The 57,671-nt window shown below is 42.7% G+C and carries 42 protein-coding genes and 5 tRNA genes (2 of these 47 cut by a window edge); 36 read left to right on the top strand and 11 right to left on the bottom strand.

Translation table 11 applies throughout. From position 1 onward, the window contains the following. Window position 1: a 1-nt sliver of a M1 family metallopeptidase gene (locus tag J8M01_RS04775; protein ID WP_211057184.1), read on the bottom strand. Its footprint begins 1,847 nt before the window's first position; a 1-nt sliver of its 1,848-nt coding sequence is all that appears in the window; its start codon straddles the left edge of the window (only 1 of its three bases is visible, at window position 1); the stop codon falls past the left edge of the window. A gap of 157 nt (window positions 2-158) precedes the next feature. Between J8M01_RS04775 and murB the strand changes: the two genes are divergently transcribed. The 8 genes from murB to tuf (J8M01_RS04735) all read left to right on the top strand — a co-directional run bounded on the left by murB (window position 159) and on the right by tuf (J8M01_RS04735) (window position 4,708). Further along, the gene (murB, locus tag J8M01_RS04770; RefSeq protein WP_211057183.1) at window positions 159-1,172 is read left to right on the top strand and encodes a UDP-N-acetylmuramate dehydrogenase; all 1,014 of its coding nucleotides are present in this window, start codon (window positions 159-161) and stop codon (window positions 1,170-1,172) included. Beyond that, window positions 1,165-2,157 (top strand): bifunctional biotin--[acetyl-CoA-carboxylase] ligase/biotin operon repressor BirA, encoded by a 993-nt coding sequence (gene birA, locus J8M01_RS04765; RefSeq protein WP_211057182.1) that lies wholly within the window; start codon window positions 1,165-1,167, stop codon window positions 2,155-2,157. Before murB ends, birA begins: the two co-directional genes overlap by 8 nt. After that, window positions 2,154-2,855: a type III pantothenate kinase gene (locus tag J8M01_RS04760; RefSeq protein ID WP_211050489.1), complete on the top strand. Its 702-nt coding sequence runs from the start codon at window positions 2,154-2,156 to the stop codon at window positions 2,853-2,855. Before birA ends, J8M01_RS04760 begins: the two co-directional genes overlap by 4 nt. A gap of 124 nt (window positions 2,856-2,979) precedes the next feature. Then, window positions 2,980-3,055 (top strand) — tRNA-Thr (locus tag J8M01_RS04755). 46 nt (window positions 3,056-3,101) lie between these two features. Continuing rightward, a tRNA-Tyr gene (locus J8M01_RS04750) sits at window positions 3,102-3,186 on the top strand. Between the two features lie 46 nt (window positions 3,187-3,232). Further along, window positions 3,233-3,307, top strand: a tRNA-Gly gene (locus J8M01_RS04745). A gap of 13 nt (window positions 3,308-3,320) precedes the next feature. Next, window positions 3,321-3,396 (top strand) — tRNA-Thr (locus J8M01_RS04740). Between the two features lie 127 nt (window positions 3,397-3,523). Further along, entirely contained in the window at window positions 3,524-4,708 is a 1,185-nt protein-coding gene (tuf, locus tag J8M01_RS04735) for an elongation factor Tu (RefSeq protein ID WP_192509034.1), read from the top strand. A 77-nt stretch (window positions 4,709-4,785) separates the two neighbouring features. Here the strand turns inward: tuf (J8M01_RS04735) and J8M01_RS04730 are convergent, their stop codons facing one another. After that, window positions 4,786-4,956, bottom strand: a complete 171-nt coding sequence (locus J8M01_RS04730; protein WP_192509050.1) for a DUF6435 family protein — start codon at window positions 4,954-4,956, stop codon at window positions 4,786-4,788. A 172-nt stretch (window positions 4,957-5,128) separates the two neighbouring features. Between J8M01_RS04730 and J8M01_RS04725 the strand changes: the two genes are divergently transcribed. Together J8M01_RS04725 and J8M01_RS04720 are read left to right on the top strand one after the other, a co-directional pair. Continuing rightward, the gene (locus J8M01_RS04725; RefSeq protein ID WP_211057181.1) at window positions 5,129-5,959 is read left to right on the top strand and encodes an arylamine N-acetyltransferase; all 831 of its coding nucleotides are present in this window, start codon (window positions 5,129-5,131) and stop codon (window positions 5,957-5,959) included. Between the two features lie 85 nt (window positions 5,960-6,044). After that, window positions 6,045-7,373 carry a hypothetical protein gene (locus tag J8M01_RS04720; protein WP_211057180.1) on the top strand — a complete coding sequence of 443 codons (1,329 nt, stop codon included), beginning with the start codon at window positions 6,045-6,047 and terminating at the stop codon, window positions 7,371-7,373. A gap of 70 nt (window positions 7,374-7,443) precedes the next feature. Here the strand turns inward: J8M01_RS04720 and cysQ are convergent, their stop codons facing one another. The 6 genes from cysQ to cysG are packed head-to-tail and all read right to left on the bottom strand — an operon-like array spanning window position 7,444 to window position 14,370. Further along, window positions 7,444-8,217, bottom strand: a complete 774-nt coding sequence (cysQ, locus tag J8M01_RS04715; protein WP_192509047.1) for a 3'(2'),5'-bisphosphate nucleotidase CysQ — start codon at window positions 8,215-8,217, stop codon at window positions 7,444-7,446. A gap of 3 nt (window positions 8,218-8,220) precedes the next feature. Continuing rightward, entirely contained in the window at window positions 8,221-8,817 is a 597-nt protein-coding gene (gene cysC, locus J8M01_RS04710; RefSeq protein WP_210996346.1) for an adenylyl-sulfate kinase, read from the bottom strand. Window positions 8,818-8,829: 12 nt separating this feature from the next. Next, complete coding sequence (locus tag J8M01_RS04705) at window positions 8,830-10,554, bottom strand: SLC13 family permease (protein WP_211057179.1); 1,725 nt, start codon at window positions 10,552-10,554, stop codon at window positions 8,830-8,832. A 33-nt stretch (window positions 10,555-10,587) separates the two neighbouring features. After that, complete coding sequence (cysN, locus tag J8M01_RS04700) at window positions 10,588-12,003, bottom strand: sulfate adenylyltransferase subunit CysN (RefSeq protein ID WP_192509044.1); 1,416 nt, start codon at window positions 12,001-12,003, stop codon at window positions 10,588-10,590. Beyond that, entirely contained in the window at window positions 12,004-12,903 is a 900-nt protein-coding gene (gene cysD / locus J8M01_RS04695) for a sulfate adenylyltransferase subunit CysD (protein ID WP_192509043.1), read from the bottom strand. It lies immediately after the preceding gene. Between the two features lie 45 nt (window positions 12,904-12,948). Next, window positions 12,949-14,370, bottom strand: coding sequence for a siroheme synthase CysG (gene cysG / locus J8M01_RS04690; RefSeq protein WP_211057245.1), 1,422 nt, complete (start codon window positions 14,368-14,370; stop codon window positions 12,949-12,951). Window positions 14,371-14,720: 350 nt separating this feature from the next. Here cysG and deoC point away from each other — a divergent pair, with 350 nt between their 5' ends. The 14 genes from deoC (at window position 14,721) to tuf (J8M01_RS04620) (ending at window position 32,795) form a co-directional block, all read left to right on the top strand. After that, window positions 14,721-15,464, top strand: a complete 744-nt coding sequence (gene deoC, locus J8M01_RS04685) for a deoxyribose-phosphate aldolase (protein ID WP_192509041.1) — start codon at window positions 14,721-14,723, stop codon at window positions 15,462-15,464. 131 nt (window positions 15,465-15,595) lie between these two features. Next, window positions 15,596-15,672 (top strand) — tRNA-Trp (locus J8M01_RS04680). A 134-nt stretch (window positions 15,673-15,806) separates the two neighbouring features. Continuing rightward, entirely contained in the window at window positions 15,807-16,184 is a 378-nt protein-coding gene (secE, locus tag J8M01_RS04675) for a preprotein translocase subunit SecE (RefSeq protein ID WP_192509040.1), read from the top strand. Between the two features lie 4 nt (window positions 16,185-16,188). After that, window positions 16,189-16,746 carry a transcription termination/antitermination protein NusG gene (nusG, locus tag J8M01_RS04670; protein WP_192509039.1) on the top strand — a complete coding sequence of 186 codons (558 nt, stop codon included), beginning with the start codon at window positions 16,189-16,191 and terminating at the stop codon, window positions 16,744-16,746. A gap of 180 nt (window positions 16,747-16,926) precedes the next feature. Beyond that, window positions 16,927-17,355 carry a 50S ribosomal protein L11 gene (gene rplK / locus J8M01_RS04665; RefSeq protein ID WP_010367640.1) on the top strand — a complete coding sequence of 143 codons (429 nt, stop codon included), beginning with the start codon at window positions 16,927-16,929 and terminating at the stop codon, window positions 17,353-17,355. Window positions 17,356-17,359: 4 nt separating this feature from the next. Continuing rightward, window positions 17,360-18,061, top strand: coding sequence for a 50S ribosomal protein L1 (gene rplA / locus J8M01_RS04660; RefSeq protein WP_192509038.1), 702 nt, complete (start codon window positions 17,360-17,362; stop codon window positions 18,059-18,061). A 340-nt stretch (window positions 18,062-18,401) separates the two neighbouring features. After that, window positions 18,402-18,896: a 50S ribosomal protein L10 gene (gene rplJ / locus J8M01_RS04655; RefSeq protein ID WP_010367644.1), complete on the top strand. Its 495-nt coding sequence runs from the start codon at window positions 18,402-18,404 to the stop codon at window positions 18,894-18,896. 71 nt (window positions 18,897-18,967) lie between these two features. Next, window positions 18,968-19,330 (top strand): 50S ribosomal protein L7/L12, encoded by a 363-nt coding sequence (rplL, locus tag J8M01_RS04650; RefSeq protein ID WP_010367646.1) that lies wholly within the window; start codon window positions 18,968-18,970, stop codon window positions 19,328-19,330. 262 nt (window positions 19,331-19,592) lie between these two features. After that, the gene (rpoB, locus tag J8M01_RS04645) at window positions 19,593-23,618 is read left to right on the top strand and encodes a DNA-directed RNA polymerase subunit beta (protein WP_211057178.1); all 4,026 of its coding nucleotides are present in this window, start codon (window positions 19,593-19,595) and stop codon (window positions 23,616-23,618) included. A 116-nt stretch (window positions 23,619-23,734) separates the two neighbouring features. Beyond that, entirely contained in the window at window positions 23,735-27,916 is a 4,182-nt protein-coding gene (gene rpoC, locus J8M01_RS04640) for a DNA-directed RNA polymerase subunit beta' (RefSeq protein ID WP_192509036.1), read from the top strand. A 544-nt stretch (window positions 27,917-28,460) separates the two neighbouring features. Next, window positions 28,461-28,835 carry a 30S ribosomal protein S12 gene (rpsL, locus tag J8M01_RS04635; protein WP_010367657.1) on the top strand — a complete coding sequence of 125 codons (375 nt, stop codon included), beginning with the start codon at window positions 28,461-28,463 and terminating at the stop codon, window positions 28,833-28,835. Window positions 28,836-28,938: 103 nt separating this feature from the next. Continuing rightward, window positions 28,939-29,409 carry a 30S ribosomal protein S7 gene (gene rpsG / locus J8M01_RS04630; RefSeq protein WP_010367661.1) on the top strand — a complete coding sequence of 157 codons (471 nt, stop codon included), beginning with the start codon at window positions 28,939-28,941 and terminating at the stop codon, window positions 29,407-29,409. Between the two features lie 27 nt (window positions 29,410-29,436). Further along, entirely contained in the window at window positions 29,437-31,551 is a 2,115-nt protein-coding gene (gene fusA, locus J8M01_RS04625) for an elongation factor G (protein WP_211057177.1), read from the top strand. Window positions 31,552-31,610: 59 nt separating this feature from the next. After that, window positions 31,611-32,795: an elongation factor Tu gene (gene tuf / locus J8M01_RS04620; RefSeq protein ID WP_192509034.1), complete on the top strand. Its 1,185-nt coding sequence runs from the start codon at window positions 31,611-31,613 to the stop codon at window positions 32,793-32,795. A gap of 112 nt (window positions 32,796-32,907) precedes the next feature. Here tuf (J8M01_RS04620) and J8M01_RS04615 read toward each other — a convergent pair whose 3' ends face one another. Then, the gene (locus tag J8M01_RS04615) at window positions 32,908-33,276 is read right to left on the bottom strand and encodes a hypothetical protein (protein WP_211057176.1); all 369 of its coding nucleotides are present in this window, start codon (window positions 33,274-33,276) and stop codon (window positions 32,908-32,910) included. Between the two features lie 54 nt (window positions 33,277-33,330). Here J8M01_RS04615 and J8M01_RS04610 point away from each other — a divergent pair, with 54 nt between their 5' ends. Next, a complete protein-coding gene (locus J8M01_RS04610) occupies window positions 33,331-33,768 on the top strand; it encodes a TerB family tellurite resistance protein (RefSeq protein ID WP_192509032.1) in 438 nt (145 codons plus the stop codon). Between the two features lie 35 nt (window positions 33,769-33,803). Here J8M01_RS04610 and J8M01_RS04605 read toward each other — a convergent pair whose 3' ends face one another. Further along, entirely contained in the window at window positions 33,804-34,313 is a 510-nt protein-coding gene (locus J8M01_RS04605) for a sigma-70 family RNA polymerase sigma factor (protein ID WP_192509031.1), read from the bottom strand. 212 nt (window positions 34,314-34,525) lie between these two features. Here J8M01_RS04605 and J8M01_RS04600 point away from each other — a divergent pair, with 212 nt between their 5' ends. The 6 genes from J8M01_RS04600 to sdhD all read left to right on the top strand — a co-directional run bounded on the left by J8M01_RS04600 (window position 34,526) and on the right by sdhD (window position 47,830). Continuing rightward, on the top strand, window positions 34,526-36,940 hold the full coding sequence (locus J8M01_RS04600) for a penicillin acylase family protein (RefSeq protein WP_211057175.1): 2,415 nt from the start codon (window positions 34,526-34,528) through the stop codon (window positions 36,938-36,940). Window positions 36,941-37,000: 60 nt separating this feature from the next. Continuing rightward, window positions 37,001-37,204, top strand: coding sequence for an MbtH family protein (locus tag J8M01_RS04595; protein WP_192509029.1), 204 nt, complete (start codon window positions 37,001-37,003; stop codon window positions 37,202-37,204). 148 nt (window positions 37,205-37,352) lie between these two features. Next, window positions 37,353-42,599 (top strand): non-ribosomal peptide synthetase, encoded by a 5,247-nt coding sequence (locus J8M01_RS04590; protein ID WP_211057174.1) that lies wholly within the window; start codon window positions 37,353-37,355, stop codon window positions 42,597-42,599. Between the two features lie 2 nt (window positions 42,600-42,601). Next, window positions 42,602-47,053 (top strand): type I polyketide synthase, encoded by a 4,452-nt coding sequence (locus J8M01_RS04585; RefSeq protein WP_247670993.1) that lies wholly within the window; start codon window positions 42,602-42,604, stop codon window positions 47,051-47,053. Window positions 47,054-47,117: 64 nt separating this feature from the next. Then, window positions 47,118-47,498, top strand: coding sequence for a succinate dehydrogenase, cytochrome b556 subunit (sdhC, locus tag J8M01_RS04580; RefSeq protein WP_211057173.1), 381 nt, complete (start codon window positions 47,118-47,120; stop codon window positions 47,496-47,498). Continuing rightward, the gene (sdhD, locus tag J8M01_RS04575; RefSeq protein WP_211057172.1) at window positions 47,489-47,830 is read left to right on the top strand and encodes a succinate dehydrogenase, hydrophobic membrane anchor protein; all 342 of its coding nucleotides are present in this window, start codon (window positions 47,489-47,491) and stop codon (window positions 47,828-47,830) included. The genes sdhC and sdhD overlap by 10 nt, the downstream gene beginning before the upstream one ends. On the opposite strand, the gene J8M01_RS24315 is transcribed toward sdhD, so the two are convergent. Beyond that, a complete protein-coding gene (locus tag J8M01_RS24315) occupies window positions 47,798-48,784 on the bottom strand; it encodes a helix-turn-helix transcriptional regulator (protein ID WP_211057171.1) in 987 nt (328 codons plus the stop codon). The genes sdhD and J8M01_RS24315 overlap by 33 nt on opposite strands. A 127-nt stretch (window positions 48,785-48,911) precedes the next feature. Here J8M01_RS24315 and J8M01_RS04565 point away from each other — a divergent pair, with 127 nt between their 5' ends. The 5 genes from J8M01_RS04565 to J8M01_RS04550 form a co-directional block, all read left to right on the top strand. Continuing rightward, entirely contained in the window at window positions 48,912-50,690 is a 1,779-nt protein-coding gene (locus J8M01_RS04565; RefSeq protein WP_348772714.1) for a TonB-dependent receptor, read from the top strand. Window positions 50,691-50,726: 36 nt separating this feature from the next. Next, a complete protein-coding gene (locus tag J8M01_RS24310; RefSeq protein WP_348772713.1) occupies window positions 50,727-51,059 on the top strand; it encodes a hypothetical protein in 333 nt (110 codons plus the stop codon). Between the two features lie 798 nt (window positions 51,060-51,857). Continuing rightward, window positions 51,858-52,709 (top strand): formyltransferase family protein, encoded by an 852-nt coding sequence (locus J8M01_RS04560; protein WP_211057170.1) that lies wholly within the window; start codon window positions 51,858-51,860, stop codon window positions 52,707-52,709. Between the two features lie 275 nt (window positions 52,710-52,984). Beyond that, the gene (locus J8M01_RS04555) at window positions 52,985-55,075 is read left to right on the top strand and encodes a TonB-dependent receptor (RefSeq protein WP_211049826.1); all 2,091 of its coding nucleotides are present in this window, start codon (window positions 52,985-52,987) and stop codon (window positions 55,073-55,075) included. A gap of 181 nt (window positions 55,076-55,256) precedes the next feature. Beyond that, window positions 55,257-57,671, top strand: the beginning of a protein-coding gene (locus J8M01_RS04550; protein WP_211057169.1) for a non-ribosomal peptide synthase/polyketide synthase. Its footprint extends 13,908 nt past the window's final position; 2,415 of the gene's 16,323 nt are visible here — the first part of the coding sequence; it begins with the start codon at window positions 55,257-55,259; its stop codon lies beyond the right edge, outside the window.

Here is a 57,671-nt window from a genome sequence, read left to right as displayed (position 1 = left end):
TAGGATCCTTGCTCATTATTGTTGTAATAAATTAATGTGAAAAGTGAACGATAAGCTCATGTTATACCATGCTGAATAGGAAAGTCACATATGGATGCGCCCAGCGAACCAATGGGGTAAACTATTCAATATTACTAGTTAAGGTTTAGGGCACGTACGTGCAAGCATTACAGTCACTTCATACTTTTGCTTTACCGCATCATTGTCGACGAATTATTGAGATAGACAATGCAGAACAATTGCGCTCACTGGACTTTACTGAACCATTTTGTGTATTAGGGGAGGGAAGTAATACCATTTTTATTACTGACTTCGCAGGGTGTGTGATTAAAATGTCAAATAAAGGCATATTGATCGATGAAATGGATACTCATTGGAAGGTGTCGCTTGCTGCGGGCGAGAATTGGCATGCTGTGGTGACTCATCTGCTAGATAAAGGGATTGCAGGGCTCGAAAATTTGGTGCTGATCCCAGGTACGGTTGGTGCTGCACCGATACAAAACATTGGTGCGTACGGCGTAGAGCTGGCGCAGTTTGTTGATTTTGTCGAGGGCTACCATATATCACAGGCCAAGTTTGAACGACTCAGTAACACCCAGTGTCAATTCGGCTATCGGGATTCGATTTTTAAACATGCACTTAAAGATCAATTTGTGATCACGCGTGTTGGGTTGTGTCTTCCTAAATATTGGCAGCCAACACTCAGTTATGGGCCTCTACAAACGCTTGATCCGGACAAAATAACAGCACGGCAGGTTTGTGACACTGTGATAGCGATACGGCAAAGTAAGTTGCCAGATCCACACGTGTTAGCTAATTCAGGGAGTTTTTTTAAAAACCCTATTGTTGCAAATACTCAGTACCGACAACTATTGGCATGTTATCCATCAATGCCTGCGTATCCTGCGGGTAATGATAGTCATAAGTTAGCAGCCGGGTGGCTGATAGAACAATCAGGCCTCAAAGGATATACAGTCGCAGGTGTGCGAGTATATGAAAAACAGGCCTTGGTGCTTGTCAATGAAGGGCACAGCTCAGGGACTGTATTGTGTCAGGTTATTCAGCATATTCAAAAGTGTGTGAATGATAAGTTCGCAGTGCCGTTAGAGCATGAAGTTAGGTTAATCGGCAGTGATGGCGAAGTGACGATTGTGGAGTCAAACAATGAATAATGCACCGCAAGGTAATAAATTGGCAATTCTACATGCGTTAAATCAAAGGGGATTTATTTCAGGTCAACTCCTAGCGACACAATTAGGGATTAGTCGAGCTGCTATTTCTAAGCATATAAAGTCATTGCAAGAAATGGGCATTGATATTTTTTCACTCAATGGAAAAGGTTACTGCTTAAACGAAAGTCTGCCGCTATTAAACCCTCAAAATATTGTGGCGAGTTTGCAGCGTTTAAGTTGCCAAAATAGCGTTGAAGTACAGCCGATCATTGATTCTACTAATAGTGAGTTAATGCGACGTATTCAACAAGGGGAGGCGCTGGACTCGGGACAAGTACTTGTGGCAGAAATGCAGCAAGCGGGTCGAGGACGCCGTGGTCGAGTGTGGCAATCTCCCTTTGGTGCCAATTTGTATTATAGTTACTATTGGCGTTTAGATGATGGTTTACAAGCCGCGATGGGCGTCTCAATTGCAGTTGGCTTGGCAGTTTATGATGCCATCGAAGCGTTATATGGCTTATCAGTTGAGCTTAAATGGCCCAATGATATTTATTTAAATGGTCGTAAATTAGCAGGCGTACTTGTCGAGCTTGAAGGCCAAGTAGAAGGGCCATGCCACTTAGTAATTGGCATAGGCATTAATTTACAAATGCCTGAGAACGCTTCCAAAGGGATTGATCAGCCTTGGACTGATTTGGCTTCGCACACTCATAGCTTGGATAAAAATGTGTTAGTTGCTCAGCTAACACACAGTTTGGCACAGCGATTGTCACTGTATGAAAAGTCAGGTTTAACCGCCATGGTAGAACAATGGAATAAGGTCAATGCTTTTGCAAATGAAATGGTGACGTTATCAACAGGTATGCGCACATGGCGTGGGATATGTGAAGGTATTGACCCTCAAGGTGGTATTGTCTTGCGTCAAGATGGAGAGTTGAAAAGTTATTATGGTGGAGAAATATCATTACGTAAGGATGAAGCGTGAGATTACTGATTGATGTAGGTAATACGGCAGTTAAAGTCGGTATACAGCAACAAGGGAAAATAACGCGAATTGATGAAGTTGACATCCCTTGGCAACACATTGAAGAAATTGTTGTGGCTCAGGTCGGTAGTTCTAATTTACTGAGAGCAATAGAGCTAAAAGCACAACAACATGGTATTGAACTGAGACATGCCTGTGTTAGTCCTGAGCTTGGGGCTATAAAGTGCGCATATAAACAATACCAAAATCTAGGTATTGATCGATGGTTAACGGTCATTGCAGCGCATTATTTATATGATAGTAAAGATTGTGTAATTATTGATTCTGGCACGGCCACTAAAGTGGATGTGGTGACTCGTGCGGGGGGGCATCTAGGCGGGTGGATTTTACCCGGATTGGATATGATGATTGCCAGTTTACTTGCTAATACAGAGAAAGTTTTTAGTGATGATGTTAGTGTCTTTGAGCAAAGCCTAGGCTTAAACACACCCAATGCAGTTAAAAATGGGGCGTTGGTTGCGACATTAGGTGCGGTTTACTCAGGCATAGCGCGTTTGCCATGCGATTTTAGTCAGGTGCAAGTTATTTTTGCTGGTGGATATGGTGAATTATTACAACAGCATTTTGATAAGCCAAGTGTGTTTGTCGATGACTTAGTGCTTCGAGGACTCAATTATTGGTCTGATTTTGTTCGTTAACTGCTGTTTTTTAGCGTTTTTGCCGTAATAATGAGCATTCAATCAAAAAACTTTGATTTTTTTTGATTTTACACTTGCATCACCCCGAACCTTGCTCTAGAATCCTGCCCCGTACTAAAGCAGTGCCGACTTAGCTCAGTTGGTAGAGCAACTGACTTGTAATCAGTAGGTCATCCGTTCGACTCGGATAGTCGGCACCATTTTCTACACTCTTATGTAGAAGCTTTAGACAAAGAATTGTTTCGTGGAGGGGTTCCCGAGCGGCCAAAGGGATCAGACTGTAAATCTGACGGCACTGCCTTCGCTGGTTCGAATCCAGCCCCCTCCACCACTTTATTCTTGACGGTTAGAGGTAGTTAAGAAAACAGTTTGCTAAAGCGGGCATCGTATAATGGCTATTACCTCAGCCTTCCAAGCTGATGATGTGGGTTCGATTCCCACTGCCCGCTCCAGTTTTCTGGTGTTGCTGATATAGCTCAGTTGGTAGAGCGCACCCTTGGTAAGGGTGAGGTCGGCAGTTCAAATCTGCCTATCAGCACCAGGCTGCTGAATCTTCTCAAACGCTTCCTTTGATTTGTCCTAAAATATTCATTTATTGAAAAATTCTAATCCGCATTTTGTGGATTGTTTTTATATGTAATCTAGACACATAAACGATAGGTTCCGTCATGGCAAAAGAAAAGTTTGAACGCGTAAAACCGCACGTAAACGTTGGTACAATTGGCCACGTTGACCACGGTAAAACTACCCTAACTGCAGCAATCACTAACGTACTTGCAAAAGTATACGGTGGTGAAGCAAAAGACTTCGCAGCAATCGATAACGCTCCAGAAGAGCGTGAGCGTGGTATCACAATTTCAACGTCTCACGTTGAGTACGATACACCGACTCGTCACTACGCACACGTAGATTGTCCAGGACACGCGGATTATGTTAAAAACATGATCACTGGTGCTGCACAAATGGACGGCGCAATCCTAGTAGTTGCTGCAACTGACGGCCCTATGCCACAAACACGTGAGCACATCCTACTTTCTCGTCAGGTTGGCGTACCTTACATCATCGTATTCATGAACAAATGTGACATGGTTGATGACGAAGAGCTACTTGAGCTAGTAGAGATGGAAGTTCGTGAACTTCTTTCTGAGTATGACTTCCCAGGTGATGACTTACCACTAATCGCAGGTTCAGCGCTTAAGGCGTTAGAAGGCGAGAAAGAGTGGGAAGACAAGATTGTAGAGCTTGCAGAAGCACTAGATTCTTACATTCCAGAGCCAGAGCGTGACATCGATAAGCCATTCATCATGCCTATCGAAGACGTATTCTCAATCCAGGGTCGTGGTACAGTAGTAACTGGCCGTGTTGAAGCTGGTATTGTAAACGTGAACGACGAAGTTGAAATCGTAGGTATGAAAGAAACTACGAAGACAACTTGTACGGGTGTTGAGATGTTCCGTAAGCTTCTAGACGAAGGTCGTGCGGGCGAGAACATTGGTGCACTTCTACGTGGTACTAAGCGTGAAGACGTTGAACGTGGTCAAGTACTAGCGAAGCCTGGTTCAATCACTCCACACACGAAGTTCACTTCAGAAGTATACGTACTTTCGAAAGATGAAGGTGGTCGTCATACTCCATTCTTCAAAGGTTACCGTCCACAGTTCTACTTCCGTACAACTGACGTAACAGGTAACGTTGAGTTACCAGAAGGCGTAGAAATGGTAATGCCTGGTGATAACATCAAGATGACTGTAGACCTAATCGTACCAATCGCGATGGACGAAGGCTTACGCTTCGCTATCCGTGAAGGTGGTCGTACAGTTGGTGCTGGTGTTGTTGCAACTATCGTTGAGTAATATCGACCATAGTTAATGCATAAGCATTCATAAGAAACCCAAGCTTAGGCTTGGGTTTTTTTATGCTTGAACTGTTTTTATGGGCGATTTAGTTTCTTGATTTTAATCCAAATACTTTCCGCTTCGGCACTCAAAAATGCATAGCTTTTAATATCGCCACGTCGCTGGGCATGCATTGCTTCTTCAAGTTTTTTGTCATACCGCTTTCTCAGCGCCTTTTGTGGATCAGATTTAAACACTCCAAACATGGACCTACTCCTTTAAACAAGACTATATACCTACGCTTTGTCGAAGCGATTCGATCGACTGTTTATCAAATAAATAGGCAAATAAGATAAATAGTAACAAATAAGTATTGACCTAAATCTAACTTGAGGTTTTATCTTGCATGCTACTAAATTGAAAACGATAGGTTTTATAATGGAAAAATGTGATGCGTTATATATACAGCAATATTTGGCACAGCTTGACTTAGCGGGTGATTTAACTGGATTAGCATTGGTTGGCGCGCTACAAGCTCGGCATTTAGCTGAGTTTAGTTTTAGTAGTATTAACGCGATGTCTGACACATTGTTGCCACTAGATGAAGAGCTACTATTTGATCGTCTCATTAGTCAGCACCAAGGCGGGTACTGTTTTGAACACAATAAAGTGGCTGGGGTGGCATTATCTGCATTGGGATTTGAAGTGCGGCCTGTATTAGCGCGAGTCATGTTAAATGGGGCAAAAACAAACCCAAGAACACACCGTTTGACGCTTTTAACATTTGAAGACAATGAATACTTGGTGGATGTCGGGTTTGGGGTGAACACGCCAATTATACCTTTATTGATTAATCGTAATAATGTAATAAGACAAGAAAATAACGAATACGAAATCAAGCGGACTGAAAATGCTGTTACAGTCAAGATGCTTGCACCAGAACCCATTTCATTATATGAGGCTGATTTGTCAATCGTGTATGAAGGCGACTGTGATGTTGCGCACTTCTATAGTCACCAACATCCAAATGCAGGATTTGTAAACAACCTTGTTGTGTCGCGCATTGAACAGGGGGAGCGTTATTTAATTCGTAATAACAGTTATATATACTGCAATGAAAATACTGATGAACATAGTGAGCAAATCATAGATAATGCCGGGCAACTCCACACACTGTTTACTGAGCAGTTTAAGTTAAAAATCAATGCCAAAAAAACAGAACAGGTGTTCAAAAAAATGCGCAATATGGTGGCGAAAGGCTTAAAGTAAAGGCGTAGATTTTGACCAAAAACTAAGGTAGAGTCTTGGCATATTAACTATCGATCATAGAAAACCAAAAGGATTGTGGAGCGATATGCGTAAACCGTTATATATTCTGACCTTAGCTCTGTGTTTGTCAGCATGCACGAGCTTAGTAGAAAAAGGCGATAAGCTGTATAAACAAGGACTTTACCAACAAGCCGCAGAGTTGTATGAGCAAGCATTAGATGAAGACTCTGAAGATATAAAAGCAAGACAGGGCCTTGCAGTTGCACGGAATAAAATTATAGACCGAGGGTTAATTGAAGTAAGAATGCTACGTCTTGCTAGCAACTTTACCGGTGCCGCGCAAAAGTTAGAAACCATTTTGCGAAATCAGTCTCTCTGGAATTTACAGACGTATGGTGCTCAAGCTGCGACTCAAAGTGAAGAACTCGGTCATATGCAAGTATGGCTGCGTCGTGAAGCTGAGAACTTAGCACATGCTCAACAGCCAGATCGCTTTCGTTGGTTCGAAAGCCAATACGCTTATTTATTGAATAATGCTCAGATCACATCTGAATTATCGCGTTATCGGTCAATTTTGGCTAAAGATGGTAAAGCACGGTGTTTGTCTCTCGCGGAGCATGTATATGGTCAACGCTTTTTCTTAAGGCAGTTTGTCCATAAATATTGCCTAGCTTGGCAGCAACCTGTTTCTTTACAGCTTGATAATTATGATCAAAGTCGCTTTAGAAACGTGAAGATCAGGGAAAATTTAAAACTAGGTACATATGACAGTACCGCACAACGCTATTTAGTTGAAAACACAACATCTCAGCTACGCAATGTCTTTCAAGCAAGCTTATGGTACACATCACAAGCCAAACAAACGGCACGCTTTGAATTTAACACAGATATTAGTTACGAACGTCAAGCGCGTCATAGCCAGCAAGAAAAGCGTTATATGGTAACTGAATATAGAGTGGACCCAGCTGATCAGGAAAAGCGTGTTGAGGTCGACATTGAACGTGTTTATATTTACCCAGTTACAGAGTATCAAGAATATTACTCAGCACGTTTGGGATATGAAGGCTTAATTTCTGGACAAATGTTAAGCCATCAGCAGTCGAGCAGTGAAGTAAATAGTACTAAAAGCCACTCAGCAAACTTTAAAGAAGCTGATTTAGAGCCGTTAGTTGCACAATTTTTGAATCTTACCGATTTACTAAAAAGTCAGTTGGATCCCATTCAAGGAAAATTTGAGGAAGATCTTAATGCCCTTTGGCATCGACAGTATTGCCAACATTCTGCCGCTGAGTCTGTTGCTGAAAATGCGCTGCGCTGCGGTAAGGTTGACCCCCAAGAAGATTTTGTGAATCACTGGTTTAGACAAGAGTTTGGTGTTGATTATCGAGCAATGAAATCACTTTACGCATTATAGTGATATAGTGCGAATGACAAAAAGGCACCAACAGGTGCCTTTTTTGATAATACAGGCAGCTATTTTGGTACTACTGGCTTTCCAACCGAGAAACGATAAAGTAGGGGTTTAAATAACTGTCTTTTTGATTATAGGTCAATGGGGAGCCATCAATTTGAGTAATAGTTGCTCCTGCAATGGCTGCAACAGCATGACCTGCACCAGTATCCCATTCGCTCGTAGGTCCTAAACGAGGGTAAATGTCAGCGCTGCCTTCTGCTACTAGGCAAAGCTTAAGTGAACTACCTTTAGGGATCATCTCCACGTCTTCGAACTGCGCTAGGTAAGCTGCTAAGTCAGGGGATGGGTGCGAGCGAGAGCCAACCACGTTGATCCTACCTATGTTTGCTTTTTTAGTTACCTTGAGTTCGATACGGGCCTCACCACATTCTTTAAATGCTCCAATCGCATCTGCAGCTAAATAGCTCAGGTTGAGTGCTGGGGCATGAACGACACCTAAAACAGGCTTTCCATCTTTGATTAATGCAATATTAACGGTGAATTCACCATTTTTCTTAATAAACTCTTTAGTTCCATCAATCGGATCTACGAGCCAGTATTCATCCCAAGTTTGACGAGTTGCCCATGGGATATGTGCACTTTCTTCACTGAGAATCGGGGTGCTGGGGGTCAACTTCTGTAACCCTGCAACAATGACTTTATGTGCGGCGATGTCAGCTTCTGTAACAGGACTTTCATCTGCTTTATAATCAATCGCGAAGTCTCTCGCGTAGATAGGCATTATCGCTTCACCTGCCGTACGGCTTAGATGCAAAATTTCTTCGAGCAGGTCAGTTTGGTTCATGACTTATCCTATGATGTTTCTTTCTTTTAGATACGCTATCAGTTGAAGCACTGATTGGTCTAGCGAATTTTTACTGGTATCTAAAATGACTTCAGGCTTGAGTGGAATTTGATAGTCCGAATCAATACCTGTGAAGTGCTTGATCTCTCCTGCTCGGGCCTTTTTGTATAACCCTTTTGGATCTCGTTGCTCACAGATATCAAGTGGGGTATCTAAAAACACTTCGATAAACTCACCGTCATCAAGTAAATCACGCACCATGTCTCGTTCCGCTTGAAAAGGGGATATAAAAGCAGTGAGTACCACTAAACCAGCATCGGCCATAAGTTTGCTTAATTCACCAACACGGCGGATGTTTTCAATCCGATCGACGTCATTGAACCCCAAATCTTTACATAACCCATGGCGAACATTATCACCATCGAGTAAGTAAGTATGAATGCCTTGTTGATGTAAAGCACTTTCGAGTGCGCCCGCTACAGTACTTTTTCCAGAGCCAGAAAAACCAGTAAACCATAAAACACAAGGTTTATGACCTTTGTGCTCGTTACGCTGTGCTTTATCAACAGCATAGTTATGCCAAACTACATTTTCGTCCATTATATACGCCTACTAAAACGGAAAGACCATGGGGATGAGAGTCAGAACCGTGATTGAATAAATTATCGATAGGGGGAGGCCCATCGCGACATAATCTTTGATGCGGTAATTGCCCGCACTATAAACCATTAGGTTTGTTTGATAACCAAATGGAGAAATAAAACTGGCTGACGCACCAAATGCAACGGCCATGACAAAAGGTAAAGGGTTTACTCCAAACCCGGCAGCAAGCGCATAGGCGACAGGGAAGGATAAAGCGGCGGCGGCATTATTGGTGATGAGTTCAGTGAACACAACAGTCATCACAAATATGGCGATAAACGCCCCATATGGCCCAAAGTCTCCCAATAGAAAAAAGAGGGCATCGGAGATTTGCGCAGCGAGGCCAGTGCCAATCATTAGTTTTGCTAAGCCGATGGCACTGCCAACAATGGCAATGAGCTCGATAGGGAAACGACGCTTGAGCTCATTAACTTTGATAGTACCCATAAATACCAGCGCGACGAGCAATACCAATAGACCCTTCACTAACGGCACAATGTCTAAAATACTGAGTCCTAAAACCGCCACGAAGCTTATGAGTACAAGATTAGATTGTTTCGGTTTTAGGTGGGTTTGTAAGTCCAATCCCGAGATATAAACAAACTCGCGTTTTAAATTTGGCAGTGCATAAAATTGGTTACCAGGGGCCAATATAAGAGAGTCACCAGCTTGCAGTTGTACCTGCCCTAAGCCGCCCTGTAAACGGTCATGTCCGCGACGTATAGCGATAACGGCAGCGTGAAACTGCTCACGAAAGCGGACTTCTTTAACTGTTTTGCCAATGTACTTTGATGATTGACTTACCACCACTTCTACGAGGTGCTCAACGTCTTTTTCATGTTTGTCATGGACGATTTTTAAACCATCAAATCGAGTTAGCAATGGTACTGACTTAATATCGCCTACAAACAACAAGACGTCACCACTAAGAATTTCTTGCTGAGGAGTAACAGCACAAATGCGGCGCTCACCACGGATTATTTCGGCTAAGAAGAGATCTTTCAAATCACGTAATCCGTTCTCTTCTACTGTGCGGCCTACAAGTTTCGAATGAGCCTGCACTTTGCCTTCCAGATAAAATGGTACAACTTCTTGGTCGGCTTTTCCGTTGTCAGGTAAATATTTGAGCATGACCATAATTGTTAACAAACCAACAAACAACGCACCCAAGCCAACCAGCGTAAAATCAAAAAAACCAAGGGGTTGCATACCTGCATCAACGGCAAAACCATTCACAATGAGGTTGGTTGAAGTACCTATGAGTGTTAACGTTCCCCCTAGAATTGCGGTATATGACAGCGGTAATAATAGCTTTGAAGGGGAGTGAGTTGGGCTGTCTTTGATTGCAGAAATCAACGAGGCAACTACGGCGGTATTGTTCGTAAATGATGATAAAAAGGCGGTAGATAAGCCGAGTTTCATCACGGATTTTGATAAACTGCCTTTCGCCAATGATTGCGCGAGCTTTTGTACTAAGGTGGTTTTTTCAATCGCAACGGATACCAGAATTAACAAAATAAGCGTGATTAAAGATGGATTAGCATAATTAACGAGCATGCTCTCAAGGTCGATTAATCCCGTTAAGTAGCTGGTGCCGATGGCACCAACAAATAACCACGCAGGCTTTAGGCGAGTGCCAAATAGGCACCCTACTAAAGTCAGCATTATACCTGTTAAAATGATTTGCTCGTACATCCTAGAATGCTCCTAATAACAGGTATATCGACATTACTTTAACTTTGAAATGTCTAGGGCTTGCCAATGTGGGAAGTGCTTACGTACCAGCCCATTAAACTCGATCTCAAATTCACTGAATTGTGATTGATTTGCGGCTTGTTCACTCAGTAGCGTTTCTATCATACCAGCACCCACTGTTAAGTTAGACAATCGGTCGATAAGGATAAATGCGCCTGTTTCACGATTGTTACGATAGCTATCAGCGACAATACTCTCGGTTAACTCAAGTGTAACAACCGCAATTTCATTGAGTTGTAGGTTATCGGCTGCGCCATGCTCTAATGTATTTACATCGATGGTGTAATCAATCTTCTTAACAATAGCAGCAGTATTTTTACTACCCAGCTTAAAGTTATAGCTTTTGCCTAACACTAATGGCGCTTCATGCATCCACACAAGTTTTGCTTGAACTTGGTTAGTTGCTATCGCGGTCGCGTCAGCAGCAACGATCACATCGCCACGGCTCACATCGACTTCGTCATTAAGTGTGATGGTAAATGCTTGACCAGCTTCTGCTTTATCTAGATTGCCATCGAATGTAACAAGTTCTTTAATTGTAGATTTTTTACCTGACGGTAATACCTTTATCGCTTGTCCAGCTTTTAATGTACCTGAAGTAAGAGTACCTTGAAAGCCACGGAAATCTAAATTTGGGCGTACCACGTATTGTACTGGGAAGCGAGCTTCAAATTCATTGTTAGCCGCTGCAGCTGGTGAGTCTTCTAATAACTCTAGCAACGGTTTATCAGTATAATATGGCGTATGCTCAGAGCGTGTTACAACGTTATCACCCTTAAGTGCTGACATTGGTACAAATTTGATATCTGTGACATTTAGTTGTTCCGCAAATTTTAAATATTGCGCTTTAATGCGTTCGAAGACGGCTTCATCAAAGTCACAAATATCCATCTTATTAATAGCGACAACAAATTGCTTTATACCTAAAGAGTCACAGATGAAGCTATGACGTTTAGTTTGTATTTGCACTCCATAGCGGGCATCTACCAAGATAATAGCCAAGTCGCTGGTTGACGCTCCTGTTACCATATTTCGGGTATATTGTTCATGCCCTGGCGTGTCAGCAATGATAAATTTACGTTTGGTTGTTGAAAAGTAACGATATGCAACGTCGATTGTGATCCCTTGCTCTCGTTCAGCTTGGAGGCCATCAACCAGCAAAGCTAAATCAAGATCTTCACCAGCATTACCGACTTTTTCGTTATCTTTATGCAGAGCAGCTAACTGATCTTCATAAATTTGGTGGCTATCATGCAGTAGCCGGCCAATCAGGGTCGACTTACCATCATCGACGCTGCCACAAGTCATCATACGTAATAAACTTTTGTCTTGCTGGCGTGCTAGATAAGCGTCAATGCCTAGCTCTTTTACTTCATTTGCAGTCGTCATTTAGAAATACCCCTCACGTTTTTTCTTCTCCATTGACCCTGACGAGTCATGATCAATCACGCGGCCTTCTCGCTCAGATGAGGTAGATAGCAGCATTTCTTCGATAATTTCAGTTAAAGTGCTTGCCGTTGATTCGACCGCACCTGTGAGTGGGTAGCAGCCTAGAGTCCGAAATCGAACCGATTTCATTTCAGGCACTTCGCCTTCTTCGAGCGGCATACGTTCATCATCTACCATGATTAATGTACCGTCACGCTCTACGACAGGACGTTTTTTCGCAAGATATAATGGCACCATATCAATGTTTTCTTGATAGATATATTGCCAAATATCTAGTTCAGTCCAGTTAGACAATGGAAAAACACGGATACTTTCACCAGGGTTTACTTGGCTGTTGTATGTATTCCAAAGTTCAGGGCGTTGATTTTTCGGGTCCCAGCGATGGTGTTTGTCACGGAATGAATAAACACGCTCTTTAGCTCGCGATTTTTCTTCGTCACGACGAGCACCACCAAAAGCGGCGTCAAATCCATATTTATCTAACGCTTGTTTTAAACCTTGGGTTTTCATGACGTCGGTGTGTTTCGCTGAGCCGTGAGTAAATGGACCCATGCCCATTTCAATCCCTTCTGGGTTTTTATGGATTAATAAATCAAAGCCATACTCTTTAGCCAAACGATCGCGAAATTCAATCATCTCTCGGAATTTCCAATTCGTATCCACGTGTAATAAAGGGAACGGAATTTTAGCTGGATAAAACGCTTTACGCGCTAAATGCAAAAGCACCGAAGAGTCTTTACCAATAGAGTAAAGCATCACTGGGTTCTCAAACTCAGCGGCGACTTCGCGAATAATCTTTATACTCTCAGCTTCAAGCTGCTGAAGATGTGTTAAAGCCATTGTCGTCGTCCTACTTAAAAATAAAAAATCGTTATAAAAAGTAATTTATGCTACTTCTGTTAATGGCTGTGCATAACTACTCGTTTGAGCTGTGCTACCAAACCAAGCTAGTTGTTCATGTAATGCTGCAACTTCCCCTATAATGAGTAGTGCAGGTGATACAATTTTATGGTGCTCAATTTGCTCAGCTAATTGACTTAATTGAGTCCGTACCACACGTTGCTCTTTTCGTGTACCATTTTCAACAATCGCGACAGGTGTATCTCCACCGCGGCCGTATTTTATTAATTGTGCTTGTATATGTGGCGATTTTAGTACGCCCATATAGATTGCCAGGGTTTGATTTGGTTTAGCCAGAGATGGCCAATCTAGTTCTTGACCATCCTTCTTACAGTGACCAGTAACAAATTGAATTGCTTGAGCATGATCTCTATGCGTCAGAGGTATACCTGCATAGGCGCTGCATCCAGCGGCCGCGGTTATTCCTGGTACAATTTGGTACCTTACATTATGTTGTGCAAGTACTTGAACTTCTTCGCCACCTCGTCCATATATAAAAGGGTCTCCCCCCTTTATTCTACAGACTTTCTTACCTTGTTGTGCCAAATTGACCAATATTTGATTGGTGTCTTCTTGTTTCACACTGTGATTGCCGAGTCGCTTTCCAACACAAATCAAATCTGCATCACGGCGCACGAGATCCATAATCTCGTCAGAAACTAAATAGTCATAAACGACGACGTCTGCTTGTTGCATAAGCTGCAAGGCTTTTAAAGTAAGCAACTCAGGGTCACCAGGACCAGCCCCGACAACATATACCTCACCTTCAGGCTCTGCTTTAGCATCGAGCATATCGTGCAATTGTGCGGTCGCGCCTTGCGTATCGCCTACTTGCACTTTGCTAACAACACTTGAGTCGAACACACCTTCCCAGAATTGTCGTCTATCGGCAAAGTGTTTAAAGCGGGCTTTTACATTGTTTCTAAAGCTACCCACTAACGTCGCTAACGGACCTATATGCTGTGGAATAAGCGTTTCTAGCTTTTCACGCAGACGTCTTGCTAAGACGGGGGCGGTTCCCGCACTAGAAATAGCTACGGTGATTGGGTCTCTATCGACAATTGATGGGAAAATAAAGGTACATTTTGGTTGATCATCAACAACATTGACAAAAATATTGCGTCTATTAGCTAATTCGAAGACGGTGTTATTCACAGATTCGTTATCAGTTGCAGCAATGACGAGCATTTTTCCATCTAAATGAGACTCTTCAAAGTAAGCCGTGATTAAGTAGACTTCATTTTTGCTAGCGTGCTCTAATAATTCATCGCAAAACTCAGGCGCTACAAGTGTCACCTTTGCTCGGGCTTTTAAAAAAGCTCGGCATTTTCTTAGTGCAACGTCACCACCACCGACGACGAGCACCGGTTTATTATCAAGCTTGGTAAATATAGGTAAGTATTGCACGTTAGTAACCTCTTTCTTAATACGAATGCTTAAGCCAACATGACGGTTGTTGGTTGCGAGCAGATGAGCAGAATATAGCGGGGCTAGCATAAGAAAAAAGAATTTAAACTAAATTGTTATAACTAAAAGTTATATGGGGGGTGTAATTTTGACCTAAGGCTTAAGTTACAAGGGATTACCCGAATTTATGGTTTCTCATTTAAGGCTTAGAGTGTTTGGTTATGAGTTATGCTGAGGGTACGTTTGTGATTGCGTCTTAAAGTTTGTCACATTAAGGACAAATGTCCTGTAGCAATAAAGCAAGATGCATTTAACTGAACAGAGACACAATTGATGAATGGATATAACGTATGACACGACACTCGTCTGCTTTGCTGGCGCTTAGTTTAATGGATCTAACGTCGTTAAATGAGAGTGACTCAGAAAGTAGTATCTCAGACTTTATAAGTAGTATTGATGTGCAATATACGTTACCTGCTGCCATTTGTATTTATCCAGAATTTATTAAACATGCCCGTGCGACTTTAGAGTTGCAAAACTTGCAGCAAATTAAGATAGCAACAGTTACCAACTTTCCAAGTGGGGAAAATTCATTAGAGTCTGTTTTACACGCTACTGAACAGGCGTTGCAAGATGGTGCTTCTGAAATTGATTTAGTGCTACCGTATAAACAGCTTATCGCTGGGGACCCTGATACACCATGGGAATATGTGCATTCAAGTAAGCAATTGTGTGTGGGTAAAGCAACCTTAAAAGTGATTATTGAAAGCGGTCAGTTGGCTGATGCTGAGCTTATTGCTCAAGCGAGTGAAATTGCTATTTTAGCTGGAGCTGATTTTGTTAAAACCAGCACAGGAAAAGTACCAGTAAACGCAACACTTGAAGCTGCTGAAGTTATATTAAACACAATAAAAAAAATGGGCCGTGATGTGGGCTTTAAAGCCGCCGGTGGCGTAAAATCCGTACAAGATGCACAAGCATACTTATGCCTCGCAGAAAAAATTATGGGTACGGAATGGATTTGTAGTGAGCATTTTCGTTTTGGCGCATCCAGTTTACTGAAAGATGTTTATCATGTGTTGAAAATGGAGTGACGGTCTCGTATTGAGGTTTGTTTGTGGGAAAAATGCTCGGATAGCGTATTTTTACACAATGATTTTTGCTTTTGCATATCTTTTACTCTTGTTTTCAATTTGTTCGTCAGTATAATGGGCGTCCACTTTGCAGGGGCGTAGTTCCAATTGGTAGAACAGCGGTCTCCAAAACCGATGGTTGCGGGTTCGAGTCCTGCCGCCCCTGCCATTCATATTGATGAGTCCAAATCTAAAATAAGGTGTTGGTTTCTTACACATTAGCGCTTATTTATACATTTGGATTTAATGGATTAACCCTGTCTTGGTGCAGGGTTGTTGTGTCTGTATTTAAGGTAAATTATTATGAGCACTAATGTTGAAACGCCGTCAAGCTCGATGGACATGGTTAAATGGCTAGTTGCAATTTCGTTGTTGACTGGCGCAGTGGTATTTAATTACCTCTACGCTGATATGTCAGTATTGATACGTGCAGTTGGCGTTGTGGTCGCAGTTGCAGTGGCATTAGGTATCGCTGCTACAACAGGAAAAGGGAGCATCTTCATTGCGTTTGCAAAAGAAGCTCGCATTGAAGTTCGTAAGGTTGTTTGGCCAACGCGTCAAGAAACGACTCACACAACATTTATTGTTATGATTGCGACTGTAATAATGGCGTTAATCCTTTGGGGTTTAGACGGCCTGTTATTCCGAGTTGTTGGCTTTTTAACTGGATTGGAGATCTGATCCCATGTCGGATGAGAACAAAGAAAAGAAATTACGTTGGTACGTAATTCAAGCGTTTTCAGGATATGAAAAACGTGTAGCTCAAACCATTAATGAGCATATTAAAATCGAAGGCTTGGAAGATAGCTTCGGTGAAGTGTTAGTACCAACGGAAGAAGTTGTAGAAATGCGTGCAGGTCAAAAGCGCAAATCTGAACGCAAATTCTTCCCAGGTTATGTGCTAGTTGAAATGGACATGAATGATGCTAGCTGGCACTTGGTGAATAGTACGCCTCGTGTAATGGGCTTTATTGGTGGTACATCTGATCGCCCTGCACCTATTAGCAAAAAAGAAGCGGATCGTATTCTTAATCGTTTACAAGAAAATGCAGAAGCGCCTAAGCCGGCTACGTTGTTTGAAGTGGGTGAAGTGGTTCGTGTTACAGATGGTCCATTTGCTGATTTCAGCGGTGTTGTTGAAGAAGTGGATTATGAAAAGAGCCGCGTAAAAGTATCGGTTCTGATCTTTGGCCGTTCAACGCCGGTGGATCTAGATTTTGGTCAAGTAGAGAAAGATAAGTAATTTTTCTTTTACTGACTTGAAAAAGGCCGCTGGTTAACTTATAATCAGCGGCCTTTTTGTATTCGCTCCTTTACTATTTTGTAAATGTAAGTGGCAAAAAGCTTTTTATTAATTTGGGAAGCCGTTTGAGTACGCGTCCTCGCGCGCACAAGGCTAAGACCCACCTAATGAGGTATTATCATGGCTAAAAAAGTTGAAGCTCTAATCAAGCTACAAGTTGCTGCTGGTATGGCTAATCCAAGTCCTCCAGTAGGTCCTGCACTAGGTCAACACGGTGTTAACATCATGGAATTCTGTAAAGCGTTCAACGCACGTACAGAGTCTATTGAGAAAGGCGCACCAGTTCCTGTTGTAATCTCAGTTTACAATGATCGTTCTTTCACGTTCGACATGAAAACTCCACCAGCTTCTTATTTGCTTAAGAAAGCGGCTGGCATCAAGTCTGGTTCAGGCCGTCCTAACACTGAAAAAGTGGGTACAGTTACACGTGCTCAACTTGAAGAGATTGTTGAGACTAAACGTCCTGACCTTACAGCTGCCGATTTAGATGCAGCGGTTCGCACTATCGCAGGTTCTGCGCGTGCGATGGGCTTGGATGTAGAGGGATAATATAATGGCTAAACTTACTAAACGTATGCGTACTATCCGCGAAAAAGTGGAAGTATCTAAAGATTACGAAATCAACGAAGCAGTTGCGCTTCTAAAAGAGCTAGCGACAGCTAAGTTCGTTGAAAGTGTTGACGTTGCAGTTAATCTTGGTATCGATGCACGTAAATCTGACCAAAACGTTCGTGGTGCTACGGTACTACCACACGGTACTGGTCGTGAAGTGCGCGTTGCTGTATTCACTCAGGGTGCAAACGCTGATGCTGCTAAAGAAGCTGGTGCTGATTTAGTGGGCATGGAAGAACTTGCTGAGCAAGTTAAAAAAGGCGAAATGAACTTTGACGTTGTTGTTGCTTCTCCAGATGCAATGCGCGTTGTTGGTCAACTAGGTCAAATCCTAGGTCCACGTGGTCTTATGCCTAACCCTAAAACTGGTACTGTTACGCCTAACGTTGCAGAAGCAGTTAAAAATGCTAAAGCTGGTCAGGTTCGCTACCGTAACGATAAGAACGGCATCATCCACACTACTATCGGTAAAGTGGATTTCACAGCTGTTCAGTTACAAGAAAACCTTGAGTCTTTACTTGTAGCGCTTAAGAAGGCGAAGCCTTCACAAGCAAAAGGTGCTTACCTTAAGAAGGTAACTATCTCTACAACTATGGGCGCAGGTGTTGCTCTAGATCAAGCTACTCTAAATACTGTAGTATAAGTTTTTAGAAAATAGCATTTACATGGCGTAAAATTTGTACTATAATTTCGCGCCATTTTGTTGAGAAATTTACTTGTAAATTGACCAATAATGTAAAGAATTCGGGTTGAAGCATATAATTTCGTTAAGCTTTAATAGCAAGACGATAAATTGTGCTTCCGTCCAAGACCGTAGGAGGCTTTCGGGTCTTAATATTATTCCTACGTAGACGGTGTGAATCCCAGCTAGATTTTTCCTAATCTTCTGGCTCTCGCCGTAAAAAGCATCTCTGTCGTATTAGCGACAGGGTAGAGTAGAACTGAAAAACATTACGTTTTTCAATAAACCAGGAGTAACACCCATGGCTTTAAATCTTCAAGACAAAAAGGCAATTGTTGCTGAAGTCAACGAAGCTGCCAAAGGTGCTCTATCAGCAGTTGTTGCTGATTCTCGTGGTGTAACAGTAGGTGCAATCACTGCTCTTCGTAAAGAAGCTCGTGAAGCTGGTGTATGGATGAAAGTAGTCCGTAACACGCTAGCTAAACGTGCTGTTGAAGGCACTGATTACGAATGCCTAAACGAATCACTAGTTGGTCCAAGCCTTATCGCTTTCTCTTCAGAGCACCCAGGTGCTGCTGCGCGTATCTTTGCTGATTTCGCGAAAAAGAACGAAGAATTTGAGCTTAAGACTGCTGCATTCGAAGGTAAAGTTGTAGACGTAGATATGCTTGCTAAGCTACCTACATACGACGAAGCTGTTGCACGCTTAATGAGCGCTATGAAAGAAGCGTCTGCTGGCAAATTGTGTAAAACAATTGAAGCAGTACGTGTACAGAAAGCTGAGCAAGCTGCTTAATTTAAGCCCGCTCCTTTCGTTAATAAATTTTTTTGAACCACATGGGTTCGTAAATAATTAGGAAATTTGAAATGTCTGTAACTAAAGACCAAATCCTTGACGCAATTGCTGAAATGTCAGTAATGGACGTTGTTGAACTAGTAGAAGCAATGGAAGAGAAGTTCGGTGTAACTGCAGCAGCTGCTGTTGTTGCTGGTCCTGCTGCTGAAGCTGCTGAAGAGAAAACTGAATTTGACGTTATTCTTACAGCTGCTGGCGCTAACAAAGTTGCTTCTATCAAAGCAGTACGTGGCGCAACTGGTCTAGGCCTTAAAGAAGCTAAAGCACTTGTTGAAGCTGCTCCAACTCCAGTGAAAGAAGCTGTTTCTAAAGAAGAAGCTGAAGCACTTAAAACTGATCTTGAAGCAGCTGGTGCTGAAGTTGAGATCAAGTAATCTAGCTTTTGCTAGGTTCGCTGTCTGAGAAATCAGGCAAGGGCTGGTGATTTTTTAATCACCGGCCCTTTTGCGCTATAGCGTGAGTATTCGTTTAGCGCAAAACCTCTATGTTTTTTCATTATTTTCAATGGCTTATATTTTTGTTAATGAAGTTAAAATGTAGAGTGACAATTAGATGTTGTTATCCTGGCTTAGATGCCAGTTAAGTCTGTTCATACAAGAACAGGTTGGGTCAAAGATCAGCAAGCTGAGGAACCCCATGGCTTACTCTTATTCTGAAAAGAAACGTATCCGTAAGGATTTTGGTAAACGTCCACAAGTTTTGGACATACCTTTCTTACTGTCTACGCAGTTAGAATCGTTCAAAAAGTTCTTGAATCCGGACGCCGATGGTGATCATGGTTTGGAAGCAGCATTTCGTTCTGTTTTTCCAATCAAAAGCTACTCGGGAAATTCTGAGCTTCAATACGTAAGTTATCGTATTGGTGAGCCAGTATTCGATGTAAAAGAATGTCAAATTCGCGGTGTGACTTTTTCTGCTCCACTTCGCGTAAAACTTCGTCTTGTGCTAATGGATAAAGAAGCGCCAGGCACAGTAAAAGACATTAAAGAGCAAGAAGTATATATGGGCGAAATCCCGCTCATGACAGACACTGGTACGTTTGTTATAAATGGTACTGAGCGTGTAATCGTTTCTCAGCTACACCGTTCACCTGGTGTATTCTTTGATAACGACCGTGGTAAGTCTCATTCGTCTGGCAAAGTGCTTTATAATGCACGTGTTATTCCTTACCGTGGTTCATGGTTAGACTTCGAATTCGACGTAAAAGATAATCTTTATGTTCGTATTGACCGTCGCCGTAAATTACCTGCATCAATCATCTTACGTGCGCTTGAGTACACGACCGAAGAAATTCTAGGAATGTTCTTCGAGACGACTGCATTTGAAGTGTCTAACGGTAAAGTATTAATGGAGCTAGTACCATCGCGTCTTCGTGGTGAAACAGCGGCTTTTGATATTAAAGATGATGAAGGCGAAGTGTTGGTTGAATCTGGCCGTCGTGTTACAGCGCGCCACATCAAAACACTTGAAAAGAAAGAAATCAAACACCTTGAAGTACCACATGAGTACATTATAGGTCGCGTTGTTGCTAAGAACTACGTTGATACATCTACAGGCGAAGTAATTGTTGAGGCAAATGCTGAGTTATCTCTTGAGTTGATGGCAGAGCTTGTAAAAGCCGGCCACACTAAGATCGATACCCTGTACATCAATGATGTAGACAGCGGTGCTTACATTTCTGATACTGTGCGCATTGACTCTACTAGCAACCGCCTAGAAGCATTGGTAGAAATCTACCGTATGATGCGCCCAGGTGAGCCGCCAACGAAAGATGCTGCTGAAGCATTATTCGATAACCTATTCTTCTCTGAAGAGCGTTATGACTTATCGACTGTTGGTCGTATGAAGTTTAACAGCCGTGTAGGTTACGATACAGATACAGGCCCTGGTACATTAAACAAAACTGATATTGTTTCTGTGATGAAGGTATTAATCGACATCAGAAATGGTAAAGGTGAAGTAGATGATATCGACCACCTTGGTAACCGTCGTATTCGCTCTGTTGGCGAAATGGCTGAAAACCAATTCCGTGTTGGTCTTGTGCGTGTTGAGCGTGCTGTACGTGAACGCCTAAGTCTTGGTGACCTTGATGCAATTATGCCTCAAGATCTTATTAATGCTAAGCCTATTTCTGCAGCAGTTAAAGAGTTCTTCGGTTCTTCACAGCTCTCTCAGTTTATGGACCAAAACAACCCGCTTTCAGAAGTAACGCACAAGCGTCGTATTTCTGCATTAGGTCCGGGTGGTTTGACACGTGAACGTGCTGGCTTCGAAGTGCGAGATGTACACGTAACGCACTATGGTCGTGTTTGTCCAATCGAAACGCCGGAAGGCCCGAACATCGGTCTAATCAATTCATTGTCAACGTATGCACGTACAAATGATTACGGTTTCTTAGAAACACCATACCGTAAAGTTGTCGATAGCGTTGTAACCGATGAAGTTGATTACCTTTCTGCTATTGAGGAAGGTCAGTTTGTAATCGCACAGGCGAACTCAAACTTAGACGAAAATAACGAATTTATTGATGAGCAGATCCCGTGTCGTCACAAAGGTGAATCAACCTTTATGGGTCGTGCTGACATTCAATATATGGACGTATCTCCACAGCAGGTTATCTCTGTGGCAGCTGCGCTTATCCCGTTCCTTGAACACGATGATGCTAACCGTGCATTGATGGGTTCAAACATGCAACGTCAAGCAGTTCCGACGTTAAAAGCAGATAAGCCGTTAGTTGGTACTGGTATTGAACTTACACTTGCGAAAGATTCAGGTGTAACCATCGTTGCAAAACGTGGCGGTGTAGTGAAATACGCTGATGCAAGCCGTATCGTTGTAAACGTTAATGAAGATGAGCGAGTGCCTGGCGAAGCCGGTATCGACATTTATAACTTAACGAAATACACACGTTCAAACCAAAACACGTGTATTAACCAAAAACCAACTTGTATGGTTGGTGAGCCGGTTGTACGTGGTGATGTACTTGCAGATGGTCCATCAACAGATTTAGGTGATTTGGCACTAGGTCAAAACTTACGTGTGGCATTCATGCCTTGGAATGGTTACAACTTCGAAGACTCGATTTTATTATCTGAGCGCGTTGTTGAAGAAGATCGTCTAACGACTATCCACATTCAAGAGCTACAGTGTATTGCCCGTGATACTAAGTTAGGTCCAGAAGAAATCACTGCTGATATTCCAAACGTAGGTGAGTCTGCGTTAGGTAAGCTTGATGAGTCAGGTGTTGTATATATTGGTGCAGAAGTGAAAGGCGGCGATATTTTAGTTGGTAAAGTAACCCCTAAAGGTGAAACACAACTAACACCTGAAGAGAAGCTACTGCGTGCGATCTTCGGTGAGAAAGCATCTGATGTAAAAGATAGCTCTCTGCGTGTTCCAAACTCTGTTACTGGTACTGTAATCGATGTACAAGTATTCACTCGAGATGGCGTTGAAAAAGATAAACGTGCACTTGAAGTAGAAGATATGCAGCTTCGCGAAGCGAAAAAAGACTTCAACGAAGAGTTTAAGATTCTGGAAGGTGGTGTACTAAATCGTGCTCGTAACCTACTTGTTCAAGCAGGCTTTAGTGAAGACAACATTGCAGAGCTAAGCACTGAGAGATTGCTAACGCAAAGTCTTGCTGATGAAGGTCAACAATCTGAACTTGAGCAGTTAGCTGCACAGTACGATGAGCTTAAAGCTGAGTACGACAAAAAGTTTGAGAACAAGCGTCGCAAGATCACCCAAGGTGATGACTTAGCGCCGGGCGTACTTAAGATTGTTAAGGTTTACCTTGCCGTTAAACGTCGTATCCAGCCTGGTGATAAAATGGCTGGTCGTCACGGTAACAAAGGTGTTATCTCGACTATCGTACCTGTTGAAGACATGCCTTATGATGACAAAGGCCGTACTGTAGATATCGTGTTGAACCCGCTAGGTGTACCATCACGGATGAACATCGGTCAGATCCTTGAAACACATATGGGTCTTGCTGCTCGTGGTATTGGTGAGCGCATCGAAGAAATGATGAAAGAGCAACGTGAACTTCACGAATTGCGCGAATTCATCAAAAAAGCATACGAAGTCGGTGATTGTCGTCAGAAGGTAGATATTGCTAGTTTCTCTGATGATGAAGTCCAACGCTTAGCTGTAAACCTTAAAGGTGGTTTACCAATTGCAACACCTGCATTTGATGGTGCAAAAGAAAGCGAAATCAAAGAGCTACTTGAGCTAGGTGGATACCCATCAAGCGGTCAGGTTACGCTTTATGATGGTCGTACTGGTGATGCATTTGAACGTCAAGTAACCGTAGGTTACATGTACATGTTAAAACTTAACCACTTGGTTGATGACAAGATGCACGCACGTTCAACAGGTTCTTACAGCTTAGTAACTCAGCAGCCACTAGGTGGTAAAGCTCAGTTCGGTGGACAGCGATTCGGTGAGATGGAGGTATGGGCATTAGAAGCATACGGTGCTGCCTATACACTTCAGGAAATGTTGACAGTTAAGTCGGATGACGTAAACGGTCGTACTAAGATGTATAAAAACATCGTTGACGGTAACCATAAAATGGAACCGGGTATGCCAGAGTCATTCAACGTATTGCTCAAAGAGATCCGCTCACTCGGTATCAACATCGAGTTGGAAGAACACTAATCCGATTGCCGCATCATTAAGGTGCGGCAGTGACTCTTAATTGAGTAACCGGATTAAAAGAATGTAGGGGTGAGCAATGCTTGCCCTCAAGATTAACCTCCGACAGGAGAGCTAAGGTGAAAGACTTACTTAAGTTTCTGAAGCAACAAAATAAGACCGAAGAGTTCGATGCGATTCGAATTGGTCTTGCTTCACCAGACATGGTTCGTTCATGGTCTTACGGCGAAGTAAAGAAACCTGAGACAATCAACTACCGTACTTTCAAGCCTGAGCGTGATGGCTTATTCTGTGCCCGTATTTTCGGCCCAGTGAAAGATTATGAGTGTTTATGTGGTAAATATAAGCGCTTAAAACACCGTGGTGTGATCTGTGAAAAATGTGGCGTTGAAGTAACGCTAACTAAAGTACGCCGTGACCGTATGGGTCACATTGAACTAGCGAGCCCAGTAGCGCATATTTGGTTCCTTAAATCACTTCCGTCTCGTATTGGCTTAATGCTAGATATGACGTTACGTGATATCGAACGTGTACTTTATTTCGAATCATTCGTGGTAACTGAGCCTGGTATGACAACGCTTGAACGTAGTCAGCTATTAGGTGAAGAAGAATACCTAGATGCATTAGAAGAGCACGGTGATGAGTTCGAAGCTAAGATGGGTGCTGAAGCAGTACTAGACTTACTTCGTGAACTTGATCTTGGTCAGTTAATCGCAGAAATGCGTGAAGAGTTACCAACAATTAACTCTGAGACTAAGCGTAAGAAAATCACTAAGCGTCTTAAGCTTATGGAATCTTTCCACCAATCAGGTAACAACCCTGAGTGGATGATCATGAGTGTACTTCCGGTTCTTCCACCAGATCTTCGTCCTCTAGTACCACTAGATGGCGGTCGTTTTGCGACGTCTGATCTGAATGATTTATACCGTCGTGTTATTAACCGTAATAACCGTTTGAAGCGTCTATTAGACTTAGCGGCACCAGATATTATCGTACGTAACGAAAAGCGTATGTTGCAAGAAGCGGTTGATGCGCTCCTTGATAATGGTCGTCGTGGTCGTGCAATTACCGGTTCTAACAAGCGTCCACTTAAGTCGCTTGCTGATATGATCAAAGGTAAGCAGGGTCGTTTCCGTCAAAACTTACTAGGTAAGCGTGTAGATTACTCTGGTCGTTCTGTAATCACAGTAGGTCCTACGCTTAAACTTCACCAGTGTGGTCTTCCTAAGAAGATGGCATTAGAGCTATTCAAGCCATTTATCTACGGTAAACTTGAGCGTCGCGGCATGGCTACGACTATCAAAGCTGCGAAGAAGATGGTTGAGCGTGAAGTTCCTGAGGTTTGGGACGTACTTGATGAAGTGATCCGTGAACACCCGGTATTACTTAACCGTGCACCAACACTTCACCGTCTTGGTATTCAGGCATTTGAGCCGGTACTGATCGAAGGTAAAGCAATCCATTTACATCCATTAGTATGTGCGGCCTATAACGCCGACTTCGATGGTGACCAAATGGCGGTACACGTACCGTTGACAATCGAAGCTCAAATTGAAGCGCGTGCGCTGATGATGTCTACAAACAACATCTTATCTCCAGCGAACGGCGAACCAATCATCGTACCTTCACAGGACGTTGTATTGGGTCTTTACTATATGACGCGTGATCGCATCAATGGTAAAGGTGAAGGCATTGTCTTTAAAGATCAGAAAGAAGCTGAAAAAGCATACCGTACAGGTACTGCTGAACTTCATGCTCGTGTAAAAGTACGTATTACTGAAACACGCATAGATGAAGAAACTGGTGAGCGTTCTGAAGTAACAGAAATCATTGATACGACGGTTGGTCGTGCAATACTTTCTTTGGTATTACCTGAAGGCTTACCGTTTGAGCTTATCAACAAAGCATTAGGTAAAAAGCAGATTTCAAATCTTCTAAACGAGTGTTATCGCCGTTTAGGTCTAAAAGATACTGTAATCTTTGCTGACCAAGTAATGTATACCGGTTTCCATTACGCGATGAAATCTGGTGTTTCTATCGGTATTAATGACTTGGTTATTCCACCAGTTAAAGCCGAAATCATTGACAATGCAGAAGCAGAAGTGAATGAAATCAACCAACAGTTCCAATCAGGTCTTGTAACTGCGGGTGAGAAATACAACAAAGTAATCGATATCTGGTCACGTGTTAACGAAAACTTATCACGTGAAATGATGGCGAACTTGTCAAAAGACACCGTTATCAATGCCAAAGGCGAAGAAGAAGAGCAACCGTCATTTAACTCCGTGTTTATGATGGCAGACTCTGGTGCTCGTGGTAGTGCCGCTCAGATCCGTCAGCTAGCAGGTATGCGTGGTCTGATGGCACGTCCAGATGGTTCAATCATCGAAACACCAATCACGGCTAACTTCCGTGAAGGTCTAAACGTACTACAGTACTTCATCTCAACGCACGGTGCGCGTAAAGGTCTAGCCGATACAGCACTTAAGACAGCGAACTCGGGTTACCTAACTCGTCGTCTAGTAGATGTTGCACAAGATTTGGTTATCAATGATGATGACTGTGGCACATTAGACGGTCTAACGATGAAACCGCTTATCGAAGGTGGTGATGTTGTTGAACCACTACGCGAACGTGTATTAGGTCGTGTAGTTGCAGAAGATGTTGTTATACCAGGTACGAATGACGTGTTGGTTGAGCGTAATATTATGCTTGACGAGAAACTGTGTGACCTTCTAGAAGAGCACTCAGTTGATGAAGTACGCGTACGTTCAGTTATCACATGTGATAACGACTTTGGTGTATGTGCTAAGTGTTATGGTCGTGACCTTGCACGTGGACACATCATTAATGCAGGTGAATCTGTGGGTGTTATCGCTGCTCAATCAATCGGTGAGCCTGGTACACAGCTTACGATGCGTACATTCCACATCGGTGGTGCGGCATCAAGAGCATCTGCGGAAAACAGCGTACAAGTTAAAAATAACGGTAGCATGAAGCTACACAATGCTAAGTATGTACTTAATACTGATGGCAAAATCGTTATTACTTCACGTTCAACAGAAATAACAGTTATCGATGAACATGGTCGTGAGAAAGAGCGTTATAAAGTACCTTACGGTGCGGTATTAACAATCCAAGACGGTGCAGACGTTCAAGGTAATGATGTTGTTGCAACATGGGACCCGCATAGTCACCCAATCATTCTTGAGCATGAATCAAAAGTGTCTTTCTCAGACATTGATGATAGCAACACAGAAGCGCAAACAGATGACCTTACCGGTTTAACACGGGTTGTTGTTAAGGACCTTTCTAAAGTAAATGCGAAAGAGCCTAAACTAATCGTTGAAAGTAAGAAGCGTGGACTACAAGAGATACGCTTACCATCGTTCACGACAATTGAAATTTCTGATGGTGCAACAGCTGCACCGGGTCAAGCGCTTGCGCGTATCCCACAAGAAGGTTCAAAAACTCGAGATATCACCGGTGGTCTACCGCGCGTTGCGGACTTATTTGAAGCTCGTAAGCCTAAAGAGCCAGCAATTCTTGCTGAGATCACAGGTACAATTAGCTTCGGTAAAGAGACTAAAGGTAAGAAACGTCTAGTTATTACACCAGATGAAGGCGATCATTACGAAGAGATGATCCCGAAATGGCGTCAGCTTAACGTGTTTGAAGGGGAATCAGTGTCTAAAGGTGAAGTCATCGCCGATGGTCCTGAATCTCCACATGATATCTTGCGCCTACGTGGTGTAACGGATGTATCTAATTACATCGTAAACGAAGTACAAGAAGTATATCGTTTACAGGGTGTAAAGATTAACGATAAGCACATCGAAACAATCATCCGCCAGATGCTACGTAAATGTATCATTCTGCACGGTGGTGACACGGAGTTCTTAGCTGGTGAACAAGTTGAAGTGGCTCGAGTAAATATCTCGAACCGTGAACTTGAAAAGCAAGGTAAGATCCCTGCCAAGTTTGAAATACAACTTATGGGTATTACTAAAGCATCACTTGCCACTGAATCATTTATTTCAGCAGCATCGTTCCAGGAAACAACGCGAGTTCTGACTGAAGCCGCAGTAAATGGTAAGAGTGATGAACTTCGTGGTCTGAAAGAAAACGTAATCGTGGGTCGTTTGATCCCAGCGGGTACCGGTTTCTCTTATCACCAAGAACGTATGGCTCGTCGTAAGCAAGCTGAACAGCCTGTAGAGGAGCAAACAGTAAGCGCTGAAGAGGCAACTCAAGCACTAACTGATGCACTTAACGCTGACTTATTAGGCGGTAATGACTAAACGCATTATCAGCTAGGTAGTAAATACCATCAGCTTTAAAAGCCGCCGCAAGGCGGCTTTTTTGTGTATGATGTTCATGTGACAGCTAAAGTGTCTGGTGTGCGTTTAGGGTGTGTTATCGATACGTTTATGGATAGGTATTGTGAAGGTAAGAGGAAGTGAGGTTGGTTTTTATAAACCCTATGGGCTTTTTTATATGCAAACGTATCGCTGCCATCTTAAGTGTATTAATCTGGTATCAATTCACGAATAGTACTTCCCAACAAGCGGACTAATGTAGGCTGAGATGGTTTTAAACGTTTTATATCTCAAATTACTAAAATGTGATTTTTACGAGTGAATTTGACAAAAAAAGTATAAAAAAGGGCGAGTTTGCCCTTTTCTTATCATTCTTATTGCTTCAACAGATGCTTTTTGTTGACAGTTCAAACTTTGCTCATTAAAATTCGGCCACCCATTTATTCGTTCAAAGCTTAGAATGAAAAATAGGGTCAGATTTTTTTATTTTTTTCAGCAGTAATTTTAACTAATCAGGAGCTATTTAATGGCAACTATTAACCAGCTAGTGCGTAAGCCACGTCGTAGCAAAGTTACTAAAAGTAACTCAGCCGCGCTTAAAGCTTGTCCGCAAAAGCGTGGTGTATGTACTCGCGTATATACAACTACACCTAAGAAACCAAACTCAGCATTACGTAAAGTAGCGCGTGTACGTTTAACTAACGGTTTCGAAGTTACATCATACATCGGTGGTGAAGGTCACAACCTTCAAGAGCACAGTGTAATCCTAATCCGTGGTGGTCGTGTTAAAGATTTACCAGGTGTGCGTTTCCACACAGTACGTGGTGCACTTGACTGTGCAGGCGTAAACGACCGTAGACAGGCTCGTTCTAAATACGGTGCAAAACGCCCTAAGGGCTAATGGTTCTCCGTTAGTAAGGCCAAGCACTTAAGTTTTAATTTTTAAATAATTTGTTTTGGGGAATCGTTTTAAATAACGAACCTGAAGATACCGGAGATATAAAATGCCTAGAAGACGCGTAATAGGTCAACGTAAAATTCTTCCAGATCCTAAGTTCGGATCGGAACTTCTTGCTAAATTCGTTAACGTAGTAATGTTAGACGGCAAGAAATCTACTGCTGAAAAAATCGTATACGGTGCGTTAAACGTGGCTGCTGAGAAATCAGGTAAGTCGCACCTAGAAATCTTTGAGTCTGCACTTGAAAATGTACGTCCAACGGTAGAAGTTAAATCTCGCCGTGTTGGTGGTTCTACATACCAAGTACCAGTTGAAGTACGTCCAGTTCGTCGTAACGCATTAGGTATGCGTTGGTTAGTTGACGCTGCACGTAAGCGTGGCGAGAAGTCTATGGGCCTTCGTTTGGCTCAAGAAATCGTTGACGCTGCTGATAACAAAGGCACTGCGGTTAAGAAACGTGAAGACGTTCACCGTATGGCTGAAGCGAACAAAGCATTCGCTCATTACCGTTGGTAATCTGCTAAGACCCTTTAAGAGGATAATATGGCACGTACAACTCCTATTGAGCGCTACCGCAACATCGGTATTTGTGCTCACGTAGATGCAGGGAAAACCACCACAACAGAACGAGTTCTGTTCTACACAGGTCTGTCTCATAAGATCGGTGAAGTTCATGATGGTGCTGCAACTATGGACTGGATGGAGCAAGAGCAGGAGCGTGGTATTACCATTACTTCTGCTGCGACCACGTGTTTCTGGAAAGGCATGGAAAGTCAATTTGACGACCATCGTATCAATATTATTGATACTCCAGGGCACGTAGACTTCACCATTGAAGTAGAGCGTTCTTTACGCGTACTTGATGGTGCGGTTGTGGTGTTATGTGCTTCATCAGGTGTGCAGCCACAGACAGAAACTGTTTGGCGTCAGGCGAACAAATACGAAGTACCTCGCATGGTCTTCGTAAATAAAATGGATCGCACTGGTGCTGACTTTTTAGCTGTCGTGGAGCAGGTTGAAACGCGCCTTGGCGCGACACCTGTGCCTATTCAGTTACCAATTGGTGCTGAAGACGAATTTAAAGGCGTTATTGATCTCATCAAAATGAAAGCCATAAACTGGAATCAAGAAGACCAGGGTATGACATTTACATATGAAGAGATCCCAGCAGATCTTCAGGATTTAGCCGAAGAATGGCGTGCTCACATGATTGAGAGCGCTGCTGAAGCAACTGAAGAGCTAATGGACAAATATCTAGAAGACGGTGAGTTGACTGAAGAAGAGATTAAATCTGCACTTCGTCAACGTACATTGGCCAGTGAAATTGTGCCGATGACATGTGGTAGTGCGTTCAAGAACAAAGGTGTACAAGCTGTGCTTGATGCGGTTGTTGAATTCATGCCATCACCTACAGAGGTTAAAGAAATTCAAGGTGTGTTGGAGGATGAGTCTGAAGACACCCGTGCCGCAGATGATAATGCGCCGTTCTCGGCGTTGGCATTTAAAATTGCCACTGACCCATTTGTTGGTACTTTAACCTTTTTCCGTGTTTACTCTGGTACTATTAAACAGGGTGACGCGGTTTACAACCCAATTAAAGGCAAAAAAGAGCGTTTGGGCCGTATCGTCCAAATGCACGCGAATTCTCGTGAAGAGATCAAAGAAGTACGCGCTGGTGACATCGCGGCAGCTATTGGTCTTAAAGATGTCACTACCGGTGACACAATATGTTCACAAGAAGCTGTTATTACTTTAGAGCGCATGGAATTTCCTGAGCCAGTAATTTCAGTCGCGGTTGAGCCAAGAACGGTGGCAGACCAAGACAAAATGGGTCTCGCGCTAAATAAATTAGCCGCAGAAGATCCATCGTTCCGTGTAGAAACGGACGAAGAATCAGGGCAAACGATCATCTCTGGTATGGGTGAACTTCACCTTGATATCATTGTTGACCGTATGAAACGTGAATTCAACGTACAATGTAACGTTGGTAAGCCTCAAGTGGCATACAGAGAGACTATTCGTAACTCAGTAGAAGCAGAAGGTAAATTCGTACGTCAATCTGGTGGTCGCGGTCAATATGGTCACGTTAAGCTCAAGCTTGAACCAATGGATATTTCAGATGATGAAGCACCAATTTACGAATTCGTTAACGAAATTGTAGGTGGTGCAGTACCAAAAGAATATATTCCAGCGGTTGACAAAGGCATTCAAGAACAGATGCGTCAAGGTGTCCTTGCCGGTTATCCGTTATTGGGTGTTAAAGCGACATTGTTTGATGGCTCATTTCATGATGTAGACTCAAACGAAATGGCGTTTAAAATTGCCGGATCAATAGGTTTTAAAAACGGGGCGCTTGAAGCGAATCCTGTTATTATGGAACCTGTGATGAAGGTTGAGGTTATCACCCCTGATACAAACATGGGTGATGTAGTAGGTGACTTAAATCGTCGTCGTGGCATAATTGAAGGCATGGAAGAAGCATTTGGTGGCTTAAAGCAGGTTAATGCACAAGTCCCGCTTTCTGAAATGTTTGGTTATGCGACCGATCTTCGCTCCGCTACACAAGGCCGTGCTTCATACTCAATGGAATTTTCCAAGTATGCTGAAGCCGGAAAAAATGTAGCAGAAACAATAATTGCAGCTCGCGCTGTTAAGTAATTTTAGTTCGGTCCGGTCTCTAAGGGCTGGACTTTAATTTCTTTATAGGAATTTTTAAGATGGCAAAAGAAAAGTTTGAACGCGTAAAACCGCACGTAAACGTTGGTACAATCGGCCACGTTGACCACGGTAAAACAACCCTAACTGCAGCAATCACTAACGTACTTGCAAAAGTATACGGTGGTGAAGCAAAAGACTTCGCAGCAATCGATAACGCTCCAGAAGAGCGTGAGCGTGGTATCACAATCTCAACGTCTCACGTTGAGTACGATACACCGACTCGTCACTACGCACACGTAGATTGTCCAGGACACGCGGATTATGTTAAAAACATGATCACTGGTGCTGCACAAATGGACGGCGCAATCCTAGTAGTTGCTGCAACTGACGGCCCTATGCCACAAACACGTGAGCACATCCTACTTTCTCGTCAGGTTGGCGTACCTTACATCATCGTATTCATGAACAAATGTGACATGGTTGATGACGAAGAGCTACTTGAGCTAGTAGAGATGGAAGTTCGTGAACTTCTTTCTGAGTATGACTTCCCAGGTGATGACTTACCACTAATCGCAGGTTCAGCGCTTAAGGCGTTAGAAGGCGAGAAAGAGTGGGAAGACAAGATTGTAGAGCTTGCAGAAGCACTAGATTCTTACATTCCAGAGCCAGAGCGTGACATCGATAAGCCATTCATCATGCCTATCGAAGACGTATTCTCAATCCAGGGTCGTGGTACAGTAGTAACTGGCCGTGTTGAAGCTGGTATTGTAAACGTGAACGACGAAGTTGAAATCGTAGGTATGAAAGAAACTACGAAGACAACTTGTACGGGTGTTGAGATGTTCCGTAAGCTTCTAGACGAAGGTCGTGCGGGCGAGAACATTGGTGCACTTCTACGTGGTACTAAGCGTGAAGACGTTGAACGTGGTCAAGTACTAGCGAAGCCTGGTTCAATCACTCCACACACGAAGTTCACTTCAGAAGTATACGTACTTTCGAAAGATGAAGGTGGTCGTCATACTCCATTCTTCAAAGGTTACCGTCCACAGTTCTACTTCCGTACAACTGACGTAACAGGTAACGTTGAGTTACCAGAAGGCGTAGAAATGGTAATGCCTGGTGATAACATCAAGATGACTGTAGACCTAATCGTACCAATCGCGATGGACGAAGGCTTACGCTTCGCTATCCGTGAAGGTGGTCGTACAGTTGGTGCTGGTGTTGTTGCAACTATCGTTGAGTAATATCGACCATAGTTAATGCATAAGCATTCATAAGAAACCCAAGCTTAGGCTTGGGTTTTTTTATGCTTGCGATTTCAACCTTCGTAGATAATTGATTGTGCTCTCAATCACCTTAGGGAGTGATACACTTGATTTCCGCGTACAGATCAGGCTTATATGGTCTAGGCTCTGTAGGTAGCCTTTCAAAGCGCTGAATCCCCTTTCTGAGCGTCAGTTGTGGAACTAACTCTTTACATAACTGTCTACTATGTCTAAGTAAAAACACACTTTGTTGGGTAAATGCCTGATAGCTGTCTGCGAGGATCCTGATGGCAAACCGTCTCTCACTGTATTGTACTAGTCTATAGTGTACCTTATGGTCGAAGTCATATAGCTTTTGCACTTCACCTAACTTAGCTGGAGTGTGGTGGCACCCTGCTAGAAAAAGTAGCATGGCAATACTGGTACATTTTAATTGGGGTGATACATTGAGCGCAAACATGAATTTCCTTAAAAATATTGCTACTTTTAAGAATAACATATTGGAGAGTCCGGATTGTTTAAACAAATAAAAAAACTATTAAAGGAATTATCTGAGCAGCCAAGAGAAAAAAATACGATTGATTTTAATACTGCGCTGGCTGCGTTATTGATTGAGGTAATGCGTGCTGACGGCAAGGTACTTGAAATAGAATTAATTAAAGTCACTGAAGTGCTTGTGGAACGCTGTGAGCTCGATGATAAACAGGTAAATGCGCTGATCACGTTAGCACAGCAACTCGTTGAGCAGGCGATAGACCTCTATGCCTTCGTTAAACAAATTAATAATAATACATCGGATATCGAGCGTATTGAAATTGTGCAACTACTGTGGTTTGTTGCATATGCAGATAATGATATTGACCGTTATGAAGATCATATTATTCGTAAAATTGCAGGGCTATTATATGTCAGTCATGCTGATTTTATCGCGGCCAAATTGGCCGCTCAATGAATACTACGCGATAAAAATTAGGATTAAAAAGCAGGCTAGTGTGCTAATTCTGACTTACATGATTGCACCACTTCTTTGAGCATAAAGTTAACTAATGTAGGGCTGATCTGATACATTTTAGCGATGTCTTTTTGCTTCATTTTTCCACTTCTATAGAAACTCACCACATTTTGATGCCTGGTAGATAATTTATTGATTGTTTTATTTACTTGCTGTGACACTTGGCGTTGTAAGTAGCGCTTTTCAATATTTGAATTATCATCATTGAACTGTTCAGTTTGCACACATTCAATATCAACCCATGCTTCCCGTGTTTGTTTTCGCAACATATCAATCGCGATATTTCTTGCTACTTGGTATGCATAGCTTGTCGCATTTTTTACTTGGTAGTTTTGATTCTCAGACATACCAGATAACCGAATAAATGTATCTTGAAGGGCATCTTCTGCAAGATAAGGGCAGCGTAAAATATTACTTAAGTAAGCAAGCAACTTAGCTTGATTTTGTGCAATAACCTGAGACCACTTATTTGCGAACTGCGACACGAAATACTCCTTATTGTACTCAATATTATAACAATAGTGAAAATGCAAATGATTATCAGTTGTGTATTATTTATAAATTTCACTCTTTGTCAATGGTCATAGTAGACAAAGTTACATTTACTTAACCAGAACAGGTAAGCGATGTAGGCTTTTTGTCCACTAGGTGGTTTGAATGCCGCTTTTATTGAAAGAATTAGTAATTAAGGAAAGTAATGGCAACACATAAGGTTATGGTCAAAGTATTGAGTATATTGTTCTTATTTTTCGGTTTACAACTTGCTGTAGCATCCGAAAATACATCCTCAAAAGTATTATCCGAAACGGTGAATGTGATGCGTAGCCAATATGGCATGGCACATATTGAAGCGACGAGTTTGTACGGGTTAGCCTATGGTAATGCGTATGCTCAAGCTCAAGATCATATTTGTATTTTAGCCGATGGATATTTACGTAATAGAGGACAGCGCGCTGAGTATTTGGGTCCAGATCGACAGCTTAACGATAACGCACATGTTATTTCCGATTTTGGTTATCGTATTTTGGACGTCTACGGACGAACTCAACGACATTACTCTGAGCTTTCCGATGACACACAAGCTTTAGCTGAAGGATTTGCCGCTGGTTATAACCGTTTTTTAGCTGAGGTGAATTTAGGTCATGAAAAATTGGGAAAAGAGTGCTTAGGTGCACCATGGGTGATGCCGATTGACGCAGTGGATGTTGTGGCGGGTATATTATCGTTGGGGATACAAAGTAGCTCAGGACGCTTTGTTCCTGCTTTTGTTCAAGCCCATCCGGGGGAGCAAGATGAATGGCGGCCTTATCTGGTTAAAAATATGGTGAGAAATTCATGGGAAATGAATCTCGTCCAAGCTGACTTTTCAATACCAGAACATCAACAGGGCTCGAATGGTTGGGCACTCGGTAAAGAAAAAACTAAAAATAGTCGCGGGATTGTGATGGCGAACCCTCATTTTCCGTTTAACGGTAATTTTAGGTTCTGGGCGAATCAGGCAACGGTAACAGATCGGATAAATGCAATGGGGGCATCAATTATAGGATTTCCAGGCCCTGTTAATATAGGTTTCAATGACTCATTAGCTTGGACTCATACGTTTTCAGCAGCGAAACATGCGGTGTTTTATCGTTTGTCACTGAAGCCTAATGATAAGCTCAGTTATGAATTAGATGGACAATGGCAAACCATCGAATCACGCGATATTGATATTCAGGTAAAAATAGGTAATGGCACACAAACGCTCAGAAAAACAGTTTTTTACACAGATATCGGCATCGTTATTGAGGATAGTAAGCGCTTCCCTTGGGATGATCAGTTTGTGTATGTGTTAAAAGATGCCAACTTAGATAGCTTTGACTCAATAGACCATTGGTTAGCAATGAATGAAGCAGATGATTTGGCTGAGTTTAAACAAACATTTCAAGATCTTGATGGCATGATGTTTAATAACACATTGATGGCTGATAAGGATGGAAATACATTCTACATTGATGACTCCAACGTGCCTTTGTTGTCATCAAAGGCGATTACCTTTTTGAAAACGGATCCAATCAGCGCAAACACCTTTGCAAGATCGGGGTTAATTGTATTACCCGCAAAAGAGCGTAGCTTCATTTTTAATGCTGAGGTGGAGTTTGAACATGCTCCACAGTTAGAGCGAAATGATTACGTGCAAAACTCAAATGATTCCTATTGGTTAACCAATGCTTTAGAACCACTCGTGGAGCACTCACCGTTATATGGCAAGTTTGCTGTGATGCAATCAATGCGTACACGACTTAGCCTCGATATGTTGTCTAATCGAGCAGGCCAAGATGGCAAGTTCACTATTGCTGAAGTGGAGCATGCCCTATTGGACAATAGTACGTTCTTTTCGCGTTTTAAATCTGATTTGCAAACTGCTTGCATCCTATTTGCGGGTCAAGTCGCTGGGGATGTGGACGCTGCATGCCGTGCAGTGACCTTATGGGATGGAATGTTTAATTTAGACTCTAAAGCGGCGCATTTAATCAATGAATTAGTATATATGATTGATTTAGAGGCAGATTTTAATGTGAAATTTGATTCTAAAGATCCAATTAACACACCTAGAGATTTAGTGAAAAACAGTGATATTTTGAAACGTTTAGCGGTCGCAGCTGAATTGGTTACAAGTGCAGGTTTTGCGTTAGACGCTAAGTGGGGAGATGTGCAGTATTTACAAAAAGACGCACGTCGGATCCGCTGGCCTGGAGCTACCCATCATGTTGGAGGGTTTAATATTTATGCTGCAAGTAACCATATGGATATGACGTCATTTTCGCCATCTGTACGTGCGGGAGTTCATAACCCTTTAACCAAAGCACCAACTTGGTCAGGGTTAAATCAAGATGGTATTCCCGTACATTTTGGATCAAGTTGGATGATGGTGGTGGGGTTTGAAAGTACAGGTCCAAAAGCGCGAGGCTTATTGAGCTTTTCCCAATCAACTTTAGCAGGATCAAAGCACTTTAGTGATCAGAGTTTGCAGTACAGTCAAATGCAACAATTGGTTGATTTGCCTTATAGGAGAGAAGACTTAGCTAAGCAGCTAAAAAGTAAAATCACATTAAAGATAGAAAAAGACTAAAAATCTTTCATTGTCGAGCGTCACAAAGCCATTAGTCGCAAATGATTTTTAGGAAACACGATGAGTTTTGACAACGAGAATGGCACTTTTAAAGTACTTATGAATCACGAAGAGCAGTATTCACTTTGGCCGAGTTATAAAAGTGTTCCTGGTGGTTGGAAAGATGTCGGCATTGAAGGCAGTAAGGATACATGTTTAACGTATATTAATGAAAACTGGACCGATATGCGTCCAGCTAGCCTACGTGAAGCAATGGCTAAGTAAAGTCAAATTAGTAGTGATATAAAACGGTATGGTAGTCGTACGCTGTGTTTATATCGCTACTACATAAGACATAATCTATTGTTTTGTATTCAAATCTTACACATTCCTACCAATAACATAGCCAGTTAATTTTCTAATGGAGCCTGATATGTCAGCCATTACCATCATGGATTATTTAGCTCAGCATGCTGAGCAAACCCCCGATCGCGTTGCACTTATTTGTGTTGATCGGAAGCAACGTACTTCTTGGACATATCATGCTTTGTATCAACGCTGTATCTGGTTAGCTAACCACATTCACACACAAGCAAAAGCGGGAGATCGCGCATTAATATTAATGGATTCTGGTATTGACTATGTGTCGAGTTTTTTTGCATGTCAATACATAGGTGTAACCGCCATTCCGAGTTTTCCGCCAGAATCGACAAAAGAGCAGCATATTGCTCGAACCGTTGGCATTGCAGAAGATTCTCAAGCCGCTGTTGTATTAACGACAACACGCTTTGCTGAGACGGTGCATGCAATGGTAGAACAAACAAGCAATAGCACCATGTTAGTGGTTGATACATTGGATGAGTCGATCGCCCAAGTACAAAGGTATGACGCTTGTGAAAATGATATCTCATTTTTACAGTACACCTCAGGATCGACAGCGAAGCCAAAGGGGGTGATGGTCAGTCACCACAATTTAATAGCGAATGAACGAGCAATAGCGGAAGTCATTGAAACATCTGCTGAAGATGTATTCGTGAGTTGGTTGCCGTTGTTCCATGATATGGGCCTTATTGGTGGTTTATTACAACCTGTATTCTCGGGCTTTCCGTTAGTTTTGGCATCTCCGCGTTACTTTATGGAGAAGCCAGTACGCTGGTTAGAGTTAATCAGCGAGTATAAAGGCACTATCTCTGGTGGGCCCGATTTTGCCTTTCGGTTATGCCTGGAGCGTATTAAAGACAAGCAAAGAGCCGCGTTAGATTTATCCAGTTGGCGGGTTGCATTTTCAGGTGCAGAGCCGATCAGGCATGACACCTTGTATGACTTTGCGGACAGTTTTAGCGTTAATGGTTTTAAAGAAGAGGCATTGTATCCTTGCTATGGTTTAGCGGAAGGGACGCTTTTAGTGACGGGGAGTAAAGCGGGAGCTGGCGCACAAATTGAGGCATTTTGTAATAACGCGTTAAGTGCAGGGAAAGCGCGTCAGGTAGTACCACAAGATAATCGCAATAGTCATGAGTATAGTCACCAAGTGAGCTGTGGGTATACACCTTCGAAGCATACATTGAGAATTACCAATGTGAATACCCTTGCCAAGGTAGATGATGGAACTATTGGTGAAATTTGGGCCGCTGGACCAAGTATTGCTGTTGGATATTGGCAAAATGCACAAGCAACCGCGGATACTTTTGTTGAGTTAGATGGCAAGCGTTGGCTAAGAACTGGTGATGTGGGCTACATTTTCGAAGGGCAGCTGTATATTTCAGGTCGGCAAAAAGACTTGATCATTATGAATGGCCACAATATTTATCCGCAAGATATTGAACGAGCGATTGAGGATAGCCTGCAATTTGTACGCAAGGGTCGCGTATCTGCATTTCCAGTCAAAAGTAATGAAAGTGGAGAAGGGATAGGGCTGGCAATTGAAACCAGCAATAGTTATCGCAATGACACCGCAGAGCAAGTCACAGCACAAATCGTTCGTGATTTTATTATCAGTGAATTTAAGGTTGCTCCAGAATTATTACTGTTGCTTGATCAAGGAGGGTTACCAAAAACGTCGAGCGGCAAGCTACAGCGTAGTGCGTGTTTAAAATTACATTTACAAGACTCACTGCCAAGCTATGGTGTATTTGACCAACACCAGTTACAGATGTTAGAAAATGGGGCTCCAAGTGATATAACACTGTGGAATGAAGATGAGCAACGGCTGGTTGATATTTGGCAGCAAGTATTGCGTTATCCTGTGCGCAGCAACGACGCAGACTTCTTTGCATTGGGTGGTAACTCAATTAAAGCAACGCAATTGCTAGCGCAGGTTCAGCAGCAATTTAACTGTTACATCGAACCGGCAAGCGTTTTTGAAGCCACTCGATTTGGTGCCTTTTATGACCTAGTGACACATGCCAGACAACAAACATTACATGATATTACAGTGTTAAATGCTACCGAAGCCCCATTGAGTGCACAGCAGTTGAGACAGTGGTTCTTGTGGCAATTACAGCCTAAAAGTAACGCGTATCATATTGGTGGAATGTTTGATTTAGCAGGGCAGATAGATGTTTCACTGTTTCAAGCAAGCTGTGAAATGTTGTTGCTACAACACCCAATACTAACACACCGTTATTATAAGACGAGCGCCAGTCAAGTGGTGCAAACCCCGCAAAAGCAATCTCTAAATTGGCGTTATGTGGATTTAAGTGCCAGCGCTCAATCGGCCTTGCAATGGACAACAGAGTTTAATCAGCAGCCTTTTAATTTATCACAAGGTGAAAATTGCCGTATCGCTTTAATTAAAACGTCGGAACATACTTTTCACTGGGTAATTATTTTACACCATATCGCGGGCGATGCCTGGTCATTTGATCTAATGCTAGAAGGCGTCGTGCAAAATTATATTCGCTTAAGCGAAGGTGAGCATGAAAGTGCGATAACGAGTAATGCAATTACATATGGTGACTATGCAAGCTGGCAGCAAGGTTGGCTCGCATCAGATGAGGCGCAAGCTCAATTAGAGTATTGGCAAGCACAGTTAATGCAAACAGGAGATGAAGTATTACTTGTACCTGATAAACCGCGCTCAGGTAATCAAGCCTCTCCAATGCAGACAACCACATTGTCGTTAGGTCATGTGCAAGTTGAACAACTGCAAAAGCGTGCACATCAGCAAGGGGCAAGCTTGTTTATGTTGCTGTTGAGTGCATTACAAGTTCTGTTTTATCGACGTACAGGGTTGGCCGCACCGCGCATCGGAGTACCGATTGCTAATAGAAACCAAAATGCGTTACAGCGCTTGGTCGGTTACTTTATTAATACACAAGTTTATACTGCGCGATTACATTCTCAGATGTCATTTAATGATGTTTTACAGCAATGTAAGTCGACCTCAATTGCCGCGCAAAAAAACCAATTGTTACCGTTTGAACGATTAGTTGAAGTGATTAACCCAGTACGAAATCTCGGTGAAACCCCTTTATTCCAGGTGATGTTTAACCATGTAGAGCATGACTTTTCAATACTGTCGAGCTTGCCTGACGCTGAGTTGGTACAGGTGCAGCCATTGCAGTCCTTGGCACAATTTGATGTGAGCTTAGACTCAAGGTTAATGGCCAATGGACAGCTACATATCGAGTTTCAATATGCCGAAAATTTGTATCACCATGAAACAATAGAGAGTCTAAAAGAAAGCTTTGCGGTATTACTTGAACAGCTAAGTCAATCATCGGTGCCGTCAATTTCAGAGGTTACATTATTGTCGAAAGAGAAACATGCAGCTCTTTTAACACTAGGTAAAGGTGAAAAACAAGTAGCGCCAGATAGACACTGGTTGGTCACTGTAACTGACATTGCGCAACGAGAGCCAGAGCGAACTGCACTGGTATTTCAGGACGCACATTATAGCTATAGTTGGTTGGAGCGACACAGTAATGCGCTTGCCGATATTTTATTAAGCAATAATGTGAAAGCGGAATCGGTTGTGGGTGTGATGTTGGCACGGACACCAAATATGCTGGCGTCAATTTTAGCGATTTTAAAGGTGGGTGCTGCATACTTGCCTTTAGATAGGGCATTTCCCGCTGAAAAATTGCAACACATGCTTGATGATAGTGGTTGTGTCGCTATTTTTAGTGAGCACCAAGAATGTACACTGCAATTTGCGGGTACTTGGCTTGCGCCAACTGCGTTATTGGTAAATGGTGACTTGAACATGACCGCGCCAAATATCGCGGTGCACCCGCAGCAAACAGCGTATTTAAATTACACGTCGGGATCAACGGGTAAGGCTAAGGGAGTAGCGATCCCTCATGGACCTCTAGCACAGTATATTGAATCTGCTGTGGAGTTTATTCGATTACGAGAAAGTGATGTGGTACTGCAATTTGCCACCGCAAATTTTGACGCATTTGTTGAACAAGTTTTTCCTACCTGGTGCGTTGGTGGGGCCATTGTGTTGCGCGATGATAGTTTGTGGGACGCTAAAAAACTACTGACGCAGGCACAAAAACATCATATTAGCGTAATGGATTTGAGCGCAGCGTATTGGCGTACAGTGGCTAAATCATGGGCTCAAATGGCAACATCCCAAGGGCCGTTAACTTTACCTCAGTTGCGTCAAGTGCATTCTGGCGGAGAGGCAATGTCACTGGCTGCAATTCAAGATTGGCATGCTGCGGGGTTGAGTCACGTTAAGTTATTGAATACCTATGGGCCAACGGAGGCGCTCGTTGAGGTGGCGATTTATGATTGTGCGCAGTTACGTCATAACACCCGTGAACAAGAGGCGGTGCCGCTTGGTCGCCCACTTGCCGGACGCCAGCTATACGTCTTAGACGAACAATTGGATTTAGTGTGTGATGGACAAGTTGGAGAGCTTTACGTCGGAGGTGCGCAACTAGCACGAGGTTATTGGCAACGTGCAGCGCAAACAGCGCAGGTATTTGTTGCGGATCCATACGCAGATGAATTGGGTGCGAGAATGTATGCAACCGGAGATCTTGTGAGTTGGCGTGACGGACAACTTCACTACCATGGTCGTCGAGACCATCAAGTCAAAGTGCGCGGCTTTAGAGTTGAACTGAGCGAGATAGAACATGTACTAGCAACGCTTCCAGACGTTGAATTTGCGGTTGTTGTACCACGAGAGAGTGAGCACGGTACTCGTCTTTGTGCATATGTTGCAAATGCACAAGGGAATGTGACGAGCAAGCAAATTAAACATGTATTGAAAAACCAATTACCTAGTTACATGGTACCTGAGCATATTGAGGTTGTGGCTGAGCTGCCGATCAATTCGAGTGGTAAAGTTGATCGTCAAAACTTACCAGTGCTGACAGACCTATCAACAGGACACACCATCACGCCAGCCAGTAATGCAATGGAACAGTATATTCATGAGATCTGGGCGAAACAATTACGTCAGACTCAAATAGACCGCAATGCTAACTTTTTTGATATTGGTGGGCATTCTTTATTGTTATTGGCGGTACATGGGGACTTACAGGTCGATTACCCCAATTTAGAAGTAACAGAATTGTTTACCTATCCAACGATAGCAGGTTTAGCTGAAGCACTTCAGAGCACTAACACACAGATAAAATCACAGCAGCAACCTAACAGAGAAAAACAACGACGCGGTATGGGCGCAATTGCTGCACGTCGTCGTAAAGTGACAGGATCTTAATAATGAATGATATGACCCAAGAGCAGCAAATAGAATATAGCAGCGTAGATATTGCCATTGTAGGCATGGCGGGACGTTTTCCTGATGCAAGTAATGTTGATGAGTTATGGCGCAATGTGGCGAACCAGCACTGCAGTATTACGCCATATAGTGATGCACAGTTGCGAGAGGCGGGTGTAGACTCGGACGTCCTTTCAGACCCTGACTATGTGAAAGCCGGCATCCCATTTTCAGGTATGAGAGAGTTCGATGCTGGTTTTTTTGGTTATAGCCCAAAAGAAGCAGAGCAACTTGATCCACAACAGCGCATATTTCTGCAAACATGTTGGCATGCACTTGAAAATGCAGGTGTCATGCCAAGCTCAGATAATTTGACCGGCGTGTTTGCTGGATGTGGTGTACCCAGTTATTTGTTGCAAAACTTATTATCAAATAACACCCAAAATGATATTACCAGCTTATTAGCATTGACCAATGGTAATGACAAAGATTCATTGGCAACTCGCGTAAGTTATGAATTAAATCTTAAAGGTCCATCTGTAACAGTACAAACTGCGTGTTCTACGTCACTTGTCGCGGTTCACATGGCATGTCGTTCGTTACAGAACTTTGAAAGTGATGCCGCACTGGCTGGCGGTGTTTGGTTAAATCTTGCTGCAGATCAAGGCTATCATGCTCCTGTAGGGGGGAGTTTATCACCGACTGGACAGTTAAGTGCATTTTCAGAAAAGGCGGATGGCATTTTAATCGGCAGTGGCAGCGCTGCGGTGGTGCTAAAGCGTATGGAAGATGCATTGCACGCAGACGATAATATTTTGGCTGTGATCAGAGGGTCGGCGATCAATAATGATGGCAAAGATAAAATAGGATATACCGCGCCGAGTGTAACCGGGCAAGCCAATGCTGTAAGCGCTGCGCTGGCGTTCGCTGACGTAGAGCCGGATTCAATTGGATACATTGAAGCGCATGGTACAGGCACAAAGTTAGGAGATCCGATTGAGATAGCTGCATTACGTCAAGCCTACCAGTCAAATGCGACGCAATATTGTGCCATTGGATCGATTAAAGCCAATATTGGCCATTTAGATTCGGCCGCAGGGGTCACAGGCTTGATCAAGGCGGTGCAAGCTTTACGGCACAAGCAGCTACCACCGAGTATTCATAGCGAGCCTGCCAACCCTGCAATTAATTTCGCTGACAGTCCATTTTACGTTAATACCGCTTTAAAAGCATGGGATAGCAATGGACCTCGCAGAGCCGCCGTAAGTTCTTTAGGGATGGGTGGCACCAATGCGCATGTGATTTTAGAAGAGTACGAGTCTACATCACAGACCAAAGATGACGATAATAAAGTGCGCACGCCTTGGTATATATTACCCATTAGCAGTACTACCCGTGAGGGGTTGGAAGCACAAGTGGCTGCCGTTCAAAAAACGTTAGTTGCTCAGCCTAGTCGTTTGCGTGAAACAGCTGCACAATTGCAGCATAAACGTGCAGCACTTGCTTATCGAAAAGCATTTGTAGTACGAGATCATGAGCAAGCAGTATCTTTATTGAGCCGCGAAGTGGTTGCTAAGAAAGTTTCAGATGTTCGTGTTGGTTTGATGTTTTCAGGGCAAGGTTCGCAATATGTGACAATGGCGCAACCATTACTACAGCACAACCCTACTTTTAAAGCCGCATTCGATGCAGTTGTGGGCTGCTTTTCTGCCACTTTGCAAGCACAACTATTGACCGTCTTCATGCCTGAAGATGATCAAGTACTAGCGGCTAATCAGTTATTAAATCAAACACGTGTAACGCAACCAGCCTTGTTTGTTGTTGGGTATGCGATGGCAAAAACGTATCAAGATATCGGGTTAAAAATTACGACAATGCTTGGCCACAGCATTGGTGAGTATGTGGCTGCATGTTTGGCAAATGTTATGTCGTTAAAAACAGCTGTAACATTGGTTACTGCCAGAGGTGAAACGTTACAAAGCATGGCACCTGGCACCATGCTATCAGTCGTAGGCGATGAGCAATCACTCAGACCATATTTGACTGACGCGTTAGATATTGCGGCATTGAATAGCCCAACAAATACCGTTGTATCAGGAACAAAAGAAGCGATTAAAGCACTCCAAACGCAATTGAAGGCACAGCAAATTAGTTGTACGCGCTTACATGTTTCTCATGCTTTTCATAGTCATTTGACTGATGCGGTATTACCGGAATTTAGGGTGGCATTAGAGCAGGTACAATTGAATGCGCCAGAAATACCATTTGTGAGTAACGTAACAGGGCAATTGATCTCAGATGAGCAGGCAACTTCAGTACAATATTGGTTAGACCATATCCGTCAGCCCGTTAATTTTGTGGCGGGCGTAGAAACGTTGGCAAACCATTGTGATGTATTTATTGAGGCTGGACCTGGGGATACACTACAAAAATTAGCACGGCAGTGTACTATTTCTGATGAACTTACTGTATTACATTCAATTGCGCATGTCAGAGAGGTTAAAGAGCCTATAGCGCCTTTTGCAAAAACTGTCGCTACATTATGGCAGTTAGGTATGACACTTGATTGGCAGCGCTGTGGTGAGCTTATCCCCAGAGGGGAAAATATTTTACCTGAATATCAATTTAGTAATAATGAATATTGGGTAGAAGCAAAATCTACGGATCACTCTATCAACGTCAATAACGTGGAATTATCCCTACATAAGCCGCAGCTATTGCAGCCAGTTTGGCAGCAAAAACCTTTGATTGCGGATACTGGTAACTTAGCTGAACAACACTTTTTACTCTTGGCTTCTGACTCAGAGGTCTGTAGTACGATTAGTCATGGTTTGGTGGAACGAGGTGCTCAGGTAACCACCCTTTGGTATTTGGAACACGGGAGTGAACAAGGTGTGAGTGTGCAAGAAAATGGGCATGTTCATTTCGACTATAGTAACGCTGAACATTGGATTCAGCTACAAACATTGCTATCACAGCAGCCTGTCGTGACACACTTTATTGATGCGCGCTTTCTGGATGTAGCAAAGCCGCACGATGCGCTGGGGTATCATCGGTTATTACCCTTAGTACAAAATTTGGTGAATACCTTTAATATTCGGTTAAGTGTATTGGCGACAGAGTTATTTTCGGTGTTAGCTGATGAAACTTTATCACCAGAGAAATCAACGTTACTGGGGTTAACTCGGGGCTTGCCACTCGAGCATCAAATATCGACTCGAGTGTTTGAATTTAGCGCGGCAAATTTATCTCTTTCAGATAATCTATTGAGCCAGGTGGTTGAAGATTTAGTCGATGCGACTGGTGATGAACACAATGAGGTGGCTTATCGTGGTAAGCAGCGTTTTGTACTCAATGAATGTGAAGTGCCAGCTATGGCAAATGCGTCGATAGATGCGGGTGTCACATTCATTACGGGAGGGTTAGGAGGTGTTGGCTTACATTTAGCACAGTTTCTTGCAAGCCAAGGGCATGCTTTAGTATTGCAAACGCGTAGTGATTTTGCCCCGGCTTCACAATGGCAGGCATTGGCAGAAAACAGTGACACAGATGATAAATTACGTGCTCAGCTAACTACATTACTTGCCTTACAAACACAAGTTGAGGTTGTGGTTGTTACCGCTGATGTACTTGATATTGCACAATTAACACAATCAGTGAAAAAAGCAGAACAGCAAGTTGGTGCAATTACTCATGTGATCCATAGTGCGGGTTTACCTGGTGGTGGTTTTATTCGTACGATGCATTTAGATCAAGCCCAACTGACTTTATCGGCGAAGGTGGAAGGTACGCAAAACCTATTAACCATTTTCAATCATCATAACTTGCAGCAATTTGCGGTGTGTTCTTCTTTAGCCTCGGTGTTAGGCGCATACGGCCAAAGTGACTACTGTGCTGCGAATGTTTATCTAGATACTTTGGCACATCAATCCCACCGTTTTCCCGTGGTGAGTATCAATTGGGATGCGTGGGCTAAAACTGGGATGGCTGCGAAGTTCCAATTACCCGAAGGTTTAGGGCTACAAGGAGACGCTGGAGCAGCGATGTTAGTTGACATATTCACAAGTGCTCAACCACAAGTTTATGCTGCTAGTATGAATTGGGCGCAATTGGTTCGTGTCACACGAGAAGCCGAGCAGGCTATATTAAATGCGCCAGCCAAACCAACTGGTCATGGCCGTCCAGATTTAGACACCGAATACGAAGCACCAGAGAGTGAACTAGAGCATAAGCTGGTGGCTGTATGGCGTGAATTTCTAGGTTTTGATGAAATAGGTGTATTTGATAGCTTGTTTGCGCTAGGTGGAGATTCACTGATTGCCATTCAGATGTTGGCTAAGGTGAAGCAGCAGTTTTCAATTGAATTAGAGCCCGCTGAATTTTTTGAAGACCCGAGCATAGATAATTTGGCGTACATCATAGAAGGGAAGTTAATCGAGCAACTTTCGGAATAAGCGTACCCCGTAAGCCCAAGCCAAATCGGTTTGGGCTTTTTGTAACATCAACTCAGAGGTGAAAATGAAAAAACAACGGCCTATGAATTTAGCAATACAGACCATGGCTCTGCCGATTACTGCTTATGCATCAATCCTACATAGGATCAGTGCCGTGGTGATGTGGGTTGGCTTTGCTTTTTATTTACCAACTTTATGGTATTCACTACGATCTCCAGAAAATTTTGCTTTATTGCATGCATTACGTGATGAAAGTACGATTATCCAGCTATTCTTATGGGCTTTTTTGACCGCAATGGGATATTACTTATGCGGCGGTGTTAAGCACTTAATTCAAGAGGCAGGGCATTTTGAGAGCTTAGAAGGTGGGGCGCAAATTTCATGGGCATGTATTGCTATCGGCGTATTACTGAGTATGTTATCAGGGGTATGGATATGGCTATGATAAATTTATCCGGCACACAGCAATGGATCTTACAGCGCATTTGTAACGTGATCATTATTTTGTTTGTGGCGGCGATGATCGGGTATTTGGTGTTATGTGGGCCAATTACATTTTTGATGTGGTCATCCCTGCACGGTGCACTGTGGTTTAAAATGATCGCGACAGTGGTACTTACGGCAACCATGATGAATGGTATTTTAGCCGCTTGGCAAATCGCTGGAGACTACATCAAAGGGGGTTTTAACACACTTTTTAATATCATTTTGGTTGCGCTTAACCTCGGATTATGGGGTTTTGGCCTAGGCTTGCTCTGGGGTGGTATTACGATGTAATTTAATCAGCTGCATAGGTGTAATGTCAAAGTGCTTTTTAAAGGCGGTAATAAAATTGCCCACATGCGTATATTTTGCTAAATATGCAGCTTCTCCTATCGTTAAACCTTCTATGAGTAATGCTTTTCTGGCTTTTTCTAAGCGCTTTATTTTGACGTATTGTTTTAACGTGGTGTTGAAACTGCGTTTAAAATTTCGCTGTAATGTACTGATGCTAACGCCTAACTGATCGGCAATGTCAGAGAGGGTAAAGTCTTGCTCTAAAAGTAATAATAATGCGCTCAGCTTAGCCTCACTGGCTTGAACAGGTGCGTGTGAATAGTGTGCTTGATTTGGTTTTGAATCAGGGTGATAAAATTGGCTAATCACATTATACAATAATGCGAGAGCGTGTTGCTCTAACAATAGCGGGGCCAAAAATGGTGTGCTGTCATCATGATTAGCAATGGTTTTGGCTTGTTGGAGTAGCAAGGGAGTGAGTGGTGTAATATAGACATGTTGAGAATGAAAAAGCTGCTTGTCTATTTGCTGACAGGCTTGTTCACTGGCCATCTTTTGTAAAAACCAGCTGCGCTCACAGCTGAGGGTGATTTTTTCTACAGGCTGCCCATCCTGCATAAAACGGGTAAAAATATCTTGTTTGTTGACTATATTAACAAAGGCAACAGGCCCCTTATCAGCACTAAAGTGATAACGTTTTTGTGCCACTCTAAACGACACAGCTCCCGCTAATAATACTGTTATATGGCAGCCTGCGGGTAAGATAGCACTGCTACTGGTATTACTATTTTCTACGATATTAGCGCGGTGTAAATAACACCCTTTTTGTAACTCTATGAAGCTTAAATGACCCTGTGCTACGCGTGTTTGCTGAGATGGCGAGTGTTGACGGGACTCTAAGCCAATTTTTTGTAAGGCATAAGATAGATCATCGGCATAAATACAAGTTGTCACAACGTCAATCCTTATTGATGTTTTTGCAAATAAGTTAGACGATTTTGCAAAATAGAACAGCAAATATCAACCTGTAATCTATGTACAATATTGATATTAATTCTTATTTACATTTAAGGGATGTTGTATGTTGATTTTAGCGGCTCAACAAATGGGTTTTCGCAAAACGGGCCTAACGTTAGCTTTAGCAAGTGTATTTATCGCGCCATCAGTGTACGCAACGGCTGATAATATAGAGAAAATCGCCGTGTGGAGTACGCAAGTTAAAACGTCAGCGCTTTACTTGCAAGAGCAAGATATTGCCGATAAACAAGCAGATCATATTTCTGATTTACTGCGCAGCATCCCAGGTATTGATGTGGGCGGCGCACACTCTTTAAATCAACGTATTACGATTCGTAGTATGGATGATAAAGATCTGAAAATTTCCATTGATGGTGCAGCGCAAAATTCTTATATGTACCATCACATGGGGAATTTACAGATCCATGCAGATATTCTTAAATCAGTGGATATTGAAACAGGCACAAATTCGGTTATAAATGGTGGCTTAGGTGGCGCTGTACGGTTTGAAACAAAAGAAGCCGCCGATTTGTTAGCACCTGGGGCTTCTGTAGGTGGGCGAGTATCGGCTGGTGTGGCAAATAATGCAGGGCATAATTTTTCTTTGACAGGTTATGGGGTCTTGACTGAACAGCTAGATTTCTTGGCGTATTATAATCAAGTCACACGAGACAACTACGATGTGGGTGGCGGAGAAATTACCGATCAAACTGGTGGGGCCATAGCGGGCACCGATGGCACTGTCCGAGGTCTTGAGGGGGATGTGAATGATGCATTACTTAAGGTCGGCTGGAACATCGATGTTAATCAGCGACTGGCGTTGAGCTATGAGACCTATGAGGACAAAGGTCACTATAGCTACCGCCCTGATATGGGGCTGGCAACTGACCTTGTGTTTGAGAAAGGGTTAGGTACGCCTTTGTTATGGCCTACCGAGTTTACTCGTGACACGCTTACTTTAAGCTATGATCTAGAGTGGGGCCAAGGTTCTGCCTTAACTGCGAGTATATTTAGCAATGTCAGCGAACTTTACCGAGATGAAGCTGGTTGGGCACTTTCACCGAGTCCGAGTTTTAGGGGGAATGCGGGTCAAGTCACTGGGGAGGCAAAAAATAGTGGGTTGAATCTCATAGCTCAGACGCCGTTTGAGGCGCTTTTTTCACGTGAAAGCCATCTCATCACTTATGGGGCTGATTATCTTAAACATGAAACGGATTTCCATAAATTGGCCCCAGATAACACGGTCAGTCAATCACAAGAAGAAGCTAAAAATTTAGCGCTGTTTGTGCAGGATCGCATTGAGTTCGATAGTGGCTTGGTGCTCATGCCAGGTATACGCCATGATAGTTATAAGATTGATTCAAAAGTGATCACCAACGACTTTACCGAGTTGTCTTTGTCGCTTGCCGCGGAATACCATCTAACCGAGAATTTCTTGATAAAGATCAGTAGCACGGAACTATTTAAAGGACCTGAGATTGGCGAGGTGTTCGCTGGCGCAGGCCTTAGGGATAGTGAAAATAATGACATTGAAGCTGAAACGGGGCTTAACACAGAACTGGCGATTGCTTATCAACGGACGATAGGTGACTCAATCACTTGGTCGGCAGGGGTGACTGCTTTTTCAACGCATATAGACAACTATATTTACGATAGTGCAATGAAACCACAGCCAAAGCATCGCTGGGATCAATGGAAGGATAATATCGGTGATATGCAGATTGATGGCTTTGAAGCGTATTCTGAATTTACTCATAGACGGCTATCAATTCAATTTACCTATGCTCAATCGAATAGTGATTTGTCGGCATTTTCGCATTATGAAGTATTAGATGGATCATGATTAGAGCGAGAGCAAGGCGATACAATTACGACGCGTGTGGCTTACCAATTCGAGCGTTATGACCTTGATGTTGCTTGGGAAGGTATGATGGTTGGCGGTGTGGCTGAAGGGCAATTTTTAGGTGGCCCTAGTATTAACAGTGAAAAGCGCAGTTATACGGTACACAATTTGTCGGTGCATTGGACGCCACAGACGATAAGTGCACTGCACCTTCGAGTTGGCATTGACAATGTATTTGATGAATTTTATGCCTCTCAGTCATCTAAAACAGGCGTGACTGGCCACCCATTAGCGGGCGAAAAGGGGCTGTTTTTAATGGATTACGAACCTGGGCGTAATATAAAAGCCAGTGTTGCTTATCAGTTTTAAGGGGTTGTAAGTTGTTTAACTAGGGGCTGTTGATCTTTGCTGTTCTATTTTTGTTCTCTTTGAGCGTGCTTTTATCGCGGCGCTTAATGTGTGGCTCAGTGATCTAAGCGAATATTAAGCAACAAAGAGAAAAGGGCGCTCAAAAGAATCAGTAGGCAGCGCTTGATTGGCTTTTCTACTATGTTATCGGCTGACTCATATGGAATAACCATGCTACGCAGCCTCTGCCTTGTATAAAAGGCCAATCAAACTGCTGCAAAAATGAACCTGAAAGATCAACAGCTCCTAAAAGTGTTTCCTACAATAACCCATGCATTGAGCGCCCGTCTTGATGCATGGGTTTTATCTTATCCAAGTTACCTATTATGCCGTCGAGCTGGTGATCAATATTGATAATGAGTAACAAAATAACACACAGATTGGCACACATCGCAGATTTTATGCCTGTATTGGTCTAGTGAGATTGATGTGTAGAGCGTATCAATAGAGCACAGAGTAGGTAACCTCAGCTCTGGATAAGCGAATTTGCCCAATAAAGCTATTTTTCTCACTCTCGGCGTTGCTTTCATTTGTAATAGCCCGCTATTACTGCATAAAAACGCCTTGATATTGAACAAAATATTATCATTGGATTGTACGTAAGTTTGTTTTCAAAACACTTTTTATTCTAAAACCCTTATCCAAATCTGAGGTTAAGTAAATATTTACCTGAGTACAGCGTCTGATGATGGGATAGTGTAATTCGTAACATGTGAGTTATGGGTTTAAAGAAGTACAAAAAAAATGGGTGATGAGACTATGGGTAGATTAAAACTAGTATATGTGTGCTCCTTGCGTAATGCTGCGGCAGATATGGCGGGTAGAATGATTGCATACAAAGATGAAACACGTTACATGACTTCACCATTAGAGCATCTAGTGATGCAGCTAAATAGCAGTGACTTGGGGGAGCTGTATGAGTTGAGCGGCGTTATTTTTGACGACGATTTAACACACTCGCTTGATAGTCAAAAATTGCAAGACTACGGAACATCGAGGGTGGCTTGTAACGGTGAATGGATTTATCCTGAAACGCTCAAAGTGGGTAATACGCCTGTTGATGAGCTGTTATGTTGCGTACCTTCAAGTTACCGTAAGTTGCCAAAAGGGTCACAACTATGGCGAGAAGGAAAGCGAGATTTTGAGCAGCGCTTAGAAAGCAAGCTGGATGAGTTGGATGCTGATGTGGTGTTGTTAGATGGACTGATTGTTATTTTGGATCAATTGGCGAGTGAAGAGAGTGCTTACGCAAAGCGTATTGTTAATATTCACCCAGGGATCACAAAAGAGGACTCTGTTTATCAGCGCAGAGGTGCAACTGCTACACTGGATGCCCTGTATGGTGCGCAAGGTCAACAGGTTATTAATTGGCAGACAATGGAAATGGTTGACACAGAAGTGATTGATAAAACGGGTGCCTCACTGCATTATGTTGATCAGGGGATTGATTCAGGTCCAGTTATTCATGATGTTCTAAATACCAAGATCACACCTACCGATACAATTTTTGAACTACGTTGGAATAACTTTCAGCAGAGTCTATTCCCTGCCATGATTCAAGGGCTTCATGTATTAGCTAAGACCAAGATAACCTCAGAAGAAAAAGTGTAACCTCATTCAAATGCCAATTTGGTGAATATAGGACCGTAACAGGCATTAATTGTTGCATCATGAACACTAAATGGTGCAATTTCCACTCAGACAACGCAGTATTGTATTTGTGCATTTATGGTTGCTTTTCTACACAATATGGAGTGCTGTCCATAGTGAGACTTTAATGTTACATGTTGAATTGTAATGATAAATGAAATTAGTTCCTATTATTCTTAAATTTCTCTTCATTTAGTTCGTCTGTTGGTCGGCTAACTATAATTTAGGATGAAATAATGAATAAACTGGCATTTTGTATGGTTCCGGTTGCCTTGGCAGTATCGGCAGCTGTTTCAGCGGATGAAAAAGAACAAATTACGTCGATAGAGAATATTGTTGTTTATGGTGAGAAAGCAGGTCGCTCTTTAAAAGACACCACATCTTCGGTTGCGGTAATTACGAGTGAAGAGCTGGCCAATGGGCAGTCAGATTCATACGTCGATATTTTATCGGATATTGCAAATGTAGTTTTTTCAGATAGTTTGCCAAGTATTCGGGGGGTGAAAGGGGAAGGTATTGCTACAGGGTCATATTCTTTCACTTCAGGCGCTAAAGCACGTGTTGCGGTGATGACAGATGGTGTAGCGGAACCGTTTGTAGCCACGTTAACCGGTGATCTTGGTTTGTGGGATGTACAGCAAATTGAAGTGTTACGTGGACCTCAGTCGTCTAATAGTGGTCGAAACAGCATGGGAGGGATCATTTACGTCACGACAAATACGCCTTCCATGGATAGACTAGAAGCATCGGTAAGAGCAGGATACGCCAATAAAACGCAAAGCAAAGAGCTTTCAGCCATGGTGTCTGCGCCGATTATAGAGAATGAACTCGCATATCGTTTCACGGTACAAAATGTGGATAGAGAACACCATTCTCAGTTTCAGTTGGCTGACGGTGACGCATACCCTTTTGATCCAAAGCCGATTGGCATGACGCGTATTAATGCTAAGTTACAATGGACACCATCACAAGTTGATGGGTTAGACATGTTATTGAGTTATGTTGATACACAAGAAGAGGGATTCCGTTACTGGTATTTAGATGGTCCGGATCTTGCGAATCGTACTATCTCAACACCTTGGGACAGTGATACATCATATGCCCGTGACAAAGACGTAGACAGTCAGCATACCTCATTAAAAACGTCTTATGAAATAAATGATAACTTTGACATTGAGTTATTGGTATCTGACGTTGATTATAGTTATGAATTTCATCAATACCCACTCGTGTGGCACGTTCGTATGGACGATGAAAGTCAAACTATCGATGGTAAATTTGGCTTTGCTTTTGATGATGGGTTGAGTGGACACTTTGGTGTGTATAAGTATGATCGTGAGCAAGCTTTCTTTAATAAAGGTGTATATGAAGGGGATGATGACTCGTCATCTGATGCGATTTACGGTGAGGTTACTGTTAGTGTTTCCGAGCAAGGCCAAGTTATAGCTGGTGGTCGAATTGAGAAAGAGAAGCAACATCGCGAATTTAGAGCGGCATCAGGTGCATCATTTATCATTGCCAATGATGAGACGCTTTACTTACCAAAAATCGCTTATTTACATACTATTGATGAAGAACTCACGCTTGGCGTGAGCTTCAGAAAAGGGTACAACTCGGGTGGCGGTGATTTTAGCTGGGCTTCTTCTACTGTATATAGCTATGATCCAGAATATGTTGATACGTTCGAGGTCAGTGTACGTAAATCATGGGGAGACGCGTTAAATCTCGCAGCAAATGTTTTCTATAACAATTACTCGGATTACCAAGTGCTTGCAACTGGTGCATCAGGTCAGCCATGGGATACAATTATTCATAACATTGATGAAGTGGACAGTTATGGATTTGAAGCTGAGTTAAGCTATGCAGCCACAGACTCGCTGATCTTGTCAGGTAGTTTCGGCTCATTACATACGAGTGTTGAAAATGCAGATAGCAATAATCAGCACTTGCTAGGTCAAGAGTTACCTATGGCACCGAGCGTGACGGCAAGTATTGGCGCTGATTATTGGTTAACAGATAATGTTCAATTCAGTTTAAATACGCGTTATACAAGTGACTATCAAAGCAAATTACTACGCAGTCATTTGGCAAATAACCCTCAGGTCCAAATTAGTCAGGCTGATTTATATCAAACGGATAGTTACACAGAAACTCGTGTTTCAGTTGCTTATATTGCGGAAGATTGGCGAGTAGATGCGTATGTTAATAATGCATTTGACCAAGTGAATGAAACAGCAATTGAGCGTGCACCAGTGACAGGTGTAATTACCTCTGGTCAATTAACAGAGCCGCGAACAGTTGGTTTTTCTGTAACATATAATCTGTAATTCTCTATAATTAATGTACGCTGTGAGGCCAATAACCACAGCGTACATCTTGCGCGCCAACTCACATTGCTTTTGTATTACTCATCAATAAAATAAAGCACTGCAATGCTTGATTTTTCAGGTTTCTATTCGTCTAGCTCACATATTAAATTTGAACCAATTTATGTTGAGTGGAGCCAGAATGTCACGGCAAAGACGTACCAGAAAAAACAGACAACTTTCTTCTTTATCGGAAGCTGATAAAAATAAGTTACAACAAATGATCAGCGGTGCAAACTCTGGCGTCGGCACACATATTTCAGAGCATATCGCAGACGGTGAGTTAGTTCCTTTAACACCAGCTCAAAAAATTCTTTGGTATGCTTGGAAGTTAGATCCTGAAAATACAACATATAACTTGGGTGGAGCATTACATTTTGAAGGCTTACTTGATACCCATCGCGTAAACAGTGCGTTTGAACAGCTTTGTCAGCGGCATGATGCTTTGCGCATTAAATTTGTAGAGGGTGATTTACAAGATGTTTGGCAAATCGATGGTGGTGATCAAACCTTCACTTTTTTTGAAACAACCGCGGTTGATTTAGCGCAACGAGATGCACAGTTAAGGCAAATAGTTGTCCAGCCCTTTGACTTGGTTGAAGGACCATTGTTGCGAGTGGGTGTGGTCAACCAAGGTAATGATAGTAGTTTGGTGGTCACGTTACACCATATTATTGCTGATGGTACTTCAATGCAGCAGCTGCTGGATGAATTCGTTGCTATTTACGTCGCATTGAGTGAAGGGAAAGCGTCTAGGGAAACGGTTGAAAAAGTGGGTTATCTGGGCTTTGCAAAATGGTTAAACAAGCAAGACCAACAAGATTTATATGCGAAACAGTTAGAGGTTTGGCAGAAGTTATTGCAAGCCGATGAGCCGCTACGCCTACCCGCTAATAATCAAGCGCGTCATTCTGGGCAATATAGTGTTAAGACCCAGATCCAAGTATTAGATGAACCAGTATGGCATAAAGTATCTATGCTCGCTAAAGCAAACAATGTGACGCCATATCTGGTGTTACTGACTGCTTGGCAAGTGCTCTTATCTCGTTTTGCTAATGCAACGCGTATTCAAGTTGGGGTACCGGTTGCGAATCGTCATCTCAGTGAAACATTTAATCTTGTTGGCTTTTTCGTTAATACCCAAGCTTACCCACTCACCATTGAACATCATGAGAGCTTTAGTTCGTTACTTGAACAAGCGTCACATGTGTCAAAAATAGGGCAGGGTAATCAGGATTTACCATTTGAGCATTTGCTTAAAGCCTTAAAGCCTGAGCGTCAAACGGGTGTTCACCCTATTTTTCAAGTGATGTTTAATTATTTGCGTCGCAACAAAAAGAGTTTGCAGCAACTGGGTGGTGTAGCACTACTGGACTTTGAGTTTTACCGCTTTGGTATGCCGTTTGATTTACAGCTAGATGTCATTGAAGAAGTGGGTCAAGAAACAACGTTAAATTTGATGTACGCAAATGAGTTATATGCCCCTGAATTTGCAACCCAGTGCTTGAATACATTCCACATGGTTTTGACTGAAGTATTAGAGCACATTAATGTGCCTATGGCCCACTTACCTTTACTTGCAGAACAAGATCTTCAGAGACTGGCTGTTTGGAATGTGGGAAGTTCACCTCATAGCTTCATCACACCTGTGCAGCAAATCATACATGACCAAAGTCAAAAAACACCTACAAGGATAGCTGTTAGTTTTAAGGACGAAACGGTGACTTATGAACAGCTTGATATTCGTGCTAATCGCTTGGCACATTGTTTATTAGCTAAAGGTGTTCGTGCAGAAGATAAAGTGGGGGTGGTATTCGAACGAAGCGTGGGTATGGTCGTTAGCTTATTGGCTGTGTTAAAAGCTGGGGCTGCTTATGTGCCGATTGACCCTACTTTACCATTAGAACGCATTGATTACATAGCGCAAAGTAGTGCTTTAGCATTGTTCCTCACAGACGACTCGCACAAGTCGTTGTCTCAACTTGCAGAGATAGCGCCAATGGTGCCAGTTGATACACTGGAGTTAGATCAATATGAGTCGAGTGTACCTAATTTAATAACGCATGCTACCCAATTGGCTTACGTGATTTACACATCAGGTTCCACCGGTAACCCAAAAGGTGTGGGAAACACGCATGAAGCAATTTACAACCGAATTGCTTGGCAGCAGTCGGCGTATCCCTTATCAGTAGATGATGTGGTATTACAAAAAACCCCATTTGGCTTTGATGTGTCTGTATGGGAATTTTTCTGGCCGCTGATGTATGGGGCTAAATTGGTTGTAGCACAGCCTGAAGCGCACAAAGATAGCTCACGGTTACTTGAAGTCATTACCAAAGAGCGTGTTACGACTGTGCACTTTGTACCCTCAATGCTTCAAGCGTTTATTAATCACGAAGGTGTTAGCAGTGCGAGTAGTATTAAGCGCATTTTGTGCAGTGGTGAAGCGTTACCCAGCGAAGTGCAGGCAAAGGCGCTACAGCTATTACCAAATACTGAGATTTATAATCTATACGGCCCGACAGAAGCCGCGGTTGATGTGAGTCATTTCACATGT

Origin of the sequence: Pseudoalteromonas sp. MMG005 (genome assembly GCF_018101015.1) — a bacterium.
Lineage (GTDB): Bacteria > Pseudomonadota > Gammaproteobacteria > Enterobacterales > Alteromonadaceae > Pseudoalteromonas > Pseudoalteromonas aurantia.
The sequence above is the reverse complement of the archived record's forward strand: the minus strand, read 5'-3'. Positions and strand labels throughout refer to the sequence as shown.

What these genes read in the sequence shown, in the direction of transcription:
- J8M01_RS04595 (WP_192509029.1), top strand. Translation starts at nt 37,001, where the DNA reads ATGAGTTTTGACAACGAGAATGGCACTTTTAAAGTACTTATGAATCAC.
- J8M01_RS04565 (WP_348772714.1), top strand. Translation starts at nt 48,912, where the DNA reads ATGTTGATTTTAGCGGCTCAACAAATGGGTTTTCGCAAAACGGGCCTA.
- sdhC (WP_211057173.1), top strand. Translation starts at nt 47,118, where the DNA reads ATGAAAAAACAACGGCCTATGAATTTAGCAATACAGACCATGGCTCTG.
- deoC (WP_192509041.1), top strand. Translation starts at nt 14,721, where the DNA reads ATGACACGACACTCGTCTGCTTTGCTGGCGCTTAGTTTAATGGATCTA.
- J8M01_RS04590 (WP_211057174.1), top strand. Translation starts at nt 37,353, where the DNA reads ATGTCAGCCATTACCATCATGGATTATTTAGCTCAGCATGCTGAGCAA.
- rpsG (WP_010367661.1), top strand. Translation starts at nt 28,939, where the DNA reads ATGCCTAGAAGACGCGTAATAGGTCAACGTAAAATTCTTCCAGATCCT.
- cysD (WP_192509043.1), bottom strand. Translation starts at nt 12,903, where the DNA reads ATGGCTTTAACACATCTTCAGCAGCTTGAAGCTGAGAGTATAAAGATT.
- cysC (WP_210996346.1), bottom strand. Translation starts at nt 8,817, where the DNA reads ATGGACGAAAATGTAGTTTGGCATAACTATGCTGTTGATAAAGCACAG.
- tuf (WP_192509034.1), top strand. Translation starts at nt 31,611, where the DNA reads ATGGCAAAAGAAAAGTTTGAACGCGTAAAACCGCACGTAAACGTTGGT.
- J8M01_RS04600 (WP_211057175.1), top strand. Translation starts at nt 34,526, where the DNA reads ATGGCAACACATAAGGTTATGGTCAAAGTATTGAGTATATTGTTCTTA.
- rplA (WP_192509038.1), top strand. Translation starts at nt 17,360, where the DNA reads ATGGCTAAACTTACTAAACGTATGCGTACTATCCGCGAAAAAGTGGAA.
- birA (WP_211057182.1), top strand. Translation starts at nt 1,165, where the DNA reads ATGAATAATGCACCGCAAGGTAATAAATTGGCAATTCTACATGCGTTA.
- J8M01_RS04720 (WP_211057180.1), top strand. Translation starts at nt 6,045, where the DNA reads ATGCGTAAACCGTTATATATTCTGACCTTAGCTCTGTGTTTGTCAGCA.
- cysQ (WP_192509047.1), bottom strand. Translation starts at nt 8,217, where the DNA reads ATGAACCAAACTGACCTGCTCGAAGAAATTTTGCATCTAAGCCGTACG.
- rplK (WP_010367640.1), top strand. Translation starts at nt 16,927, where the DNA reads ATGGCTAAAAAAGTTGAAGCTCTAATCAAGCTACAAGTTGCTGCTGGT.
- J8M01_RS04585 (WP_247670993.1), top strand. Translation starts at nt 42,602, where the DNA reads ATGAATGATATGACCCAAGAGCAGCAAATAGAATATAGCAGCGTAGAT.
- rpoB (WP_211057178.1), top strand. Translation starts at nt 19,593, where the DNA reads ATGGCTTACTCTTATTCTGAAAAGAAACGTATCCGTAAGGATTTTGGT.
- rpsL (WP_010367657.1), top strand. Translation starts at nt 28,461, where the DNA reads ATGGCAACTATTAACCAGCTAGTGCGTAAGCCACGTCGTAGCAAAGTT.
- J8M01_RS04615 (WP_211057176.1), bottom strand. Translation starts at nt 33,276, where the DNA reads ATGTTTGCGCTCAATGTATCACCCCAATTAAAATGTACCAGTATTGCC.
- rplL (WP_010367646.1), top strand. Translation starts at nt 18,968, where the DNA reads ATGTCTGTAACTAAAGACCAAATCCTTGACGCAATTGCTGAAATGTCA.
- J8M01_RS04725 (WP_211057181.1), top strand. Translation starts at nt 5,129, where the DNA reads ATGGAAAAATGTGATGCGTTATATATACAGCAATATTTGGCACAGCTT.
- J8M01_RS04560 (WP_211057170.1), top strand. Translation starts at nt 51,858, where the DNA reads ATGGGTAGATTAAAACTAGTATATGTGTGCTCCTTGCGTAATGCTGCG.
- fusA (WP_211057177.1), top strand. Translation starts at nt 29,437, where the DNA reads ATGGCACGTACAACTCCTATTGAGCGCTACCGCAACATCGGTATTTGT.
- J8M01_RS04555 (WP_211049826.1), top strand. Translation starts at nt 52,985, where the DNA reads ATGAATAAACTGGCATTTTGTATGGTTCCGGTTGCCTTGGCAGTATCG.
- tuf (WP_192509034.1), top strand. Translation starts at nt 3,524, where the DNA reads ATGGCAAAAGAAAAGTTTGAACGCGTAAAACCGCACGTAAACGTTGGT.
- J8M01_RS04730 (WP_192509050.1), bottom strand. Translation starts at nt 4,956, where the DNA reads ATGTTTGGAGTGTTTAAATCTGATCCACAAAAGGCGCTGAGAAAGCGG.
- rplJ (WP_010367644.1), top strand. Translation starts at nt 18,402, where the DNA reads ATGGCTTTAAATCTTCAAGACAAAAAGGCAATTGTTGCTGAAGTCAAC.
- cysN (WP_192509044.1), bottom strand. Translation starts at nt 12,003, where the DNA reads ATGACGACTGCAAATGAAGTAAAAGAGCTAGGCATTGACGCTTATCTA.
- sdhD (WP_211057172.1), top strand. Translation starts at nt 47,489, where the DNA reads ATGGCTATGATAAATTTATCCGGCACACAGCAATGGATCTTACAGCGC.
- J8M01_RS04705 (WP_211057179.1), bottom strand. Translation starts at nt 10,554, where the DNA reads ATGTACGAGCAAATCATTTTAACAGGTATAATGCTGACTTTAGTAGGG.
- nusG (WP_192509039.1), top strand. Translation starts at nt 16,189, where the DNA reads ATGTCGGATGAGAACAAAGAAAAGAAATTACGTTGGTACGTAATTCAA.
- secE (WP_192509040.1), top strand. Translation starts at nt 15,807, where the DNA reads ATGAGCACTAATGTTGAAACGCCGTCAAGCTCGATGGACATGGTTAAA.